The sequence below is a fragment of the Halomonas elongata DSM 2581 genome, from assembly GCF_000196875.2.
GTDB lineage: Bacteria > Pseudomonadota > Gammaproteobacteria > Pseudomonadales > Halomonadaceae > Halomonas > Halomonas elongata.
Window position 1 is genome coordinate 3932634 of record NC_014532.2, and the last position, 56416, is coordinate 3989049.

Here is a 56416-nt window from a genome sequence, read left to right on the forward strand (position 1 = left end):
CCACTTCGTCCGTGCCGTCGGCCGGGAGCCGCCGGGTCAGATCGCCGCTACCGCTGGCCACATTGTCCATGGCGTCGCGTACCGCCAGCAGACGGCGGAAGACGACCCGCAGCAGGGCGCCCAGCAGGATGGCCGCGCCCAGGGCGACCAGCACCAGGGTGATCGCGGAGGCGCTCATCACGCCACGCAGCCCGGCGGTGGCCTCGAATTCGTCCAGCGCCACCACCAGTTGCCAGTCGGTGCCGTCGATAGGCTGGCCACGCAGCAACTTGTCCGATTCGCCCAGCATCGCATGACGCGGCGCCTCGGCCCCGGGCAGTTCCCCCAGCGACGCGGCCGTCAGGGTCGGGGAGAGCTCGCTGACCGGCTCGAGGCTCATTGCGGAATCGGGATGGGCTACCAGGGTGCCATCGGCCGAGGCCAGGAAGGCCAGGCTCGAGGGCGTGGGGGCGATCTGGGAGACGATATCGACGATGGCGTCGATGGCCACGTCGCCGCCGGCCACGGCGACCAGCTCGCCGTTGCGATAGAAGGGAGCGGCGAAGGTCACCACCAGCTTGTCGGACGTGGCGTCCTCATAGGGCGCGGTGACCACGGTGGACCCGGCCTCCACGGCCTGGCGATACCAGGGGCGCTCGCGCGGGTCATACCCCTCCGGCGTCTCGCTGGCCGAGAAGACGACATCACCGTTCGCCGGATCGGCGATATAGGTGTTCATGAAGTCCCCGGACACCAGTAGCTGCTCGAGGGCGGGCATGGGGTGATCGCTGGTCGCCACCGCATCCAGGGCCTCGAGCATGCCGACACGGGCATCGACCCATTCCTCGATGGCCTGGGCATTGCCGTGCGCCACGGCCCGGAGGTTCTGGTCGATCTGGCGTTCGTTGTGGGATTCGACGGTGAAGTAACTGGCCGCACCGTTGATGATCAACGCCACGGCAATCACCGTCAGGGTGGCGAAGAGAATACGCAGTCGCAATGAGGTCAACATGAACCCTCTCGTGGATGGGCGTGGATGGGAGGTTGGGATGTATGACGGTTATCGGCGGAAAGCGCGCCGACTTGAGCCCCACCCGCGAGAGACTCGGCCCCTAAAGCAAAACCGCCGACGGCCGATAACGTCCAGAACCGCTATCGACAAGACAAGAACGGAGGAAGGCCGGATGACATCGCCACTGACCGACGCAATCTCGACCCAGGGACACACCGGCATCGACACTCACACGACACGGCGACGGGTCGAGGCAGCCCTGGAGACCCTCGCCCCGACGGGCGCCATGCCCGACGAGCGCGAAGCCAGCGAGGCGTTCGAGCGCGACGGCCTGGTGGCGCCGCTGCAACGCGTCAACGAGGTGATTCGCCCCTATGGCGTGGAGTTCGAGCTCGATGAGGGGACATCGCGCACGGTGACCCGACTGGTCGACCGGGAGAACGGCGAGGTGATTCGCCAGATTCCCGCCGAGGAAATGCTGCGCGTTGCCGAACGGATCGAGGAGTTGCAGGGCGTCCTGATCCAGCAGCAGGCCTGAGCGCCGATCAGACCTGCATGTTCATCACGTCCTTATAGGCCGTCACCAGGCGGCTGCGCACCTGTTTACCCATCTCGAAGGCCACGCTGGCCTTCTGCACGTCGACCATGACGTCATCGAGCTCCACGCCCGGCTCGCCGGCCTGAAAGGCGCGCGTCTTTTCCGCGGCTTCCTGCTTGAGCGTATTGATGCGCTCGATGGAAGCCTGGAGTTCGTCGGCGAAACCTCCCTCGCCCACCGCCGTCGAGAGACGCTGCCCCCTGGCCGGCTGGCCGGCAGCCTGGCTGGCAAGGCTTTGCATCTGGGTCAGGGCCGATTCGAGGGCGGATGAACTCATTGCGACTCCGGGGTCAGGATTCAGGGCCATATCAGCGGCGCCGGGGCAGCACCCACCGATGGTTCGGGCAAAAGCCTAGCAGGACGCGACGGCGCATCATGCCGCCAAATGACGCGCAAAAATCGGGCTTTTCACACCTTTGGGTCGACACACTCCACGGATAATAGCGCCATCAAAGCTCCGCCCCGGACCCCGGGCGGCGAACCGTGATGGACGGAACGCAGTCGATGCCTTCTTCTTTAGACACCCTGGACGCCGGCGCCGGACGAGCGGGGAGGCCCGCATGAGTAGTGGCGCTTCCGCCACCGGCCGCCAGGATAACCAGTCCTCGTTTTCCTTCGCACAACTGAAACGCCAGTTGCGCGGCAGCCCCCTCGTTGCCCTGCTGATCGCCGGTGCCGCCTCGATCGCCGTGGTCGCGGCCCTGATGCTGTGGGCCAGCGCTCCGCAGTATCGCGTGCTCTACAGCAATCTCAGCGAGGCCGACGGTGGCAGCATCATCGCCGAGCTGGACAGCCGCAGCATTCCCTATCGCTTCAGCCAGGGCGGTCAGGCCCTGATGGTGCCCGGCGACCAGGTCCACAAGCTGCGCCTGCAACTGGCCGAACAGGGCCTGCCGAAGGGCGGCAATGTAGGCCTGGAACTGATGGAAGACCAGGCCTTCGGCATCAGCCAGTTCGCCGAGCAGATCAATTACCAGCGTGGCCTCGAGGGCGAGCTGGCGCGCTCCATGGAATCGCTGGGACCGGTCGCCGAAGCCAGGGTGCACCTGGCGCTGGCCAAGGATTCGGTATTCGTGCGCCGCCGCGAGCCGGCCAAGGCCTCGGTGGTGCTGACCCTGGAGCCCGGCCGCGTCCTCGGCAAGGGACAGGTCAACGCCGTTGCCCACATGGTCTCGAGCAGCGTACCGGACCTGGCCGCCGAGGCCGTCACGGTGCTCGATCAGAATGGCCGACTGCTGTCGCGCCCGGACGGCGGCTCCCTGGGGCTCGACGGCACCCAGCTGGATTACGTCGCCGAAGTGGAACGTGCCTATCGACAGCGCATCGAAGCCATCCTCACGCCGATTCTCGGCCGCGGCAAGGTTCGCGCCCAGGTCACCGCCCAGCTCGACTTCTCGCGACGCGAGGAAACCGCCGAACGCTACACGCCCAACCAGCCGCCCAACGAGGCGGCCGTGCGCAGTCGTCAGACGAGCCTCGACCTCAACGGCGACGACCTGGCCAATGGCGTCCCCGGCGCGCTGAGCAACACCCCGCCCGGCTTCGCCGAATCGCCCATCGCGACGGCACCGGAGGACGGCGAAGACGCAGCGGCCGATGCCGACCAGGAGACCAACGACACGGCCAGCCAGGCCTCCCAGGCCCAGCGCCGCCTGAGTCGTGACGATGTGATCAACTACGAGGTCGACCGCCAGGTCTCCCATGTGGAGCACCAGCGCGGGCGGATCGAGCGCCTGTCGGCGGCGGTGGTGGTCGACTATCGACAGACGCCCGCCGAGCAGCCGGATGGCGAACCGACGGCCGCCCCGCTCGACGACGACGAACTGGCCCAGGTGAAACGGCTGGTGCAACAGGCGCTGGGCTTCTCGGAGGCGCGCGGCGACCAGGTGACGGTGGTCAATCGCCCCTTCGCCGACGAATCCTCGTCCCAGGCCGAGCTGGCCTGGTGGCAGCGCCCCGAGCTGCAGCGCCTGGCCTTCGGCCTGGGCCGCTATCTGCTGGTCGGCCTCGCCCTGCTGCTGCTTTACCTGCTGCTGCTGCGTCCGTTGATCCGGCGCTATACCGAGCGGCCACTGCCCGCCGCCGTCTCGCCGACGCCCAGCATCGATACCCGGATCGGCGACGAACCCTCGGACGAGGACGCAACGAGCGGAGAAGACGAACCGGCAAGTCACGCGACGCCCCGACGCCGGCGCAAGGCTTCGGCCTATGAGCAGAACCTCAATGACCTGCGGGAGATGGCTCAGGAAGATCCCCGCATGGTGGCCATGATCGTTCGCGGCTGGATGAACAAGCATGAGCAATAAGATCAGCGGCGCACGCCGCAGCGCCATTCTCCTGCTGGCCCTGGACGAGGACAGCGCGGCCGAAGTGTTCAAGCACATGACGGCCAAGGAGGTGCAGCAGATCAGCCTGGAAATGGCGACCCTGGAACAGGTCTCCCACGAGGAGATGCGTCAGGTGTTGCAGGATTTCCACGACGAGACCGAAGAGTTCATCGCCCTGAACCTCAACTCCAGCGACCACATCCGCTCGGTGCTGACCAAGGCGCTGGGCAGCGAGCGGGCCTCTAGCCTCATCGAAGACGTCATGGAGACCTCCAGCACCAGCACCGGCATCGATGCCCTCAACCTGATGGAAGCCTCCATGGTGGCCGAGCTGATCCGCGACGAGCATCCGCAGATCATCGCCACCATCCTGATCCACCTCGACCGCCACCAGGCCGCCGACGTGCTCGAGATGTTCGACGACAAGCTGCGCAACGATGTGGTGCTGCGCATCGCCACCTTCAGCGGTGTCCAGCCGGCCGCCCTGCAGGAGCTCACCGAGGTGCTCACCAACATGCTCGACGGCCAGAATCTCAAGCGCAGCAAGATGGGCGGCGCCCGCACCGCCGCCGAGATCCTCAACCTGATGAACAGCCATCAGGAAGAGGCCGCCATCGATACCGTGCGCTCCCACAGCGCAGACCTGGCACAGAAGATCATCGACGAGATGTTCCTGTTCGAGAACATGCTCGACCTGGACGACCGCAGCATCCAGCTGGTGCTCAAGGAGATCGACTCCAATTCCCTGGTGGTCGCGCTCAAGGGCGCGCCGGAAGCGCTCATGGACAAGTTCATGCGCAACATGTCGCAGCGTGCCGCCGACCTGCTGCGCGAGGACATGGACGCCCGGGGGCCGATTCGGGTGTCCCAGGTGGAAGCCGAGCAGAAGGCCATCCTGCAGGTGGTGCGCCGCCTGGCCGATGCCGGCGAAGTGGTGCTGAGCGGTGGAGACGAGGCCTATGTCTGACGACGCGCGACATGCACGGGATACCGCCGCCATTGCGACCTGGCGACGCTGGCGGATGGGCGAATTGCGCGCCGAGCGCGAGGACGTCGCCACCGAGGCCGAGTCGGACGCCACGCAGGCACGTCGCCAGGAAGCCCAGCGCCAGCAGGAAGCCCTCGACGCGCTGCGCGAACAGGTGCGTCGCGACGCCTACGAGGAAGGGCTGCGCCAGGGCCGGGAAGCAGGGCACGCCGAAGGCCTCGCCCAGGGGCGCGAGGACGCGCAGCGGGAGGCCGATGCCGCCTTCGAGCGGCGCCTCGAGGAAGAGATCACGCCCCTGCGCGAGCTGACGAGACAGTTCGACGAGGCACTGGCCACGCTGGACGACACCATTGCCGACGACCTGGTCGAACTGGCCCTGGCCACCGGGCGCCAGTTGGCCGGCGAGGCCCTCAAGACCCGCCCGCGTCAGGTCCTCGAACTGGTCCGTGCCCTGCTGCACACCGATCCCCCGCTGGTCGGCCAGCAACGCCTCTGGTTGCATCCGCTGGATCTGCGCCTGGTGGAGAAGACCCTCGGCGACGAACTCGCCGCCGCCGGCTGGCGCCTGCAACCCGACGACCGGCTCGGTCGCGGCGGCTGTCGGGTGACCGGCGAGAACGGCGAACTGGACGCCACCTGGGAGTCGCGCTGGCAGGCGGTGCGCGATCAGCAGCGCCAGCGCCGGACGCGCCAGGCAGGCAACGGCGAGCCCCGGAGTGAATGATGAGCGCCACAGGCCATACCGACCGTCATCATGACCACTGGCAGCGTGCGCTGCGCGGCGTTCGCGGGCGCATCGAGGCCCTGCCGACCAGTCGCGCCAGTGGCCGCGTGGTGCGCGCCACCGGCATGGTGATCGAAGTCGTCGGCCTGCGCGTCGCCCTCGGCAATGCCTTCCGCATCGAATTGCCCGACGTCCCCGGACAACCGGCAACCCGCTACGCCGAGGCCGAGGTGGTCGGCTTCGCCGGTGATCGACTGTTCCTGATGCCGCTGGCCGGTATTTCCGGCCTGATGCCCGGCGCCCGGGTTCATCCGCTGGCCGAGAACAGTACCGACGCCGCACGGCGCTTCCCGCTCGGCGACTCCCTGCTGGGGCGGGTGGTGGACGGCAACGGCGACCCGCTGGACGATCTGGGGCCGCTGGAAGAGGCGCCGCGTGCGCCCCTGGCCCAGCCGCCCTTCAACCCGCTGGCCCGGGCCCCGATCGACACCCAGATCGACGTCGGCATCCGCGCCATCAACGCCCTGCTCAGCGTCGGCCGCGGCCAGCGCATGGGGCTGTTCGCCGGCTCCGGCGTGGGCAAGTCCGTATTGCTGGGCATGATGGCCCGCTATACCCGTGCCGATGTCATCGTGGTCGGCCTGATCGGCGAGCGCGGGCGCGAGGTCCAGGACTTCATCGACAACATCCTCGGCGCCCATGGCCGGGAGCGTGCCGTGGTGGTGGCCGCCCCCGCCGACACCTCGCCGTTGCAGCGTCTCCAGGGCGCGTCCTACGCCACCCGGATCGCCGAGGGCTTCCGCGATCAGGGCCACGACGTGCTGCTGATCATGGATTCGCTGACACGCTACGCCATGGCCCAGCGCGAGATCGCCCTGGCCATCGGCGAACCCCCGGCCACCAAGGGTTACCCGCCCTCGGTCTTCGCCAAGCTGCCGAACCTGGTGGAACGCGCCGGCAACGCCGAACGCGGCGGCGGCTCGATCACCGCCTTCTATACCGTCCTGACCGAAGGCGACGACCAGCAGGACCCCATCGCCGATTCGGCGCGCGCCATCCTCGATGGCCATGTGGTGCTCTCCCGCACCCTGGCCGAGGCCGGTCACTATCCGGCCATCGACATCGAGGCCTCCATCAGCCGGGCGATGAACGCCGTCATCGACGACACGCAGCGACGCCAGGCCCAGCGTTTCAAGGGCCTCTTCTCACGCTATCAGCGCAATCGCGACCTGATCAGCGTCGGCGCCTACCACCCGGGCAACGACGAGCGGCTCGACGAGGCCGTGCGCCGCTACCCGGATCTGGAGGCCTTCCTGCAACAGGACATCGACGAGTGCGCCGACATCGAGGCCTCGCGCCTCGCCCTGGCCGGCATAGCAGGAGGTATCGCATGAAACGTACACCGCTGGACACCCTGACCGAGATGGCCCGCCAGGCTCGCGACCAGGCCGGACAGCGCCTGGCCGGGGATCGCCGCGACGCCCGGCAGGTGGCCGAGCAGCTCGAGGCCCTGCAACGCTACCGCGCCGAGTATGCCGCCCGGCTGCAGACGGCCCTGCGCGACGGCATCGACCCGGCCTCCATGCACAACTATCAGCGCTTCCTGGCCTCCCTCGACGACGCCCTGGAGCGCGCCCGCCAGGCACTCGACGAGCGGCAGCAGCGCGTCGACCAGAGCCAGCGGCACTGGCAGGGCGAACAACAACGCCTGCACGCCTACGACACCCTGGCCGAACGTCGCGAGGCGGTGCGCCGCCGCGCTGAGCAGAGACGTGAACAGCGCGCCAGCGACGACCTGGTCAATAGCGGGCGGCAGCGGGCACCCCTGTTCGGGGGCTGAAACGAACAGCAAGGAGACAGCCATGGAAATCCTACCGCGACTCATCGGTGCACTCGGCAAGGCCGCCTCGCCCGACACCGCACCGGGCAGCGCCGGCGGGACCGACAACGCCGTGCGCGACACCTTCCGCGACGCCATGGCAGCGCTTTCGTCATCTCCCGGCGGGCGAGAAGCGCCGCAACAGGCGCTCGATGCCACAGGCGATACGGCCTCCGATGTCGCCGCGCTGGTTCAGGAGACGAACGGCTGGCCGCAATGGGCCGAAGAAGCGACTCTCGCCCCGCTGGAGCCGACGGCGATATCCCGCGACCCGGCGCCATCCGAGGATGGCGACACGTCCTCTCCTGCACTGGCCGCCACCATGGAACGCTTGTTGTTGATCGAGCGGGCCGGCACCCAGGCGGCGACACAGGCAGCTCCACAAGCGGAGCCCGGTCTCCGGGCCACCGTTGCCGGCGCCGCCATGTCGCCCTCCCAGGCAGGCGGCGCGCGGCAGGCCATGCCACAGGCGAACCTTCCATCGGCGGGCATGTCACGGCAGGCCATGTCGCAGGACGCCACGGCAGCGACCGCCACCCGCCCGGACGAAGCGGCATTCGACACCGCCATGGCACGCCAGCCGCGCGACACCGATCCACAGCGTCCCGCCGCCGCCTCGCGCGAGCTGCCCTCGCCCCAGGCCCCGGAACAGCGGCCAAGCCCGGGGGCAGCAGCCGGCGCCTCCGCTCCGTCGACGACACCCCGCGAACCGGCGGCCGCCACGGCCTTCGTGCCGACACAGGGCGATGCGGACGCCGCCGCCCCACGACTCGACACCGCCGTCTCGACCCATGCAGCGGCCCAGCACACCGGCAGTCCCGGCCAGGCAGCCCCCGGCGCGAACGCCTCCACGCCCCTCGCCCAGGCCAGCCTGAACGCCCCGGTGGGCAGCCAGGAGTGGTCCCAGCAACTGGGTCGGCAGTTACTGCGCTTCAGCCAGGGCAGCGGCGAGCAGCGTATCGAGATGCGCCTGCACCCCGCCGAGCTGGGCCCTCTCTCGGTCTCGCTGAAGGTCGGTGACCAGGGCGCCCATGCCCAGTTCCTCTCCGCCCACGCCCCGGTACGACAGGCGCTGGAACAGGCCATACCGCAACTGCGTGAAGCGCTGGCGGAGCAGGGCATCACCCTCGGCGAAACATCGGTGGGCGAACAACACCAGGGCGGCGCCAATGACACCGGTGGCGGCTTCGCCGGTGGAGGCACGACCCCGGCCGGGAGCGGCGACGATGAATTGGCCGGCGGCGAGCTCACCCCCGATCGCCATGTGGCCGTGAGCATGTCCCCGGATGGACGCGTCGATCTCTACGCCTGATCCCCGGCACCCTCGGCAAAAACACGAGATAGGCCCTTTCACTGGGCCTGTTCGTTTCATCATGCCCGGTCCCGGATCGGCATAATCCCCCACACATTGGCGTAAATGTCTGGATAGGAGCGGTAATGGCAACATCCGAAGGCGGCTCGCGAAAGCTGCTGTGGTTGCTGGTGATATTGGTCGTCATGAGCCTGGCGGTCACCGCCTCGGCCCTGTTCATGCTGTTCACCCAGCAAGGGGGCATGGAACAGGCCCAGGCGGAAGAGCACGCGAACGTCGAATATCGGGAGCCGATCTTCGTCGAGATCAACCCTTTCACCGTCAACCTGGCCGAGGATGACCATGGGGCCCGGCTGCTCTACGCCGGTATCTCGTTGAAGGTGACCGATACCCAAAGCCGCGAGCTGCTCGAAGCCCACATGCCGCAGGTACGCAGTCGGCTGCTGACCCTGCTCTCGGGCAGGCAGGCCGCGGATCTGACCTCGGCGGACGGCAAGAAGCGGCTGGCCGACGAAATCATCGCCACGCTCGAGGCCCCGATGGAGAAGACGCAACCCGAGCTCGCCATCGAGGATGTGCTCTTCACCGAATTCATCGTGCAATAGCGGCGAGGTCGCGAAGTCACCCCATGTCTCAGGACGATCTGCTGTCCCAGGATGAAATCGACGCCCTGCTCAAGGGCGTCAGCGGCGATGATGAGGCCACCGGCAGCGGCGGCAGTGCTCCCAAGGTCCGCCCCTTCGACCCGGCCTCCCAGCACCGCATCATCCGCGAACGCCTGCATACGCTGGATATCATCAACGAGCGCTTCGCCCGCCATTTCCGCATGGGCCTGTTCAACCTGATCCGGCGCAGTGCCGATATCACCGTGGATTCAGTGCGCTACCAGAGCTACAGCGAGTTCTCCCGCAACGTACCGGTCCCCACCAACATCAACATGATCGCCATGAAGCCGCTGAAGGGCTCGGCGCTCATCGTCTTTCCGCCCAATCTGGTCTTCATGGTGGTGGACAACCTGTTCGGTGGCGACGGCCGCTTCCTGACCAAATCGGAAGGGCGCGAGTTCACCAACACCGAGCAGCGCATCATCCAGCGCATGCTGCGCCTGGCCATCGAGGCCTACAGCGACTCGTGGCGGTCGGTCTACCCCCTCGAGATCAGCTTCCTGCGCTCCGAAATGCAGGCAAAGTTCGCCAACATCACCAACTCGCCCAACGAGATCGTGGTCAACACCAACTTCAATCTCGAGGTGGGCAACCTGGCCAGCAGCTTCCAGATCTGCATGCCCTACTCGATGATCGAGCCGCTGCGCGACCTGCTCATCAACCCCTTGAGCGATGGTCACCAGGACCAGGACAGCACCTGGACACGGCGCATGGCCGGCGAGATTCGCCACTCGACGGTCGAACTGGTCGCCGACTTCGCCGATCTCCCCTCGCGGATCGCCGATGTCACCGCGCTCGAGGTAGGCGACATCCTGCCCCTGGAACTGCCCGAGACGGTGACAGCCAAGGTGGATGGGGTGCCGGTCATGGAGTGCGAGTACGGCAGCCAGCACGGCCAGCGGGCACTGCGCGTCCTGCGCCTGTTCGACCACGCCGCCGACCATGCGCCGTCCGATGCCTTCGTCAAGGCGTCCGAGCCGAAACCCGAGGATCCCCATCATGACTGACCCCAACAAGCCCGACCACAACGCCGGCGACGACGACTGGGCCGACGCCATGTCGGAGCAGCAGGGCGACAGCGCCTCCGAGGATAGCGAACAGCAAGCGGATCCCTGGGCCGAGGCCCTGGCCGAACAGGAAGCCGCCGAGAGTGCCGATACCGCTGCATCCGATAGCTCGACGGACAACGCCCGCACCGCCGGCGACAGTGTCTTCCAGCCGCTGGAGCAGGGCGAGAACGCCTCGATGCCCCGCGACCTCGAGATGATCATGGATATCCCGGTCAAGCTGACCGTGGAGCTGGGCCGCACGCGCCTGACCATCAAGCAACTGCTCGAACTGGCCCAGGGCTCGGTGATCGAGCTCGAGGGCCTGGCCGGCGAGCCCATGGATATCCTGATCAACGGCTACCTGATCGCCCAGGGCGAGGTGGTCGTCGTCGAGGACAAGTACGGCATCCGCATCACCGAGATCATCACGCCCTCCGAGCGGGTCCAGAAGCTGAATCGATGAGCCAGAATACCGATCTCGACGGTGCCGTCGCCGACGGCATCGCCCAGGGCGGCGATGCGCTGATCGGCATGGCGACCCTGGGCAAGACGGTTGCCGCCCTGGCGCTCGTCATCGCCATCATCCTGATCTGCCATCTGCTGCTGCGCCGTCTCGGCGGAGCCGGCACAGGCCGGGGACCGCGCCCGAAGGTCATCGGCAGCACCAATGTGGGCAACCGCGAGCGGGTGGTGGTGGTCGAGATCGAAGCGACCTGGCTGGTGCTCGGCGTCGGCGGCGGCCAGGTCAACAAGCTGCATGAACTGCCCGCACCACGGGAAGCGACCGCGGCGGCCGACACGCCCACCGACGACGGCGGCTTCGCCGGGCGCTTCGCACGGGCACTGCGCCGCAACGCCTCGGCAGACGACGCCGGGCCACGGGGAATGTCATGACCAGCCTGCCGCTTCGCCCCTGGCGCTTTCCGCGCCCGCTGCCCCGACCCTCGTCGGCGCCGATCCTGCGGGCATCGTTCTTGCTGAGCTTGCTCTTGCTGACATTGCTCTTGCTGGCGCTGCCCTCCCTGGCCGAGGCCCAGCAGATTCCCGGCATCATCAGCGAGCCCATGGAGGACGGCGGCCAGAAGTGGTCGCTGTCGCTGCAGACCCTGCTGCTGCTCAGCTCGATGGCCTTCCTGCCGGCGGCCCTGCTGATGATGACCAGCTTCACCCGCATCATCATCGTGCTGAGCCTGCTGCGCACCGCCATGGGCACCCAGGCCACGCCGCCCAATCAGGTCCTGCTGGGGCTGGCGCTGTTTCTGACCTTCTTCATCATGGCGCCGGTCTTCGGCGAGGTACACGCCCAGGCCTGGGTCCCGCTGTCCAATGGCGACATCAACTTTCCCGAGTTCCTGCGCCAGGCCCAGGGCCCGCTGCGGGAATTCATGATGGCCCAGACCCGGGAACCCGACCTGGCGCTGTTCGCCCGCCTGGCCGACATCGGCGAGCTGCAGGGCCCGGCGGACGTTCCCATGCGTATCCTGGTGCCCTCCTTCGTGACCAGCGAGCTGAAGACGGCCTTCCAGATCGGCTTCACCATCTTCATCCCCTTTCTGATCATCGACCTGGTGGTGGCCAGCACCCTGATGTCGCTGGGCATGATGATGGTGCCGCCGATCACCATCTCGTTGCCGTTCAAGCTGATGCTGTTCGTGCTGGTCGATGGCTGGCAGTTGCTGATCGGCTCGCTGGCGGAAAGCTTCTATCTGTGACGCCCGGCCCGAGGAGACACGCATGACACCCGAAACGGTTATGAGCCTTGCCTATCAGGGCATGCGCGTCACCCTGCTGCTGGCCGGCCCCCTGCTACTGACGGCGCTGCTCACCGGCCTGCTGGTGAGCCTGTTCCAGGCCGCCACCCAGATCAACGAGATGACGCTGTCGTTCATTCCCAAGATCCTGGCGGTGTTCACCGTGCTGGTGCTGGCCGGCCCCTGGCTGCTCAAGCTGATCACCGACTTCACCCGGGAGCTGCTTGGCAACATCCCGACGCTCATTTCCTGACCGCGGGCTTCCGGCATGGTCGAGGTCACCTTCGCCCAACTGCACGCTTGGCTGGTCGCCTTCCTGTGGCCCTTCGCCAGGATCACGGGGCTGATGCTCAGTTCACCGCTGTGGGGACACTCCAGCGTGCCGCGCCAGGCCAAGATCGCCCTGGCCGGGGCGCTGACGGTGGTGATCGCGCCCATGCTGCCGCCGATGCCGGATGTCGCGATCGTCTCCTGGCAGGGACTCGGGATCCTAACGGAGCAACTGTTGATCGGCGCCGCCATGGGCCTGGTCATGCGCGTGACCCTGGCAGTGGTGCAAGCCACCGGCGAGTTCATCGGCCTGCAGATGGGCCTGGCCTTCGCCACCTTCTTCGATCCTTCCAGCGGCACCAACATGATGGTGCTCTCGCGACTGCTGTACATGATCACATTGCTAATGTTCCTGGCCCTCGACGTACACCTGGTGGTGCTCGAAGTCCTCGCCAACAGCTTTCGCAGCCTACCCATCGGCATAGGGCGCTTCGATCCCGCCGCCTTCATGATGCTGGTCCGCTACGGCGCCACCATCTTCACCTCGGGCATGCTGCTGGCCCTGCCCCTGGTGGCCTCGCTGCTGATCATCAACCTCTCGCTGGGCATCCTCAATCGCGCGGCACCGCAGCTCACGGTGTTCAACATCGGCTTTCCCACCTCGCTGACCGTGGGCATCATCCTGTTGATGGTGTTGATGACCGACCTGGATCGCTTCCTCGAGCGGCTCTTCGGCCAGGGGATCGACGCCCTGCGCGGGCTGCTCGATGTACTGGCCACCATGCCTCCCGCCACCTGATTGCGGGCCTGCGCACGGCTCGCCCCGCCGGAATGACAAAAAAAACCCAGGCTGGAGGCCTGGGCGGGACAAAAACCGTGGAAGGTGACATGTCGGCGACGCTTCCGCGCCGCACGGTGCTTCATTCGGTTCGATTTCAGAGATACTGGAACAACGACATGCCCTTCAGGTCCGCAAAGGTCTTCTGGGACGCCTGCATGCCGATCTGGCGCAGGCTGTACTCGGAAATCGCCTCGGCATAGTCCAGGTCGACCAGGTCCGACAGGGTCTGTTCATAGTTGAGCATGCGGTTGTCGCTCACCGAATCGACCACGTCTAGCTCGTTGAGTCGCGCGCCCATGGAGGCTCGCACGGTCAGCACGTTGTCGAGACTGTGGTCGAGCTCGCGCATCGCGGTATTCAGGGTGTTGCCGCGCGCCGCCTTCTCCCGGGAGGTCTCGGCAGGATTCTCCAGCACGCCGATGGCCTTCTCGAGGGTCTGGAAAAGGTCCGGATCCATGCTTTCGGCAGGGCCGACCGTCAGGCTGTCGCCGTCCGCGGGCTCGCCCTTCAGCTCCATGCTCAAGCCTCCGAAGCGCAGCGAATCGCCGGCCTGATAGGCGACATCCTGCATGCCCGCCACGGGCGCACCATCGGCGCTCACCGAGTAGCTCAGCGTACCGCCGTCCTCGGCAAAGCTGATCTCGAAGCGCTTGCCGTAATCGTCGGCATCGGCGTCGAGGGTTTGCGGTCCCTTGAAGGTCAAGCTGCCGTCATTGCCGGCAGCGGCCTCGGCCACGTAACCGGCGCCGCTCGGTACACTGCGGAAGATCTCCTGACCGCTGTCGCTCACTTCCATCACGCGCGAGGCGTCGATGCGCTGGCGTCGAACCTCGGTACTGCCGACATATTCCATGTGGCCGTCGCCGTTCTCGACGAAGGGCGGGCTGCCGTCCTCGTAGCCACCGAACAGATAACGGCCATTGCCGTCGGTGGCATTGGCCTGGCCGACCAGGGTTTCATAGACACCGCGCAGCTCACTGGCCACGGATTCACGGTCGGCATCGCTCAAGGTATCGCTGGAGGCCTGGACCAGCAGCGTCTTGGCACTGGTCACGGCGTCGCTGACGCTGTTGAGCACGCTCTCGCCCTGGGAGAGCGCGTTGCGCGCGCTGACCCGCGAGTCGCCGTACTGCTCCGTGACGGCCTTGGCCTGGCCTACCCCCACGGCCCGCGAGGCGGCCTGGGGATCGTCGGAAGGGTTCACCACCCGCCGACCGCTGGCGATCTGCTGGCTCACGTCGAGAAAGTCGCTCTGCTGCCGATTCATGGAGGAGACGCTTTGCTCGAACATGGTGACGGTGCTGATACGCATGTGAGTCACTCCCGAAATCAGGCACGCAGGCCGAGAATGGTGTCGATCATCGTCTTGCCGGCTTCGATGACCTTGGCGTTGGCCTGATAGTACTGCTGGTAGCGGATCAGGTTGGCGGCTTCCTCGTCGAGATTGACGCCGGATGCGGACTGCTGGGTGGCCTCCAGTTGCTCGGTGAGGCTCTGCCGGGCTTCCAGGTTGACCTGGACGACATTGGTGCGATTGCCAACATCGCTGACCATGGCGCCGTAGGCACCGCTGAGCGAGGCCGAGCCGCCGACCAGAGCGGCGCCCTGCAGATCCTGCATGGCCAGGGCGTTCTCATTGTTGCCTGAGCCGCCCGATGCGCCGGCCGCGGCGATGCGCTCCGGATCGCCGATCGCGCGTTCCAGGCTGCCCGCCGCGTTGCGCACCGGCTGGACCTCGAAGCTGTCGTGATCGGCCAGCTTGGCAGTGTCGTCGAAGGTCAGCGTCACGCCGCCGAAGCTCAGGGTCGCGTCGCTGCCGTCATTGCCGGGATCATTGAAGGTCACCTCGGCGGCGTCCAGCACTTGGCCCGTGTCGCGCCGCCTGACCTCGAAAGCGGGCGGGTCGCTCTCGCTGTCGGTCACCCTGACGGTGTAGTCGCTGGCCCGCAGGCGATCGATGTTCTCGCTATCGAAGCTCGCCTGGGTGATTTCGGCCCCGCCCGGATTGTCGGCGGCGGCATAGGTGCGCGGCTGGCCGATCGAGAAAAAGTCGCCGCCGGCTTCGCCTTGCAGATCGACGCCCTCGGCATGCTGAGCGTTGAAGGCCGTCGCCAGCGAGACGGCCATCTGGCCGATCTGGTTCTGGGTCTTGTCCAGGGTCTCGGCACGAAAGCTCATCAGCCCACCCAGGCTGCCACCGGTCACGGCGTTCTCGTCGATGGCGACGATGTTGCCCCCCGAGTTGCGATACCCCAGCACGGTGCGCTGCGGATCGTCGGGCGAGTCGATGGCCCGCAGCTCGAACGAGCGCGATCCGGCCACCAACGGCTGGCCGTTGGGCAGGCTGACGTTATAGGCCTTGCCGTCCTGAACGTCGAGACGCACCCCCAGCCGCTCGTTGAGCTCGTGGACCAGTTGGTCGCGCTGGTTGAGCAGGCCATTGGGAGCCTCGCCATCGCGTGCCCGGGCCAGCGAGATCTCGCGGTTGATGCCGGCCAGTTGCTCGGTGGCATTGTTGATCTGGGTCACCTCGTCGCGGATCTGGCCATTGATGCCCTCCTGCATGTCCTGCAGGTAACCGTCGAAGGAGCGGAACTGGGCGCTCAGGGTATCCGCGCTGCCCAGCACTCCCTGACGGGCGGCGGGATCGGCGGGGGAACTGGCGAGATCCTCCATCGAGGAGAAGAAATCCTGCATCAAGGGCGCCAGCCCCGCCTGCTCATCGGCCAGCAGGCTGTCGATCTGCTCCACCTGGTTGCCATAGGTCTCCAGGGCGCTGGATTCGCTGGTGGCCGCATTGAGCTGGTCGGCGACATAGCGATCGAACTGGCGCTGGATGTCGTTGACCTGCACCCCGCCTCCGGAGGCGCTCTCGCCGAGGATCGCCACCTCGCGGTTGTAGCCCGGCGTGAAGACGTTGCTGATGTTGTTGCTGGTGGTGCTCAAGGCGTTCTGCGCGGCGTTGAGCCCACTGAGTCCGGTGGAGAAGATACTCATCTCGGAGGTTCCTTGTGCCGATGACACCATTATCGGCCGATGGGTGTCAGACTTGAGGCCGACCTCGGCATGAAAAGCCAGCGATCAGCGCCCCGCGAGCCGCGAGCCGTTCAACGGGCCCAGCGAATCCATCACCGCAACCAGCTTGTCGGCATACGCCGGGTCGGTGGCATAACCACCGCGCTGCAGGGCATGGGCGGCCTGTTCGGGCGTGGTGGCATCGCTCACCTCGGCATAGCGCGGGTTGTTGCCGACCAGGCGGGCATAGTCGGTGAAGGCGGCCTCGAAGGAGTCGTAGACGCGGAAGCGATCACGCACCGCCCGACGCTCACCGTCGATGACTTCATGGGTGGTGATCTCGGCGGTCTCGCCCCGCCAGTTCTCGCCGGCCTTGATGCCGAACAGGTTGTGACTGTTGCCGCCGCCTCGCGTGGCAATCTCGTGGCGTCCCCAGCCGGTTTCCAGGGCGGCCTGGGCGAGGATGAGCTCGGCCGGCACGCCGGAGGCTTCACTGGCCGCCTGCGCCGGCGCCGAGAGGCGCTCGACGAAATCGCGCACATGGGCCGGCCGGTCATCGGCAACGGTGGTCTCTCCGGCCCCGGCGGAGACGGTCTTCACTTCATCGAGGAAGTTGTCGGGCATGTCGACATCGGGCTCGTCGGGCACCAGCGCATCCTCGAGGGGGCGCGGCGTGCCGCGGGGAATGCCGGCGATCAGTGCCGCGTTGTCCTCGCCCTGGCGCGGGCGGGCATCGTCGAGCCGGTCTCCCAGTTGGGCGAAGAGTTGCTCGGCAAGCCCGGTGCCACGCTCGGCGATGTGCTGGGAGAGCTGCTTGTCCAGCATCGAGGTGTAGAAGTCGGTGTTACGGTCGTCGAGCAGGCCCGAGCTCGGCACGGCGTCGCGCATGCTCTTCATCATCATCTGCACGAACATCGCCTCGAACTTCTTGGCCGCGCTTTCCAGGCCCTCTTGCGGAGCACTGCGCGCGGTATGCTTGAGCCGCTCCAGCCCCTGCACGTCCATGGCGAGAGACTCGCCGACACCTTGTCCGCTACCCAGGCTCATCAGATGATCTCCAGTTCGGCTCGCAGCGATCCCGCCGCCTTCAGGGCCTCGAGAATCGACATCAGATCATTGGGCGTGGCGCCCAGGGAATTGAGGGCGTCCACCACATCGAGCAGATCGGCGCCTTCCACGACCTTGAGGGTGCCGGGCTGCTGCTCGATGCTGACCTCGGTGTCGCGTACCACCACGGTCTCGCCCTTGGTGAAGGGATTCGGCTGGCTGACGCCATAGTCGCTGTCGATGACGATCGACAGATTGCCCTGGGCTACCGCGGCCTGGCGCAGGGTGACGGCACCGTTGAGCACGATGGCCCCGGTACGCGAGTTGAGCACCACCCTGGCCGGCGCCTCGGTGGGGGTGACTTCCAGGTTCTCGACCCGGGCCATGAAGTTGACCCGCGCATTGGCATCGCTCGGGCCGTCCAGGGAAATGACCCGGCCATTCTGGGCGGACGCCACCGAATAGCCGAACGACTGGTTGATGGCGCTGACCACCCGTTGGACCGTGCCGAAATCGCTGCGGTCGAGTTGCAGCTCCAGGCGACCGCCGTTGCTGCCCAGCACCAGGGGCACTTCCCTCTCCACCGTGGCGCCATTGGCGATGCGCCCTCCGGCCTGCTGGTTGACTTGCACACTCGATCCACCGGCGGAGGCACCGGCACCACCGACCAGTACATTGCCCTGGGCGATGGCGTAGGTCTCGCCATCGGCCCCCTTGAGCGGCGTCATCAACAGGGTGCCGCCACGCAGGCTGTCGGCATTGCCCACCGAGGACACCACCACATCGAGGCGCTGCCCCTGCCGAGCGAATGCCGGCAGATTGGCCGTCACCATCACCGCCGCCACATTGCGCAACTGCATGTTGGTGCCGGCGGGCACGGTGATACCCAACTGCGAAAGCATGTTGGTCAGGCTCTGGCCGGTAAAGGGGGCCTGCATGGTCCGGTCGCCGCTGCCGTCCAGCCCGACCACCAGCCCATAGCCCACCAGGGCGTTGTCGCGCACGCCGGCAAAGCTGGCAATCTCACGAATGCGCTCCGCCTGGGCCGGCAGGGCGATCAGGCCAAGCAGCAGCACCAGCCAACAACGGAGCAAAAGGGTCCTGCGCGCGTTCGTGAAACTCATCCGACCACCCGTTAGAAAGGCGAAATGTTGAGGAAGAAGCGTTGCAGCCAGCCCATGTGCTGCGCTTCGTTGATGTAGCCGTCACCGACGTACTCGATGCGGGCATCGGCCACCGAGGTGGAAGGCACGGTATTCTTGCCGGTGATGGAGCGCGGATTGACCACGCCGCCGAAACGGATGAACTCGGTGCCCTGATTGATGGCGATCTGCTTTTCGCCCCGGACACGCAGGTTGCCGTTATTCAACACCTCGATGACCGAGACGGTGATGGTGCCGGTGAAGGAGTTGTTGGCCTGGGCGCCGCCGCCACCCGCGAAATCGCTCTCGCCCTCGATGTCGAAACCGTACTCGGCGAGGGTGTCGAGGGCGTCCGGCAACTGGTCGAACGCCAGGCTGGCAGAGCCGTTGCGGTCGGCGTTGGAACGGGCGTTCTTGCTGGCGCTGACCTGCTCGTCCAGGACGATGGTCAGCACATCGCCGACCTGGCGGGGGCGACGATCCTCGAACAGCGGCTGATAGCCCCGATGCGCCTGATAGATGGACCCATTGGGTATGGGCCTTTGACGATCGGGGATATCGATCTTTTCCTGCTCACCGACCACCGACGCCCGCGGAATCTGGGCGCAGCCGCCCAACAGCAGCACCACCAGCAGCAGCGCGACCGCGAGCCCCCGGTACCCGATTCCCGATCGCATCCCGCTCATGCTCGCGCCCTTGCCATTGCACCTTCCGCTCATCGCGTCATTCCCCGTCATAGCTGGGTGAGACGCGCCAGCATTTCGTCACTGGTCTGCACCGCCTTGCTGTTGATCTCATAGGCGCGCTGGGTCTGGATCATGCCGACCATTTCCTCGACGACATTGACGTTGGAGGTCTCGACATACCCCTGGGAGAGACGGCCCGCGCCGTTCATGCCGGGAATGCCCTCGTTGCGCGGCCCGGAAGCGGTGGTCTCGCGATACAGGTTGCCACCGATGCTCTCGAGGCCGGTGGGATTGACGAAGCTGGACACGCTGATCTGGCCGACCTCGTTGGACTCGCTGCTGCCCGGCTCGGTGATCGAGACGATCCCGTCTTCGCCGATACTCACCGACAGGGCGTTCTGCGGAATGATGATGGCCGGCTCCAGCGGATAGCCGTTGGCCGTCACCATCTGGCCGTTCTCGTCCAGTTGGAAACTGCCGTCGCGCGTGTAGGCCGTGGTGCCGTCCGGCATGCGAACCTGGAAGAATCCCTTGCCGTTGATGGCCAGATCGCGAGAGTTACCGGTGTTCTCGAGCCCCCCCTGGGTATGCAGCCGTTCGGTGGCCACCGGACGCACCCCGGTACCGACCTGCATGCCGGAAGGCAGGCGGTTCTGCACGTTGTTCTGGGCACCTGGCTGACGCAGGTTCTGGTAGAGCAGGTCTTCGAACACCGCCCTCGAGCGCTTGAAGCCGTTGGTATTGACGTTGGCCAGGTTGTTGGAAATGACGTCCAGCTTGACCTGCTGGGATTCCAGGCCGGTCTTGGCCGTCCACAATGAGTTGATCATCTCGGGTTCCTCGTGATCCTGTCGCGTCAGCCCCGCAGGGTGAGCAGACTGTTGGCGCGCTGGGCGTTCTCGTCGGCGGTTTCGATGACCTTGGTCTGCAACTCGTAGCGGCGAGCCACGTCGATCATCGACACCATGGCGTCCACGGCACTGACATTGCTGCCTTCCAGGGCACCGCTGACCACTTGGGCCTGATCGTCGGCGGGCAGTGCCGCCACGGCGCCGTCCTCACCGGGCGGTGCACGAAACAGGCCATCGACGCCACGCTCCAGCCCGCCCTGCTCGGGCGTGACCAGCTTGATGCGCCCCACCGCCGCCAGGGCATCGGCTTGCTGTCCGGGGGCGATGGCGCTGATCGTGCCATCGCTGCCCATGGAGAGTTGCGAGCCAAGGGGCACCTGGATCGGACCGCCGTTCTCGCCGATCACCGGGCGGCCGGCGCTGCGCAACAGGCCGTCACCGTCTACCTGCAGGTCACCGCGCCGCGTATAGGCCTCGCTGCCGTCCGAGGCCTGCACGGCCAGCCAGGCATTCCCCTGCATGGCGACATCCAGGGTGCGCCCGGTGCGGTTCATCGGCCCCGGCGAGAAGTCCGAGCCGGGGGTGGAGGCCGCCACCGAGACCCGGGTATCCAGTTCGCCATCGCCCTGGACCGGTACGGCACGCATGGCGTGAAGCTGGGCGCGAAAGCCGGTGGTGGAGACGTTCGACAGGTTGTGGCTGACCACGCCCTGTTGCTCCATGCTTTGCCGGACCCCGCTCATGGCGGTGTAGAGCATGCGATCCATGTGTCACTCCGGCGCGATCAGCGCAGGTTGATGGCGGTCTGCAGGACTTCGTCCTGGGTCTTGATGGTCTGGGAGTTGGCCTGGTAGGCGCGCTGGGTGACGATCATGTCCACCAGCTCCTGGGCCATGTCGACGTTGGAGCTCTCCACCACGCCCGACTGGATGCCGCCAAGCTGGCCGGTGCCCGGCGCGCCGACGAGCTCCTGCCCGGAGGCGGCCGTGGCGGCCCAGGCGTTGTCGCCCACCGGATCGAGGCCCTCCGGATTACGGAAGCTGGCCAGGGAAACCTGGCCCGCCGGGCGCGACTGCTCATTGGTGTAATTGCGAACGATGGTGCCGTCATCCTCGATGCTGATACCCACCAGGGAACCCGAGGTGTAACCATCCTGGATCAGGTCGCTGGCCCGGGAGGTATTGCCGAACTGGGTGGAACCGGCGATATCGAGCGTGAAAGACAGTTCGGCGGGCTCACCGCCCAACGGCGTCGTATTGTCGCTCGCCACGCTGACGGTCGGCATATTGGCCGGATCGCCGGCATCGTTGCCATTGATGGTGGCGAGCTGACCGCTGTTGTTGAAGGTGAGCGTGAAGTCGTTGCTGGCGTCGTAATGGCCGTCCATCGTCACCCGACCGGTCCAGCTGTTGGCGCCGGTCTTCTGGTAATAGACAGTGGCGTTGCGCGGGTTACCGAGAGAGTCGTAGGCCGTGAAGTTGTTGGCGTAGTGGTAGTCCAGCGTCTGCTGGTTATTGGCCGGGTCCGACATGTCGGTCGTCACATCGACCTGGTCGAGCTGCTCGCCGACCGCTTCACGGGAATCCAGGTTGAGCGTGGTGGCAACATCGGTGGTGGCGCTGGCCGCCATCTCCTCGGCCGAGACCTGCAGCACCGAGGGCTGGCCGCCGGTCTGCACCTGGCCGGCGTCATTGACACCGAAGCCCATCAGGCGTGCGCCCTGGGCATTCTCCAGATACCCATCCGCCGTCATGGAAAGCTGGCCGTTGCGCGAGTAGACCACCTCACCGTTCTGCTGGAAGCGCAAAAAGCCCTCGCCACTGATGCCCAGATCCAGATTGCGACCGGTGGACTCCAGGTTGCCCTCGCCGAAATCCTGCAACACCCGGGAAACCTTGGTGCCAAGCCCGACCTTGGAGTTGGCGTAGACATCCGCGAACAACGTGTCGCTGCCCTTGAACCCCACGGTCTGGGAATTGGCGATATTGTTGCCCAGCACATCCAGGCTGGAGGATGCCGCATTGAGACCGCTGAGCGCTTGTGAAAAGCCCATGTCTGGTTCCCCTTGTCGTAAACAGGTGGCGTTAAGGATCTGGCGTTACAGGATCTGCTTGATATCGGGCAGGCCGACCCGACCGTAGACGGCCCCCAGGTCGAGCTGAATGTCACTGTTCTCGTCGGCCGGTGAGACACTGTTGACCACGGCGTAGTTGAGCGCCTCGACCGCTACCGGCTCACCTTCGTAAGTGGCCTCGACCGAGACGTTGTAGGCGCCCTCGGCGGCGGTTTCGCCGCTACTGGTCTTGCCGTTCCAGCTGAAGGAATCCACGCCGCTCTCCACCGCCCCGACGTCATAGCGATTGATGACCTGGCCATCGCCATTGGTGATGGTGACGGTGACGTTGTCGGCGGGGCGCTGCAGCTCGACACCGAAGGGCGTGGTCGTCACTTCGCCGTCTTCCCCCTGGCTCAGCAGGACGCGATTGCCCGGCACCAGCACGCCCTTGCCGATCAGACCGGACGCTTGCAAGGACTGGCCGGCGTCGATCTGGCCATTGATCTCGGAGAGGGAGTCGTTGAGCTTCTCGATCCCGCTGACGGTGTTGATCTGGGCCAGTTGCGAGGTGGTCTGATGGTTGTCCATCGGATTGAGCGGGTCCTGGTTCTGCAACTGCGTCACCAGCAACGTCATGAAATTCTCGCGCAACGCGCTGGACTGGCCGGCGTTCAAGCCCGCCGAGCCGCCACCGTTGAGCGTGCTGGTCACGCCGGTATCAATGGTATTGGCCATGCCGTCAGCCCTCGCCCATGCTCAGTGTCTTGAGCAGTAGTTGCTTGTTGGTATCCATGACCTCGACGTTGGCCTGGTAGGAGCGCGACGCGGAGATCATGTTGACCATCTCCGCCGCCGGATCGACGTTGGGCATGTCCACATAGCCCTGATCGTCGGCCAGCGGATGCTCGGGGCGATATTGCCGGCGCATCGGCGACGGATCCTCGATCACCTCCCGCACCCCGACGCCGCCGACACCGGTGCGCGACTGGGCGCGCGTCTCGAACAGCACCTGCTTGGCGCGATACGCCTCGCCGTCAGGGCCGGCCACGCTGTCGGCGTTGGCCAGGTTGCTGGCCGTCACGTTCATGCGCTGCGACTGGGCACTCATCGCCGAGCCGGAAATTTCGAATACGGAAAACATCGACATAATGGCCGCTCCTGGTCATTCGGGTTGCATGGCCGATTTGAGGCCCTGGACCCGGCGTCCGATAAAGGTCAGTGCCGCCTGGTAGCGCACGGAGTTGTCGGCGAACTGGGCACGCTCACGGTCCATGTCCACGGTATTGCCGTCGAGGCTGGGTTGATCGGGCACGCGGTACAGCAGCTCACTGCGAGGCAGCGTCGATGCCTGCCCCGCCAGGTGTCGCGCCGAGGTCCGCTCCAGGGCGAGTCCTTCGGCATTCCCGCCACCCCGCTGCATGGCCTGCTCGAGCGCGCTGGAGAAATCCATGTCGCGAGCCTTGTAGCCCGGGGTGTCGGCATTGGCGATATTGCTGGCCAGCACCTGTTGGCGCTCATGGCGCAACGACAGGGCCTGTTGCTGGAAGTTGAAGGCGGCATCGAGCTGATCGATCATCCGGCACTCTCCGGAAAAGGAATTCGTCGACGTTGGAGAATAGCGACTCCCCTGTCCTCCCAAAGGCATGAACAGCCGACGTTACCGGGGTCATTTCCGCGATTCTCTCGCCGCGGCCGGCGCTAGACTCGACAACCGAGCCCACCGACCCCGTAAGCGAGATGACCCGAACTCTTCCGGCGACAATCCTTGTCTCGATGGCCCTGGCGCTAGCCCTGGTGGCGGCGAGTCTCTTCGCGCCCCAGGCCCGCGCCGCCGATCAGGCGATGCTGGAAAGCGTTCGGCAGTTTCTCGAGGATCAAGCCAGCTCCCTGGGCGATGAGATCGAGGTGACGTTGCACCCACCCGCGGCCAAGTTCCCGGCCTGCCCCTCGCCACGCCCCTTCCTGCCCAACGACTCCCAGCCGCTGATCGGTCGCGTCTCGGTGGGCGTACAATGCGGCGAGCAGGGGCGACGCACCCGCTTCTTGCAGGCCGAGGTCTCAGTCATCGGCGCCTACCTCGAGACCGCCCGGGATGTCGCCGCCGGCGAAACGATCACCCGAGACCACCTGGTGATTCGTCATGGCAACCTGGCACGCCTGCCGCGCCAGACCCTGCGAGAAGCCGGTCAGGCCATCGGGCGCGTCGCCATGCGCCCACTGTCCGAAGGTCAGGTGCTGCGGGGCTATCAACTACGCAAGCCGCGACTGGTGCAGCGCGGCGAAGCGGTCACTCTCGAAGCGCGTGGTTCCGGGTTCCGCGTGACGCGCCCGGCCGAGGCGCTGGCACCGGGCGGACGCGGCGATCGCATTCGCGTGCGTCTCGACAACCGCGAGATCCTCCATGCCCGGGTGGTCGGCGAACGCCGCCTGGTCGTGGACAACTGATGCCGTCTTGCCCAGACTGGACGACATCATCGATACCTCAAGTTTACGGCGCGCGAGCCGATAGCCTCCCTATCAGCACCGGTCACGAGGCAAACACAGTGAAAGTCGACAACCACCAGCCACTGCGCCCCGAGCAAACCAAGCAGGGCGAACCGGCTCGTCAGGCACAGCAAGCACAGGATGCGCCGCCATCCCGGCGCGCCGGCGACGACCCGGCCACCATGACGCACCTGCGCCAGGCCGGCACCGACACGAGCCAGGACATCGATACCGCCCGCGTGGACGAGCTGCGCGACGCCATTCGCGAGGGCCGTCTCGAGATCCACCCCGAGCGCATTGCCGACGGCCTGATCGCCAGCGTGCAGGATCTGCTGGCCGATGGAGACTCACGCACATGAGCCTGGCGCGCCTGCTCGACGACCAGACATCGCGGCTCGATACGCTCGCCATGCTGCTGGAAGAGGAACGCGCGCTGCTGCTCACAGGCCAGCCCGATGGTCGCACCCTGCAACGCCTGGCCGACGACAAGGCGCACCTGCATGACCTCCTCGAATCGACGGAAGCCAAGCGCGCCGGGATACAACAGCGGCTGGGATACGCACCGGGCCCGGCGGGAGCCCGACAGGCTGCCGAGGACGCCGAGTGCCTGCCGCATTGGCAGGCGACCCTCGACGCCGCAAGGCGCGTTGCACGCCTCAATACCGGTAACGGCCACCTGCTGTCGGTGCGCATGACGCATAATCAGCGCACCCTGGACTACATCCACCGCCTCGCCGACCCCGACACCTACGCCGCCGACGGCCGCGCCAGCCTGCAGTCACGGCGTCTGGATGCCCGGGCCTGATCAAGCTCGCGCTGCCAACCAGGCCGCCAGCGCCTCGGCTTCCAACGGCTCGCACAGTCCATCGCCCTGGGCAAGCCCCGCCGCCAGGCAACCGGCGACCTGCCATTGGACCTCGCTCGTGACGCCCGTCACCACACCCTCGAGCTGCAGCGTTTCCAGACAGCGGGCCAGCGCTTCGAGGCCGCGGGCGGCCGAAGTGTCATCCCGGTGGATGGCGGCAGCGACCCGTGACCCGAAGGTCACCCTCGAAGCCGGCAAACCGGCCAGACGCATGATATCCACAGGCTCCTGGCCGGCGTGGCTGACGGCCAAGCGCACTCCCAGCGCCGTCAGGCGCCGAAAGAGATGCGTGTGCTCGGCGGCCTGGGCGATGAAGGCCCGCTCCTCCAGCTCGAGGCACAACCAGCTCAGATCCATGGATAAACGCCGCAGCATGACATCCAGCGGGCGACGCCCGGCCACCGCTTGATCCAGCGTGGTCGCATCGACATCCAGCGACACTCCCAGCGTCGCCAGTTCGCCCCCCATGTCTTGCCAGGCCGCCCGCTGCGCCGCCACGCGTTCGATGGCCCATTGGTCCAGCCATGCCGCCTGCCCCATTTCCGCCACCACCGGCAGGAAATCGCTCGGCAGCAGCTCGCCCCACTCAGGGTGGCGCAGGCGTAGTTGCGCCTCGACATCCCGACAACGGCTGTCATGGATATCCAGACGGGGCTGGTAGACGATTCGGAAATGAAGTGCCGGTTGGAGCAATGCGCCCTGCACGAATTCCCTCAACGCCAGGCGTTGCGCCAGGATCGCCTCGAGGGAGGGGTCGAAGAAGGCATGGCTCGCCGGCGGCGCACGCGACAGAGCGGTTTCGGCGCTTTTTATCAACAACTCGCTCGTGTCGCCGTCCTGTGGATAAACGGCGATGCCGACCGAGAGCGTCAGAAGCGGCGCTGTCGACGCCGTCCGGAAGGGCGCCTCCATGGCCTCCTGGCAGCTCAATGCCACCATCTGCAGATCCTCGGGGGACACCGGCTGCTCGATCAGGACGCCCCAGTGATCCTGCCCCAGGCGGGTCAGGCTGTCCTCGACGTCCAGGGTCTGAACCAGGCGACGACCGACCTGCTGCTGCAAACCCTCAAGGCAGGTCCCCGCAAAACGCTCGCCGAGCGCCTCACGATCGTCGAGCCGGAACAGCAGCAGACCGACCTGCCGGTCGCGGCGAGCGGCACGCGCCAGCCCATGTTGCAGACGGTCTTCGAACACCCAGATACTGACCATTCCATCGAGGGAGGCATGAAAGCGGTGTGGCGCCTCGTCGCGCAGATCGACGAAGGTCCACAGGATTGCCGCCTCATCCCGACGCGATGCCAGGTGCGTCTCGGCCATCAGCACACCCCGCACGCTTTCCGCTTCGCCGTCGCCGAGCTGCACGTGCTGCCAGGCACCGGCCCGCAACTCGGTGGTGAACCATGAGGGTTTCAGCGCCTGGCGATACACGAGCTCCTTGCCGGCATACCCCACCACGTCATCGAGCGGCCAGCCCGACAAGACGCCAAATCGTTCGTTGGCCCACAATATGCGATAGCGCTCATCCAGCAGCACGATACCCGCCGCCGTACCGGACGCCGCCAGCATTGGCCATCGCACCGTCGGGTGATGTACCACTTCGGCACCACCCTGCGTCGATTCATCCTTTTCATCCACCATGACATCCGTCTCACAATCCCTGTTGTTTTCTCTCGTCTTCACTGTATAGCGCTTGGGCCGAATGTGCCTCGTTTTGAACAACAAACGGGCCAGGATCACGCGAATTGGTCCGGTGGGCATGCGGCCGATACGCCCATGGCATCGACCATTCATTAGCGATGCTTCGAGACAACCGTATTACCGGCAATCACGCAAGGCGGATAGCGAAAACGAAGGCAAGGGAGATAGGGTGGCCGGCTCGCCGGAGGGAATCTTGAGCTGAGAAAGCGCTGATTTATGTCGCGAGCGAAGAGAGGCTGGCCGCCGCCGGAACGGAAAAACCGCAGTTTACACGTGCGTAAATGAGGGTTTGACAGGGCTCGCGCACGAGTACCGCCGGCGGCCAGGATATCGGGCACAGCAATGAATCAGCGTTTTCCCGACAGGGCTCAGATGTAGGCATAGGGCATGCGGGACTGAAAGCCGCGGTAGGCGCTCTCGGTCATGGTTTCCAGCAGACGGTATGCCATCTTGCCGAAGCGCTTGAGCAGGGGCATGCGGTCGGTACGTTCAACCTTGGTAGTCGTCATGACATTCAAACCTGTGCGTTGAGGAATGTACCGAGCATTATACCTTGGTCTATATACTTTGGTCTAATTTCCTGCCTGCCCCTCACGACATGGCTCGAATCAGGGCAGCCCGCACCGATATCCGAAGACATCCCGCGCGGGCGCCCGATACCGGATCAGCTCGAGGACACGAGCAGGTCGCGCAGCGCTTCCCCGACTCCGGTGGCCGATTGCGGATTCTGCCCCGTCACCAGGCGACCGTCGGTGATTACCTGGGCCGTCCAGTCAGCGGCGGGATGCAGCTTCGCCCCACGTTCGGCAAGCGTCGATTCCAGCAGGAAGGGGACGACGTCGGTGAGTCCGACCGCGTCCTCCTCGGCATCGGTGAAGGCCGCGACGTCCCGGCCGGCTACCAGGAGAGTGCCATCCGAGAGGGTCACGTTCACCAGCGCAGCAGGGCCATGGCAGACCGCCCCTACCACGCCGCCGCGCTCCCAGATCGCACGCGTCTTGTCGTGCACGGCGGTATTGTCGGGGAAGTCCCACACAGCACCATGCCCACCGGCGAAGAAGATCGCCGAGTAATCGGCGGGATCGATCTCGGCCAGCACCTTGGTATGGCGGAGCCGTTCACGGAAAGCGGCATCGTTCCAGTAGCGGGCATTCGTCTCGTCGTCGAGATCGAAGCCATCGACGGGTGGCTCGCCGCCCTGAATGGAAGCGAACTCCACCGGGATGCCCGCCGCCTCGAACACCGCCAGCGGATGCGTGACCTCGGACAGAAAGAACCCGGTCGGATCACCGCCTTCGCCCTTGGTGGCATGGCTGGTCATCACGATGAGAATCGGTTGGATCGCGTTACTCATGTTTCGACTCCTCCGGTCGGGCAGTACTACATGTGCCCATATTGAGGAAAACACGGCACAAGTGCCTGCGTGGACGAACTGTTCAGTGTTTCCCGGGATGTCCCCGGTAGGTGCGGGCATGCTACGCATAAAACAATGCCCCACCCGGCAGATCCGGAATCGCCCTCGGACCTTCAGGGGGCTGACATGAATGACATTCACTTTCCCCTGAGGAAGTCTCACTTCACGTCTGTCGCCCAGACGCATAAATTTAGCCGGTTAAATAATTTTTCACCCAACCTCTTTCCTCTCAACCTCTGGAGTTCAGGATGCAGCTTGCTCATCCCCCCTTTCGTGCCGATGTCGTCGGCAGCCTGCTACGCCCCTCGCCGGTCAAGGATGCACGCCAGCAGCAACAGGCGGGGAACCTGGATGCCGACCGCCTGCGTAGCGTCGAGAACGAGGCGATTCGACACGCCGTGGCATGCCAATGTCAGGCAGGACTGCAAGTGGTCACGGATGGCGAGTTCCGCCGTGCGTGGTGGCACTTCGATTTCTTCGAAGGCCTGCAGGGAGTGGAAGGCTACGATGCCGATCAGGGCATCCAGTTCAACGGCGTGCAGACCCGGTCACGCAACGTTCGGGTGACCGGTAAGCTGGGGTTCGGCCAACACCCCATGCTGGAACATTTCAGGTTTCTCCAGAGTGTGACGAATGGCGTCACGGCGAAGATGACCATCCCGAGCCCGAGCGTCCTGCATTTCCGGGGAGGCCGCAACGTGGTCAGCGTCGAGGCCTACCCGAATCTCGACGACTTCTTCGATGACCTGGCCCGGGTCTACAAGGAGGCCCTGCAGGCCTTCTACGATGCGGGCTGCCGGTATCTGCAGCTGGATGACACCGTCTGGGCCTACCTCTGCTCGGAGGAACAGACCGCCAAGATCGTCGAACGCGGCGAGGACCCGCAACAACTGCAGCGAACCTACGCCCGGGTGATCAACAAGGCGCTGGAAGGCAAGCCGGACGACCTGGTCGTCAGCATGCATGTCTGCCGAGGCAACTTCCGCTCCACCTGGATCTCAGAGGGAGGCTACGAGCCCGTTGCCGAGGTCCTGTTCGGGTCGGTGAATGTCGATGCCTTCTTCCTCGAGTACGATACCGACCGTGCCGGCGGGTTCGAGCCGTTGCGCTTCATCAGGCCGGGCCACCAGAAGGTGGTGCTGGGCCTGGTCACCAGCAAGACCGGCGAGCTCGAAAGCGCCGAGGACGTCAAGGCGCGGATCCACGAAGCCGCCCAGTTCGTCGACCTCGATCAACTCTGCCTGAGCACCCAATGCGGCTTTGCCTCCACCGAGGAAGGCAATACCCTGAGCGAAGCGCAGCAGCAGGCCAAGCTGGAGCTCGTGGTGCAAATCGCCAAGGATGTCTGGGGCGAGTGAGCCCGAGCGCATGAGATAGTTTCCGATGCCGCCCGACGCCTACCGGGCGCACAAAACAAGAGAGGGAGGTGCCAACGGCACCTCCCTCTTGTCGTTACTTGCCTCAATGAACCAAGGCGTTTCGCTTACGACTCGGGCAGCCACTCCTGCACGACGTCCTGGTTATCCTCGACCCACTGCTTGGCGTTCTCGTACGGGTCGGAGCCTTCTTCCTGGTTCATCAGCATGACCTCGCCCATCTGCTCGGGCGTCCACTCGAAGGCATCGAGGATGGCATAGGCCTCCGGCATGTCCTTCTTGAGCCCCTGGCGCACGATGGTGTTGATGTGCTCGGCCCCGCCATAGACGTTCTTGGGATCGTCCAGGTACTTGAGATCCCAGCGGGCGAACATCCAGTGCGGCGTCCAGCCGGTCACCACGACGTCCTCTTCGTTCTGAATGGCCGACTGCAGGGCAGCGGTCATGGTGGCCCCGCTGCCGCTCTGCAGGTCGAGATCCAGGCCATACTCTTCGACGACCTGCTCGGTCAGGCCCATCAAGCCGGCGCCAGGATCAATACCGATGATCTTGTTATTGAAGGTGTCGGCGTTGGCGTTGAGTTCATCGATGGAACCGACATCGGTGTACTCGGGTACCACCAGGCCGAGCTTGGTGCCGTCGAGGTTCGGGCCGAGATTCTCGACCTTATCGCCGACACGTTCCAGATAGTCGGCATGGGTCGTGGGCAGCCAGGCGGCGACGATGGCATCGGAATCGCCGCTGGCGACTGCCTGCCACATGGCCGCAGCGGACAATGAGGTCAGCTCGACATCGTAACCGGCCTGTTCCAGCACGGCGCGGACCACGTTGGTGGAAGCCACTTCCGAGGACCACTCGACATATCCCAGTTCCACGGTTCCCTTGTCCTGGGCCTGAACGTTACCGGCGGCGAGGACACTGCCGGCGGCCAGGGCAAGGCCAGCGATGCGAAGGCTGTGACTCATGGGTTGCTTGGTCATCTGGTTTGCCTTTATTGGAGATGTCACTCAAGGATGCAGACCCGGGCGAAGGTATGCAAGCTGGCCCCGCGAGAACGCCACGCCCTCAGGACTCGCGCTGCTTGTGCAGCGACGGGGGCTCCGATCATCGAATGAAACGGTGCGCACAACGAAAAACGGCCACCGCTGCTGTGAGCTGGTGGCCGCTTCTACTGCGATTCTGGCGCGCCCTAAAGGATTCGAACCTTTGACCTTCGCCTCCGGAGGGCGACGCTCTATCCAGCTGAGCTAAGGGCGCGGATTTGCTGCTTGTCGGAGCCTCGTTCACTCCGTCCGCCGGCAGCGCTGTGCGCTGCTGACGCTCCCCTCAGGCCTTGCCTTCGGGTCCTGCCGATCGCCTTGCATGGCGCTCGGCGCTCCACCGGGCAGAAGCTGTGCTTCTGCTGTTCCGGCTACGCCCAGCTGAGCTAAGGGCGCTTGATGCCTGACAGCTGATTGCGCTGAGGCGGGCGTTATCCTACCTTGCCGCCTGGCGGCTGTCCACCCGGACGGGCGCTGTGCTTTGAGGTATCAGCGCGTTTTTCCGCTTTTGCCGATGCTGGTTATACTGACCACCATCGCATGGCCGTTCCGGTCGCGTTACGCGCGGCCCGAATGCCGACCGTGACGCCGTCCAAAAACAAGAGAGGTGGCACAGTGAAGTCCAGCAAGCTGATCGTGGGGTGCCTGGCCACCCTCGGCCTGACGGGCCTGACTTTCGCCCAGGAAGACGCGAGTCACGACACCATCGCCAAGCGCCTGGCACCGGTGGGGGACCTCTGTCTGCAGGGCCAGGACTGCGGAACCAGCGCGTCCTCGGCCGGAGGTGGCGATACCAGTGCAGGGGGCGGAGACGGCGATATCGATGGCCAGGCCGTCTACGACGCCGTATGCATGGCCTGCCACGATACCGGCGTGGCCAATGCGCCGAAGAAGGGCGATAGCGAGACCTGGTCGCAACGCCTGGAGAAGGGCACCGATACGCTCTACAGCCACGTCATCAATGGCTTCAATGCCATGCCGCCCAAAGGCGGCGATCCCAGTCTCTCCGATGCCGAGGTCAAGGCCGCCGTCGATTACCTGCTCGAAGCGTCGCAGTAACGCGCGTCGTCCTACCCCAGCAGTGAACGCAGGCCGGCGATGGCATCCTGCCCCCGGGCCTGCTTCTTGTCCGGGTCTTCCCGATCGGCCCGGCCTTCCCACTCCAGCGCATCCTCGGGCAGCTCATCGAGGAAACGACTGGGCGTGCAGTCCATCATCTCGCCATATGCCTTGCGCTGGCGAGCCAGCGTCAGCGTCAGGGTGCGCCGCGCCCGGGTAATGCCCACATAGGCCAGACGACGCTCTTCCTCCACGCTCCCCGTTTCAATGGCGTTGCGGTGCGGCAGCAGTTCTTCCTCGAGCCCCATCAGGTAGACATGCGGAAACTCGAGTCCCTTGGAGGCATGCATGGTCAGCAGCTGAACGCGGTCGGAATCGTCTTCCTCGGCCTGCTGCTCGAGGATGTCGCGCAGCACCAGCCGCGAGATCGCCGCTTCCACATCGTCGGTCTCGGTGTCGGTGCTGGGGCTTTCCTCATCCGGGTCGGCCCGCATCGATTTCTCGAGCTGGTCGACCAGGGTCCAGACGTTGGCCATGCGCCGCTCGGCGATGGTCGGAGCGCTGGCGTTCTGGTACAGCCAGGCCTCGTAGTCCATCTCATGCAGCATCCCGCGAATCGCGGCGATGGCGTCGCCGCCGTCCATACGGCGCCGCACGCCGTCGATGAAATGCGTGAAGCGCCCCAGGCGCTCGACCGCCCGCGCCGGCAACTGCTCGGCCAGCCCCAGCTCATGGCAGGCGGCGAACAGCGAGGCGCCGCGCTCGGTGGCGTAGTTGGCCAGCTTCTCCAGGGTACCGGGGCCGATCTCCCGGCGTGGCACATTGACGATGCGCAGAAAGGCGTTGTCGTCGGCCGGATTGATCAGCAGCCGCAGGTAGGCCATGGCGTCCTTGATCTCGTTGCGCGAGAAAAAGGAGGTGCCGCCGGAGAGCTTGTAGGGAATCTGGTAGTGCTGCAGCTTGAGCTCCAGCAGCCGGGCCTGGAAGTTGCCGCGATAGAGCACGGCGAAGTCGCGCCATTCGGCGCGTTCCTTGATGCGCCGGGTGAGGATCTCGCTGGCCACCCGCTCGGCCTCCGCTTCCTCGTGGCGGTTGACCACCACACGGATCGCCTCGCCCTGCCCCATGTCCGACCACAGCGTCTTCTCGTAGACGTGAGGGTTGTTGCTGATCAGGGTATTGGCGGCACGCAGGATGGTGCCGGTGGAGCGATAGTTCTGCTCGAGCTTGATGACATTGAGACGCGGGAAGTCCTCGCCCAGCGTCACCAGGTTTTCGGGCCTCGCCCCGCGCCAGGCATAGATCGACTGGTCGTCGTCGCCGACCACGGTGAAAGTCGCCCGCTCGCCCATCAGCATGCGCACCAGTTGGTACTGGCTGACGTTGGTGTCCTGATACTCGTCCACCAGCATGTAGTGGATCTTGCGCCGCCAGCGCGCCAGCGCCTCGGGATCATCGCGCAGCAGGGTGACCGGCAGCAGGATCAGGTCGTCGAAATCGACCGCGTTGTAGGCCTTGAGATGGCGAACATAGGCCTCGTAGACCCGGGCGGCGAACAGTTCGTCCTCATCGGCGGCATGGGACAGCGCCTGGCCGGGCAGCACCAGATCGTTCTTCCAGTTGGAGATCACCGACTGGACACGATTGATCTGGTCGGCATCGACCTGGGCGTCCTTGTTCATCAGGTCGCGCAGCAGCGCCTTGGCGTCCTCGGGATCGAACAGCGAGAAGCCCGGCTTGTAACCCAGCGCCTTGAGCTCGCCGCGGATGATGTTGAGCCCCAGGGTGTGAAAGGTGGAGACCCTCAGCCCATGCGCCTCGCGCCCCTTGAGCATCTGCCCCACGCGCTCCTTCATTTCCCGGGCGGCCTTGTTGGTGAAGGTCACCGCCGCGATGCGACGAGCGCTCATGCCACATTCCTGCACCAGGTAGGCGATCTTGGTGGTGATCACGCTGGTCTTGCCGGAACCGGCACCGGCCAGCACCAGGCAGGGCCCGTCGATGGCCTTCACGGCTTCGCGCTGACGAGGGTTGAGCTTGGCGAGGCGGCTGGCGATGCTGGTTGTCATGGCGCACTCCCGGTCGTCGGCGCCAGGGCGCCTTCGAAATCGAGCTGACGCCAGGCCTCGTAGACCAGGATGGCACAGGCGTTGGAAAGGTTCAGGCTGCGGCTCTCGGGGAGCATGGGAATGCGCAGTCGCTGCGCTTCCGGCAGGGCATCGAGCATCGCCTGGGGCAGGCCGCGGGTCTCCGGGCCGAACACCAGGGCATCGCCCGGGCCGTAGGCCGGCTCGTGATAGCCGGTGCGACCGCGCGTGGAGACGGCGAAGACCCGCCGGGGAGACACCGCCTCGATGAAGGCGTCCCAGTCCCGATGCACGCGGACCCTGGCCCATTCGTGATAATCGAGCCCGGCGCGGCGCAGGCGCTTGTCGTCGAGCTCGAAGCCGAGCGGTTCGATCAAGTGGAGGCGGAAGCCGGTGTTGGCGCACAGCCTGATCAGGTTACCCGTATTGGGCGGAATCTCGGGCTGGAAAAGCACCACATCGAGCATCAACGCGTCCTGAAACGGTTATCGGCCAAACAACAGGCTCGGCCCCATGGCGGGACCGAAACCTCGACAACGATGGGCGGGCTCAGAAGACCAGGCGTACACCGCCGTGCACGCCGCTATCCAGGGTCCGCGTGCCGACGCCGGGAAGATCGAGATCGGCCCTGAAGCGACGATACCCCAGATAGGCATCCACGTTGGAGGTCACCGCATAACGGGCCCGTACTCCATATTCGGCGGCATCGTCCAGATCGCCACTGGTCACCACGCTGGGTGTATAGAAGCCATAACCGCCCAGGGAAAGCGCCGGCACCTCAGGCAGATAGACATAGCCGTAGCCGCCCAGCCCCAGACCACCGCCATCGCCGAAGTCGCTGTCCAACTGGGTCCAGCGAGCGCCGACGCCGACCTCGTAGTTGCGGGTGCGTTCCACGCCGAGCAACTGTCCGTGCCAGACAGTGGCATCGTCACGGTAATCGCTGTCCAGCACGCCGCCGCCCAGTTGAATGCCCGGGGCTACATCGGCGGCCGCCTCGAACTGTACCGCATCGCCACTCAGGTTGAGATCCAGGCTGGCGGCCTGACACAACGAGCTGCCGGCCAGCACCAGGGCGCCGGCGACCCACAGGGGAAAGATCGCTTTCATGGTGGGAGTCGTTCTCCTTGCTTGCTAAGGTCAACTCAGTTGGACTGAATGCCGTAGCGATCACGGTAATCGCGGATGGCCTCGGCATGGCCCCGCAGTGCCTCGCCGGCATGGACTTCGAGGTACTCGAGCACCATGTCCAGGTTGACGATGCTGACCACCGGCATGTTGTAGGCCGCCTCGACCTGCTGGATGGCACTGCGCGCGTCGCTGTCATCGCCACCGCGCTCCTGGCGATCCAGGGCCACCACGACCCCGGCAGCCTCGGCGCCGGCATTCTCGATCAGGCCCATCACCTCGCGGATGGCGGTGCCGGCCGTGATGACATCGTCGACGATCAGGATACGCCCGGCGAGTTCGGCACCGACGATATTGCCACCCTCGCCATGCGCCTTCGCCTCCTTGCGATTGAACGCATAGGGCAAGTCGCGGTCATGATGATCGGCCAGGGCCACGGCGGTGGTAGCGGCCAGTGGGATACCCTTGTAGGCGGGGCCGAACAGGACCTCGGCCTCCAGCCCACTGTCGGCGATGGCCTGGGCATAGAAGCGGCCCAACTGGGCCAGGGCGGCACCGGACTTGAACAAGCCGGCATTGAAGAAATAGGGGCTGACCCGACCGGACTTGAGGGTGAACTCGCCGAAGCGCAGCACGCCTTGCTCGATAGCGAACGCGATGAACGCCTGTTGATACGGTTGCAGGGACGATGCGACTCGATGATCCGCCACGGGGCCTCCTATCACGTTCATGGACCGATGCCATTTACCCAAACGTCGAAACGTCGGGTATCATACACGCGCGACGCAAAAGGGACCATGTATGAAAATCGCCACCATCAATGTCAACGGCATTCGCGAGGCAGTCGGCCGAGGCTTTCTCGACTGGCTGGCCAATCAGGACGCCGACGTCGTCTGCGTGCAGAACCTCAAGGCCAAGAGCTTCGAACTCGACGGCAGCATCCTCTATCCGGAAGGCTACGAAGGCTACTTCCTCGACGCCGAGCAGGACGGTTTCTCGGGCGTCGGGCTCTATTGCCGCAAGATTCCCAAGGCGATCATGTACGGTCTGGGCTTTCCCCAGTGCGACCATGAGGCGCGCTTTCTGCAGGCCGACTACGATCGTTTCAGCATCGCTTCCTTCCTGATGCCCGACGGCAGCGACCCGGCCGCCAAGCAGAACTTCATGGCGCAGTATCAGGAGTACCTGACCAAGATGGCGCGCAAGCGCCGCGAGTACATCATCTGCGGCACCTGGCACATCGCCCACAAGACCATCGACCTGGAGAACTGGGCGGACAACCAGACCACCCCGGGCTTCAAGCCCGAGGAACGCGCCTGGATGGATCAGGTATTCGGCCCGACCGGCTTCATCGACACCTTCCGCGAGATCAACCGCGACGCCGGTGAATACACCTGGTGGCCGGCGCTCGACCAGGACCAGCCGCGCGAACGCCAGGAGGGCTGGCGCATCGACTATCAGATCGTCGGGCCCAACTTCCGCCGCCATGTGGTGGACGCCTGGATCGACTACGACGCCACCTTCTCCGAGTACGCGCCGCTGATCGTCGAGTACGACCTGACGCTCTGACGCGCCTCCCTACGTCGCTATCGTGCTGCCGCGCGATGCATCACGCCGGCCGGGAGCCGGCGTGATGCGTTGGGGAAACGTCAACCTGCCTCACTCGCGACATCAGTCAGCGCTCCCCCGGCCCGGGCCGTCACTCAGCGACGGATGCCCAGCGCCTCACGCTGATGGTCGAACAATTCTCCACCGGCCTTCTCGGCGAGGTCGAGCATGGCGTTGAGTTCGGCGCGGCTATAGGTGCCCGACTCGGCAGTGCCCTGCACCTCGATCAGCTCGCCGTTCTCGGCCATCACCACATTCATGTCGGTACCGGCGCGGCTGTCCTCCGGATAGTCCAGATCGACCACCGGCGTGCCCTGATAGATCCCCACCGACACCGAACTGATCAACTGATGGAAGGGATCCCCCTTGATCAGCTTCTCGCGCTGCAGATAGCGCACGGCATCCACCAGAGCCACGCAGCCGCCGGTGATGGCCGCCGTACGGGTACCGCCATCGGCCTGGATGACATCGCAGTCCACGGTGATGGTGAACTCACCGAGTTTCTTGAGGTTGATCGAGGCGCGCAGCGAGCGGCCGATCAAGCGCTGAATCTCCACCGTGCGGCCACCCTGCTTGCCACGGCTGGCCTCGCGACCGCCGCGGGTGTGCGTGGCCCGCGGCAGCATGCCGTACTCGGCGGTCACCCAGCCCTGCTTCTTGCCACGCAGCCAGCGCGGCACACCGGCTTCGACGCTGGCATTGCACAACACACGCGTATCACCGAACTCCACCAGCACCGATCCCTCGGCATGACGGGTATAGTCACGGGTCAGGCGAATGTCGCGGGTCTGATCTGTCGCGCGTCCGCTGGGACGCCGGATGTCCGAGGGCATGGCACCTCTCTCGCTGTTGGCTGTAAGGGAATCGGGTATGAATGGAATCGGCGCTATTCTACACGCTCCACCACAAGAATCGTGGCCATTCGGGAAAACACCCACCCACGACGGGCCACAGGCATTTGCAGTGTGTTTCCCTTACACTGCCAGTTTCACGACCGCCGACCGGAGTCTGACATGGTCCACAGCATGACGGCCTTTTCCCGGCAGGACCTGGATGCCGACTGGGGGTACCTGCAACTGGAGCTGCGCTCGGTCAACCAGCGCTATCTCGAACCTCATTTCCGCCTGCCCGAGACGCTGCGCGACCTCGAGCCCCACTTCCGGGAGACCCTGCGCGGTCGACTGGCGCGCGGCAAGATCGAATGTCACCTGCGCTTCACGCCCACCGACGGCGACGCCCGGCTGACGGTCAACCGCACGCGCCTGGCCACCCTCGCCACGGCACTGGCCGAAGTGCGCGAAAGCGTACCCGAGGCCGACATGCCCGACGCCCTGGCGCTGCTCGATCATCCGGGTGTGCTGGACGCTTCCGGCCCCGACATGGACATCGTCAAAACCGAGGCGCGCGCCCTCTTCGAGCGTGCCCTCGAAGACCTGGAAGCCGGCCGGGCCCGGGAGGGCACCAAGCTCGCCACCCTGATCGACGAGCGCCTCGATGCTATCCTCGAACAGGTCACCGAGGTTCGCCGCCTGCTGCCCGACATCCTGGCGCGTCAACGCGACCAGCTCCACGAGCGGCTGGAAAGCGCCAAGACCGAGCTCGACCCGCAACGCCTCGAAGCCGAGATGGTCCTCGTCGCCCAGAAGGCCGACGTCGCCGAGGAGCTCGACCGCCTCGAGACGCACGTCGCCGAGGTGAAGCGCCAGTTGGCCGGCAAAGGGCCGATCGGCCGACGCCTCGATTTCCTGATGCAGGAACTCAACCGCGAGGCCAACACCCTGTCATCGAAATCCGTCGTCGCCGACACCACCCGCTGCGCCGTGGAGCTCAAGGTGCTGATCGAACAGATGCGCGAGCAGATTCAGAACATCGAGTGATGGCAGCTCACCCAAATCGTGAGCGCGTTGCGATGCATAGCGCGTTGTGATGCACAGAAGGTCGACTTTCGAGCACCATGTCACTGCGGCATCATAGCCCTCTCAACGCGACGTCCGCCGACGCCTCGCGATAATCAGAGTCGCATTTCAGCGGCCGCCAATCGATCCTTCAACGCTTGGAACAACACATGGCCACCTTCGAACGCATCAACCGCTTGTTTCCCGTCTGGGCCATCCTGCTGGCCGTCATCGCTGCCTTCGTACCGGAGTTTTTCACTAGCCTGGCCGGTTATATCAAGACACTGCTGGTGATCATCATGTTCGCCATGGGGCTGACGCTCACCAAGGGCGACTTCGCGCGCGTGGTGAAGTCGCCCAAGCCGATCGCCGTGGGCGTGCTCCTGCAGTTCCTGGTGATGCCTCTGGCGGCGTTGTTGATCTCAAGGCTTTTGAATCTTTCCACCGAACTGACCATTGGCATGGTGCTGGTCGGCGCCACGGCAGGCGGTACGTCATCCAACGTGATGACCTGGCTGGCCGGCGGGCATGTGGCACTGTCGGTGTCGATGACCATGGTTTCAACCTTGATCTCGGTCTTCGCCACGCCATTGCTCACGCTGCTGCTACTGGGCCAGAGCATCGATGTGCCTGTCATGGGAATGCTGATGAGCATCGGCCAGTTGGTGGTGGCCCCCATCATGCTGGGCGTAGTGATCCACCATTTCCTGGGGACCCATATCCAGCGCGTGGAACCGGCCCTGGCGACCTTGGCCATGGCGTCCATCGTCTTGATCATCGCCATCGTGGTAGCACTCAATGCCGGACGACTGACTACCTTGGGGCCGGTCGTGGCACTGGCGGTCATCGCGCATAATGGCATCGGTCTCGCCGCGGGGTACGGTCTGGCGCGGCTACTGCGCTTCGACACGCGCACTGCACGTACCATCGCCTTCGAGGTCGGCCTGCAGAACTCCGGGCTGGCGGTGACACTGGCCAACCAGTTCTTCAGCGCAGGCGCGGCGCTGCCCGGTGCACTGTTCTCCGTGTGGCACAACGTGTCCGGCTCACTACTGGCCGGTTACTGGAAACACCGGCACGCCTCGAATGCGCCACCTGCGGCTGCCACACCACGCGGATGACGCCTCGGCCGAGCATGCAGGAATGCTCGGCCTTTGCGCCCCCGCCTGACCGTTCTATCCACCTCGCCGCGCCAGCCGCCACCATCTGCTGTGCCACGGAGTTCAAGGTGTCAATCGATCAGATTCAGAATATTGTGTAGAGGGTTTGAGCGGCGACACGCGGATTCGGCCAGCAAAATTTCCCGGATAAATTACCGGCACTGTGCTCATAACCCTGGATTCGTCTCTGTCAGCCCTGGTAATCTTAGCTGCACGAGGATAACTTGGTATGGTATCCCGTCCGGAAATGGTTTCGACGGTTCCAGACTACGGCTTGGAGGCATTCATGACTAGGAAGGGCGAAATCGTGGTGGTTGGGATGGCCACTCTTGATATTGGTTGACGGCTTGGATCAGTTGAGAAATGCCGGACAGCTGTTCACGGCAATGCTTGAACCCGCATTCCCAAACCACTAGGACACGCCACCCCAACTGCTCCAGATTCTCGCATGCCCGCTGGTCGCGACTGACATTTGCCTCGAACTTGTTTTTCCAGAATGACGTTCTAGTGCCAGGTGTCGTGGCGTAGAAGCAGCCAGCGTGCCGATGCCAGAAACAGCCGTGCACGAAGATGACCAGGTGATGGCGCGGCAGGACAATATCCGGTGATCCCGGCAGATCCTTGCGATGAAGCCTGAACCGATACCCTTGAGCGTGAAGGTACTTGCGCAGAGCAATCTCGGGGTGAGTGTCATGGCTCTTTATAGCCCGCATCATGCGTGAGCGAGTCGAGTGATCTACAACATCGGGCATGGTTATCGCTCCCCACTGTCCAGGAACATATAGCAGGTTTTCATTGATGACGAAGCCGATTCACATAGTTGACCTCTTTGCCGGGCCGGGCGGCTTGGGCGAAGGCTTCAGCTCAATCCGGAGGCCCGACGGCAGTCGTCAATTCAAAACACTCGTGTCCGTGGAGAAGGATGCTGCCGCCCATCGCACATTGACGATGCGCGCGTTCTACCGGCTGCTGCATGACAGCGGCATGGGAATGTCAGCGTACTATGACTACTTGCTGGGAGGCGAGCACCCTTCAGCCCGTGCAGACGTGCAGCACCTGTGGGATCAGGCACGGGAAGAAGCTCTTTGTCTCAAGCTGGGGAGCGAAGATGGCAACCGAACCCTCGAAGACCGTCTCCGGAAGGAGTTGACAGGCTGCAGCAACTGGGTGCTGATCGGGGGCCCCCCCTGTCAGGCCTATTCAGTCGCTGGTCGAGTCCGCAATCACGGCAAAAAGAATTATCGGCCCGAGGAAGATGATCGCCACTTCCTGTATCGAGAATACCTGGACGTAATCGCCAAGTTCCGGCCGGCTGTCTTTGTCATGGAGAATGTCAGGGGGATGTTGACGTCACGGGTCGGTAAGGACAGGATCTTCGGTCAGATACTAGAAGACCTGCGCGACCCTAGCAAAGCTACCGGACACGAGGGGCCAAGAAGCTCCATGTCCAGCAGTGATGGTTACACGATCTTCTCTCTCGAGGACAACCGCGTCTACTTCCCGAAAACCACAGGCCTTTTCGACTCCCCAGCACCACTCGAAGAGGACGAATACAACTCCTTCGTAATCAAGGCCGATGAGCACGGTATACCCCAAGCTCGTCATCGCGTCATATTGGTCGGGGTCCGAAACGACATCGTCGGTCGTGTCGGCGCTCCGGCCATGGCTACTAGCCTGCAGATGCAGAGAACCAGTGAACACGAGCAACTGACAGTCGCGGATGTGCTTGCCGAGCTGCCGGCACTTCGCAGTGGATTAAGCCGTCATGATTCCGATGTGGCATGGTATGCGGCCATCAAACGAGTCGCTACCGAGGTCGCTGAAGAGCTGCTGCGTCACCCCAGCGAGCACATCAAACCCGATGTCAGAAAGCGTATCGCTGAAGAGCTTCTCGAGATTGCGAAAGCACCACTCAGTGGGCTGAATAGGCGCTACACCCCTGCTGCTGATCCTAGGCCTGTCGGGCCAACAACAGAACTCGAGAAGTGGTATCACGGAGCTCAGCGCCCCAATCTGAAGGGACTGTGGTACAACCATGAGGCTAGGAGCCACATGGAAGAGGATCTGGCCAGATACCTATACTGCGCGACCTTTGCCAAGGTCGTGGGGCATTCGCCGATCGGCACCAAGGAGATCTACCTCGACTACCTTGCCCCCCTGCATGCCAACTGGAAGTCAGGCAAGTTCGCCGACCGGTTCAAGGTAGTCCTCGAAGACCAGCCATCCAAGACGATCACCAGTCACATTTCCAAGGATGGGCACTATTTCATCCATTACGATCCGAGGCAGTGCAGAAGTCTTACTGTTCGAGAGGCGGCGAGACTGCAGACCTTTCCTGATGACTACTACTTCGAGGGAAACCGCACCGAACAGTACGTTCAGGTAGGAAATGCCGTCCCCCCTCTTCTCGCCCGGCGCATTGCCGTCAAGGTGATGGAAGTTCTGGACAAAGCGCAGGAAAAAGAAGAAAAGCAGCAAGTACAGGCAGTGCAGGCCTGAAACAATATGCCGGGTTCATGCTCGGCATATCGCAAATCCAGCTCATCGTCTCCAGAACATCAGCCCGCCAAGGAACCCTTTCCGCTTCTTATCAATGTCCTGCACACTCTCCCCACTTTTCCTGTGGCCCTCCCATGCTGTCCGAAATGCCTGCCAGACTTCCTGATGCAGAACACTGTCATCCTGAGAGGACAGGTCGATGACCTTGTTGCGCAGAAGCAACACCTTCATTGCATCCCGCATGATGTCTTCAATCCTAGTCTTCCCCACATTATCGAGCCAAGATAGGTAGCCCTCGGCAAATTGATGAGCAAGGCGTGGATTGTTGGAGAGGCCGCTGCGCTCGAAAATCTGCACTAGAGCATCCTCACCCAACCGTTCAACCAGTTCCCAGCGATTATCAGCTTCCAAGCCACGATCGAGCACCCCCCCCCTCATCCAGAGGCGCTGAAAGGTGTTACGTATACCGCCATGGAAGCGCTCCGGGTTGCAACCGGGGAAACGCCAAGCCACTACATCGGGGAGCAGCATCGTCGTGATGTAGGCCCAAGTGTCGTCTCGAAGCGCCTCCCCGGAGTTCAGCCACACTTCTTGGGCGAGGAGTATCGTCACTTGTGTGTCGAACTCTGCCAGAGCTGGCCGACCAGCTCTGGCAGGAAACTTCTGACGACGCGCTTCCTCCCTGATCCTGTCCGCCAGGCCCTCTACACGGGTGTCATCGAAACTGCCCCCACTTGTCGCATAGTAAAGAGCCGAATCATCACGAAGATGAGAATAGCGGGGGCTGAATTCTGCGCCTTGCATATGCGCGATCTGCGAGTCGACATGGAACTTCTTGATACGGGGCAGCAGAAATACGCGACTCATGCTTCATCCTCGACTGCGGCAGCGGCATGGATAGCGGCGTGGAAGTCTCCCGGCTTGTCATGCAGAAGCGTCCGCGCTGCATGGACGGAAAGCCCCGGGAAGGCCAAAATCAACCAATCGTGTGTCTGGCGAGCCAGAGAGCCTTCACCGTGATCATGGGGTGAATCGCTAACGTCCGACCGGATATAGGCTGAGACCAGCTGCAGCATCACGTCAGCCATAATCATGTGAAGATAAAAGGGGTCACCATCCAGCACCTTCTGCAGGAAGGTTTCCCGGTCCTTGTTCAAGTACAGTCGCACGCTGCCAGCAAAGTCCGAATCCCACGCACTGGGTCGCCAGTCTAGGTACCAGAGAGCATCCTCATGACGCCTATCCTTGAAGATCTGGCTGAAGGGCACGGCCTCCATCGGCAGGCGAGAATCACCACCGTCTTCCAGAAGAACATTGATCGACGAACTCCACAGTCGAGCTCCAGGCTGACACGGACTGAGCTTGCCGGGACTTCTTGGCTCAGCGGCCAAGACCAGAGACGCCTCGAGCCACAAGCGTGAAGACAGGCGGGATCCATCCAGTTTCGCAGCCAGCATAGCTCTCCCCTCGCTCTCATCGACGGCTACAAGACTAGAGTGCAGGATAGTGCGGGGAGTGCTCCCCATGCCGGTCCCTACCTTGAGCAGAGCAATTAGCTCTAGATCATCGGATCCAAGATCGAGTACCTCTGAAGCCGCAGGGAGATCGACACAAAGCTCCAAGGCCACTTCCAGATCGCGATCGTAGTCCCAGAAGTCAAGAAAGGTATTGCAGGGGAAAAGAGGTTCACCGACATCACCAATCATCCACTCTCCCGTCTTGACCACCTGATCGGGTAGCGTGAGGAACGGGAAGGCAATTTTTCGACTCATGCATCCCCCCCTTCGAGGGTCAGCTTGAGACTGACCGCAGCACTGGGGGGCATAGCGACTCGAACCTCCAAGGTGCCCTCGGTCTCTCCGACCTCCATGACATCACCACCGACAGACGTCCCCGTATCCACCAAGGTCATGCTGAGGACGGATACCTCGAACTCCTTACCGAGCCCCTCATCGGTTGTCTGCCCCCCGTCCATGACGAGATAGGGCTCTGCGATAATCCGCTGACTGTCGCTACGACAGTTCAGCGATGCACAGAACACGGCACAGGTACCGGCATCCTCGTCGTCCTCCAAGCGCACGAAGACCGGTGATGACAGCCCCTTGGGTTTTCTGCTGCGACTGTTGCTTCTGGCTTTGCGTTTTCGGCCAGGGCCCTGCCCCTCACCCTCGCCCAGCATCTTGCCAAGCAGGGTAGCAGCCCTAGCTAACGAAGGCCCCGACTCCTGGTCATCCGTGATGTTCGAGTGCGGCATCGCATAACTTCTCGCCCAGTCTCGCAGGCGCTCCAACCCCACCTTCACCCATGTCTTGTCATTGCCCTTGGGCAGGTTCTCGTAGAGCCAGTCATCGTGCGCCGGCGGCTCGGCTCGAGAAAAGGCATACTCCACTGCAAGCTCGTCGGAGCAGACGAACACGCCGGCCCACTCGTATCGGTCATCGGGAAAGTGAGTGCCTTCCATATATCGCACCACGAGCTCGACAGGCCTCATCAGTGCAATGGCAGCATTCTGTGCCGGTATACTAGAGCTTTTCCTAGTGGCCGGTCCCCAGCGCTCGCCCTTCACTCCCATGCAGAATGCCAGCCTGCCGAGATGTGCCCTAGGCCTCCCGCAGCGAATGGCTTTCGCCTGCTCCGGAGAGTGACGTATCTGCTCCAGGGCAGAGGCATAGAGGTCCAACGGGGGAAAATCTTCCGGGCGCGGTATCGGATACGCGCGACCTTCGATTTCGATGGTGACATCCAACCGACGCTCTCTCGATGTGGAGGCGATCATTCGTGGCCAGAAGTTCCAGAGCAGCGTCTCCACCAGATCGTCGCAAATGGCTTGGTCGTTCTCATCATCATAGAACTGTGGATCTAGGATCATCACCGAGGTACCGGGATCAGTCTCATCTCTCGGCGGCAGCCCGATCCGTCCCGCCAGCTCAACAGCCGAGTCATCGCGTACAGGGTCAACGGATCCGGCCTGGCGACAATCCCCCCACCAGTAGCGTCCAGTAAAGCGCCGCCTAGTACCATCTGACATTTTACCATCAAAGGCATCACCAAGATGACAGCCTATGAAACGCCTCTCCTTAAGGCCTTGGTGGCTAGTCATGGTATCCAGCAAAATCGTCGCGCACCCGCTCATGGCATACAGGACCGTCTTGCCATAACCGTAGGTGCCACCACCCTGATCCGTGTCTCGTGGCACACCCACGTTGCGTACGAAGTTGACGAAGTCTGGTGATTCGCTGTCAGCGGGAGTGTCAGCGCTCAACGGCCCACCAAGGCCGGTCGTGTTGAAATCGCAGACTTCCATCACTCGGGCAAAGGGGCCCGCAAGGTATTTCTCTAACTTGCTCCGGGAATCACGCTCTTCGGGAAGCTGCCCCAAGACATTATCACGAAGCGCAGCCAGTTCTTCCTCGTCGAGGGTTCGGACCCGAATCAACACGGAAGGCCCAGAGCCGAGGCGAGCCGCGTCGATACTGTTCTGGATCGACTCCCGGATCACGGTCTGGACCATTCCTAGCGCAGGCCTGCCGAGGAGATTGCCGAATCCCTCTCCGGCGATGTTGCCGGTACTGGCAAACGGCTCACTGTAGAGCTGCATTCTGGTCATGCCATCATCTCATCGAACCAAACAGTAAGTTGCGTCTCGCCCATAAGGTGGCCACCAGCAGCGGCGAGATCAACAACATACTGGATGCGGGACACACCGGCATCCAATGCTTCTCGCTTGAGCTCTCCACCAGTCAACCGCGGAAAACCTTCCGTGATCTCCCATGCAGTCAGGCTGTCCAAGGAGAAGGCATAAGCATTCCAGGCTGGATCGAGCGGATTCTCGCAGCCGACCTCTTGGAGACGTTCCCCCAGCGCCTGACGAGATACGCCGGCTGCAAGCAGTTCACGGTACAGCTCCTCGAGCCGGATCGAGCCATCAGGAGCAGGCTCAAGTGTCACTCTGATCAGCAGCAGCCGGCCATCTGAGGGAGGCTGCAACTGATCGATGCCGTGAATGGTCACGTGTGTAGTGTCAGAACGCCGCGTGGTCTTCACCTCAATTGCGCGGTCCTTAGTCCTGAAGTCGTGACGCTGCTCCATCGGCCCAACCCAGCAGTCCACGGCACATTCGTCGCGTCTGGCCAGTAGGGACAGTACATATAGCTCACCGAGCAACCCAAGCAGAGTATCACTGCTGACCTCTGTGGCCCGACGCGGGAACAGCAACGCGCGGAAATCGTCCAGGGTCCCCCTGACTGCCGCGAAAGACTCGGTACCTGCGGCTATGCGCGCTACAATGTCGTCAACCAGCTCACCGAAGACTTGCTCAAGGGTGGGGTCTGTACAGATCAGGTCAATGAACTGTTGACTATTGCCTGTCAGGCTCAGCCAGCTGACGTGGACCTTGAGGCTGCCAGTTTCGCCAACTTCCTTGCCAGACCTAGCCTTCCCGACCGGGATCAGAAGACGGCGCTCCCCATTCTCGCCGAGAGAATAGCGAACCTTTCCGTAGCCAGAATCAACTCCCGTGGCTAAGCTCGGAATTTCTAGGCGCCCGTCGCCCTTACCCGAAGCCTTAAGCTCGCTCCACAGGTCACGGCGCTCATCACTCATTGATCAGCTCCGCTCCATCCATGTCATCCACTACTTCCATTTCATCGACGTCATCCAGCTCTTCGGGTGTAGGCGAGTCGAGCTCGACGGCATAATAGTCACCTGCTGTCAGCTCTTCTCCCGGGAAGACGATAGCAATACCCAGCAGGTCATTGACAGCATCCAGAGGCTCTCGCGTCTTCGAGGCTGCCCCTTTTCTCTTGGGATCCGGTGATGACTCGGCATTAATGGGATAGAGCAGCAGCAGCGGGAGATTGGGCCTGTACTTCTTTAGCTCAGTCCATGTCTTACCCTTGAGTGACTCGGGTCGACTGTTGGCATCTATAAGAATATCTCTTCGGGACATCAGTGCCTTGATGTCCGCGTATTCCCCCGGAGTATCCTTGAGACGAGAGCGATTCACGGTCGTTACCTTGCCCATCCCTCCGAGTTCATACGATGAGGTCTCGCCCTTTGCAGAGAGGATGATACCAACATTCCATTTCGCCATCCTGCCAGCCTGCTTGTCGATGTACTCGAGCAGGTGCTCCTTCTTGAGATTCAGGTGCGAAGAAGCGATGTCGAAGTTGATAAGAAACTGCCGGACCTTGCTCCCGTCCACGCCCTTAGCGACCCTGCTGCTTTCTCCCTCGAATCGTGCCACACCGATATCGTCGATGAGACGGCTTCCGGCCTTCCAGTTACCTCGTACCGTGTCATCATCCCTGTGATCGAACCGGATGGTCTGCACATGTCGGCCGGCAAAGCTGATGGCGATTCGATAAGCATGGCGCATCTTGGTAGCGGAGGTGATGGCCATGCCGGGAATGGACCTTACCTTGACAGCAAATTCCTTCGGAGTGACATTATGTATCTGGTATTTTTCGATATCTTCGCGGATCTCTTCTTCAACCCGAGCAAGCTGACGGAAGCTATCCGCTAGGTCGGGAGTCGTCCACAAACGAGGTAGATCCTCGTACCCGTGACGATAGCCAAACCATCTGCCCATCTGCAGCAGGGTGTCGTACTGCCGGGAGGTGCGCAGAAAAAATGATACCGACAGTCCCTCAAGCGTCAGGCCACGAGCGAGCACAGCACCACCCACTACGATATAGGTCTTCTCAGCTCCGGTATAATCTAGGCGACGATCGCTCTCGCCATTCTCCACAACGACATCCAAGGCATCCAGCACCTCGTTGATCTCAGGAACCACCTCCTCGGCTTCAGGCCGGATATGGTGCATGTCCCGGTAGGGCTCCACACGATCCAGCTCGTCCTTCATTACCCGGGAGAGATCATTGAAGATCTGCCCCCGGCCATGCCGTAAATCATTGCCATGTTTTTCCAGCCAGGCCTCAATCGCATCTGCCATTCGATCATGCTGGATGATCCACGGAGAGGTATGAACGAGCATGGACATATGACGATCGGCATGACCTCGCCGACGCCTAATCGCACAACTGCTGATAAACCAGAGAATGGCTATCTCGAGATTACCAGTCACGGAAGGATGGAAGTTGTCCTTGTCCGCAGCCTTCTCGACGCGGAGTCGAGAGAGCTCGTCATTGTCAGTAATCAGGCGAATCATGTCATGACCCGACTCAACTTCTTCACCAGGATCAGCGGGCTCATCACCGAATACTTCCCGAGCGCCAAAATAGGCTTCAGGCTTGGGAAGTGCTGTGATGAAGTCCTCGGGATAGAGGTCGTCCAGCTCATCCCTTCCTGGAGGATAAGGATTGATGAAGACATTCGCAAAGGGCGTGGCAGTGTAGCCCACATATGACACCGAGGGCAGTTTTCGAATGACACAACGGATTAGCTCATTAATCGTCGTCATGTCATATTCGCTCTTTGCCGAATTGACAGATGCTTGATCGCACTCGTCATCGATCAACAGAACCTTCAGCTCCTGGAGAATTTTCGGCGGAGTACGCTCGATGGTTTTTAGGAACTGGTCAAGCCGAGAAGACACCTTCTTAAGGACGGCCAGCTGAGCTCTTCCGGAAACGGGCATCGTGAAGGATCCGTTCCTCGGAATAACGAAATCACCTGTATCTTCGGAGGTCGTGTAGAGCTGCCACAGTTCACGGTGGCGATTCACGATATCGCTCTCAAGACGGAGCTGTGTCTGAGCACGGAGCTTGTTGGTCATCCCTCCCAGAAGGACAATGAGATTATAACCAGCATCTACCGCCTTGGCGATAACCGCTGTCATGTTGGCTGTCTTCCCGGACTGGACATAACCCACTACCAGTCCACGTTCCCTGAAAGACTTCTTGGCAGGGTTCCCCAGCAGGGAAACGACCTCGTTCGAGGTCTTTCCGATGGAATCTACTGCATCGGGCTCCCAACCCTTAACTTCGCGAAGGTAACCGTCGAGAGCCGGCCAGTGCTTGTGGTGGGGCTGAGGACCGTGATACCAGTTCTCACGAGACTTGATGATCGAGGAGGGTCGAAGGATTTCGACTTCGCGGAAAGATTTCTTGACAACTTGGTAGGCTGCATTGATGTCTTGAAGGACCATTTCTGGCAAGGGAGAAACAATCGCTTCAGCATCCTCCTTAACCTTTTCAGCACACTCTTCTGGATTACCGTAAACAGGCAGCTTGTCCCGAATCTGCCTAACAAATCTGTCGACCTGCGTACTCGACATACTGGAATACTCCTCGCCATGCGGAGCACAATCGCTGCATGCCCCTTGGATAGGACAGCCCACCCAAAGACAAAGACGATGGACTGGATTTCTCTGCATTGTACTAAGCTAAATGCAACTTGGTGAGTATGACAAGGAGCAGCCTGTAGGCCTAAAGTCGACCCTCTCCCTTCAAAGGATCATGATGAATCCGACCAACGCCCCACAAAACCCAACGGACAACAGCTTTCGCAGCCTGATGGGCCTGGCAGAGATCATCACCGTCGCCCTGCTGGCCCTATTGTGATGGCTGGTTCGCCACGTCTCGCGCCCGGTAACAGCTCTTGGGGATTGGACAAGACAACTGGATTCCGACCAGATCAAGATGCCGCCACCGGACTTCGGCTTTCCCGAGCTCAATGAGCTCGCCAACCTGATTCGTAACGCCTTCACTCACTGGCGGGAGGACCAACCTCAGAATCCAACAGAATGATGCGGGAGTCGTGATTGAAAATAGCGATGTCGGCTAGGTCGAAGATGGCCACCCCACTGGCTGGTCCACCCACGACAGCCAGCAGATCGGCCTTGGACTGGAGCTACAGTTGATCAGAACGCTCACCGCGCACATGGGCTGGCCCTATAGCAACGAACGAGCGGCAGGCTGATACTGGGCCAGAGTGCATTTGCAGTCGTGACAATGACGATATCGGCAAGCGGTCCCTAGCCAGTCCCCTATAAGGACTTGCTCCATTCTCTCCCTGGCGATCCTGGTCCGAGACATCCCGAGACCGATTGCTCTCGCATACTCAGGCACCGACCTTTATACTTTCGTAGTAATTTTCCGCGATCCTGTCCTTCCGGCAGGATCGCTTTCGTTTTTTCGGAGGATCGCCATGTCGACCGACACCAAGGCGCACAATCCCCGCCTGGCTGAGCTCGCGCTGGCCCTGGGCGGTTTCGGTATCGGCACCAGCGAGTTCGTGATCATGGGCTTGCTGGAGCGGGTCGCCAACGACCTGCAGGTCGCCACCGCCGAGGTGGGCTATGCCATCTCCAGCTATGCCCTGGGTGTGGTGGTCGGCGCCCCCCTGATTTCAGCACTGGCCGCCCGTGTTCCACGCCGCCTGCTGCTGATCGCCCTGATGCTGGTGTTCGCCGTCGGCAACATCGCCAGTGCCCTGGCCACGTCCTTCTGGCCTTTCGTCGGCCTGCGCTTCCTGGCCGGGCTGCCGCATGGCGCCTATTTCGGCGTTGCCGCGCTGGTGGCGGCCGCCGCCGTCCCTGTCGAACAGCGCGCACGTGCGGTAAGCCGTGTCATGCTGGGCCTGACCACCGCCATCGTGATCGGCGCTCCCCTGGCGACCTGGACCGGCCAGTGGCTCGGCTGGCACAGCGCCTTTCTCGGCGTGGGGGCGATCGCCCTGGCCACGGCCGTGATGATCCGCCTCTGGGTGCCGAGCCAGCCGCACGACCCCAACGCCAGTCCCAAGCGCGAGCTTTCAGCGCTGGTCAAGCAGCGCGTGCTGTTCACCCTGGGCGTGGCCAGCATCGGCTTCGGCGGCATGTTCGCGGTGTTCAGCTATGTGGTGCCCACCCTGTCGAATCAGGCCGGCATGTCCGAGGCCGTGGGCCCCTGGGTGCTGACGATCTTCGGTGTCGGCACCATCATCGGCAACCTGGTCGGCGCCCGCGCGGCCGACAAGAACCTGATCAAGGCGATTCCCTGCATCCTGGTCTGGTGCCTGCTGGTACAGGGCGGCTTCTTCTTCGCCGCCAACCACCTCGTCATCGGTCTGATCTTCGTCGGCCTGGTGGGCACCAGTATGGCCCTCGGGCCGGCATTGCAGACCCGCCTGATGGATGTCGCCGGCGACGCCCAGACCATGGCGGCCTCGATGAATCACGCGGCCTTCAACTGCGCCAATGCCCTGGGCGCCTGGCTGGCCGCGGTGACCATCAAGTCGGGAGCCGTCTGGTCGTCATCCGGCCTGGTCGGCGCCGGACTCGCTTGCGGCGGCCTGGTGGTCTTCGCCATCGGCCTGTGGCAGGAGCGTCGCCGGTACGGCGCGCCGAACGCGGCCTGATCACGGGCAGGCAGGGGTAGGGCGGAAGGGGCGAATATGCGATACTGCGGCCCTTTCCACGAGCCGCCCATTGCCCAGGAATTTCGCCCATGCCCCAAGGTACGCTGTTCATCGTTTCCGCTCCCTCCGGCGCCGGCAAGACCAGCCTGGTGCGCGAGCTGATCGAGAGCCTCGACGGCCTCAAGGTATCGGTCTCGCACACGACGCGCCCGCGTCGCGAGGGCGAGGTCGACGGCGTGAACTATCACTTCGTCGACCGAGAGACCTTCGAGTCGATGATCGAGCGTGGCGAATTCTTCGAGTACGCCCAGGTCTTCGACAACCTGTACGGCACCTCCCGCGCCGCCGTGGAGCACCTGCTGGATGCCGGCCAGGACGTCATTCTCGAGATCGACTGGCAGGGTGCCCGCCAGGTGCGAACGCTCTTTCCCGATGCCGTTTCGGTATTCATCCTGCCACCTTCGCGGGAAGAGCTGGAGCGCCGCCTGGCCGGCCGCGGCACCGATCAGCACGCCGTGATCGCCGCACGCATGCGCGAGGCGATCAGCGAGATGTCGCATCATCACGAATATGATTACCTGGTGATCAACGACGACTTCACCACTGCCCTGCGCGAACTGCAGTCGCTGGTGATTGCCCAGCGCCTGAGCCAGGCACGGGCCGGCGAGCACCTGGCGCCTCTGCTGGAGACGCTCTTGTCAGAGGAGCCGGGGGTCGAGTAATCTATCCCGTCTATCCACTGGAATCCCCGGGGCGCCAAGACGCCGCTGGGGCTTTTCCCGTCAGCTCTCAGGAAGGCATCCATGGCGCGAGTCACTGTCGAAGATTGTCTGGAAAACGTCGAAAACCGCTTCAAGCTGGTCATGATTTCCACCCAGCGGGCCCGCCAGCTGTCCCGCGGCTCCCGCGACGCCCTGCTGCCGTGGGAGAACGACAAGCCCACCGTGATGGCGCTGCGCGAAATCGCCGAGGGTCTGGTGGACGCCAGCGTGCTGGACGAACCCCTGGAGGCCACGCCACCCCCGGTGCGCCGTGACTACACTGGGCCCGATGCCGAACAGGGCGCCCCCGTCGAGGAGTAATCCCGGTCCCTCGGTTTTCCGCCGACGCCTTCTCGGGGCCATCACGAAGCATTCAGGGCGCGCCGCATGTTCACTATCGATGACCTGGCCGACCGTCTCGGCGGCTACCTACCCCAGGACGAGATCCAGCAGGTCAAGCGTGCCTTCTATTATGCCGAGCAGGCACACGACGGTCAGCGCCGCCGTTCCGGCGAGCCCTATGTGACCCACCCCCTGGCGGTCGCCAACATCCTCGCCAACATGCACATGGACCATCAGAGCCTGATGGCGGCCATGCTGCACGACGTGATCGAGGACACCGGCGTCGACAAGGAGGCCCTGGGCGAGCAGTTCGGCAAGCCGGTGGCCGAGCTCGTCGACGGCGTCTCCAAGCTGACCCAGATCACCTTCGAGGACAAGGCGGTCGCCCAGGCCGAGAACTTCCAGAAGATGGTGCTGGCGATGTCCCGGGACATCCGGGTGATCATCGTCAAGCTCGCCGACCGCCTGCACAACATGCGCACCCTGGGCGCGCTGCGTCCCGAGAAGAAGCGCCGCATCGCCCGCGAGACCCTGGAGATCTACGCTCGCGTCGCCAGCCGGCTGGGTATCAATACCATCCGTGTCGAACTCGAGGATCTCTCCTTCCAGGCGCTGCATCCAATGCGTTCCGAGCGCATCAAGCGCGCCGTGGCGAGTGCCCGGGGGCAGCGCCGCGCCTCGATTCGCCAGATACAGAACAGCCTGCAGAAGAGCCTCGACGACGAGGGCCTGAAAGGCTCGGTGGTCGGTCGCCAGAAGCACCTGTTGTCGATCTATCGCAAGATGCGCGACCAGCGGAAGTCGTTCGCCGAGATCATGGATGTCTTCGGCTTTCGCATCATCACCCAGGACGTGGATACCTGCTACCGCATTCTCGGCGTGGTGCATAACCTCTACAAGCCGGTGCCGGGGCGCTTCAAGGACTATATCGCCATCCCCAAGGCCAATGGCTACCAGAGCCTGCACACCACCCTGTTCGGCACCGGCGGCATGCCCATCGAGGTGCAGATCCGCACCCGCGAGATGGAAGCCATGGCCAACAACGGCATCGCCGCCCACTGGCTCTACAAGGCCGGCCAGACCGAGCACCCCATCGCCGAAGGCAGCCATGCCCGGGCCCGGGCGTGGGTCAAGGGGCTGCTCGAGATGCAGCGCCATGCCGGGGATTCGCTGGAATTCATCGAACACGTCAAGAACGATCTCTTCCCCGACGACATCTACGTGTTCACTCCCAAGGGCGACATCATGGAGCTGCCTCAGGGCGCCACGGTGATCGATTTCGCCTACAGCGTGCACACCGACATCGGCAACAGTTGCATCGCCTGTCGCATCGACCGCCATCTGGCACCGCTCTCCACGCGCCTGGAGAGCGGCCAGACCCTGGAGATCATCACCGCGCCCGGCGCACGTCCCAACCTGGCATGGCTCAATGTGGTGGTGACCGCCAAGGCCCGCTCGGCGATTCGCCACGCTCTCAAGCACCAGCAACATACCGAGGCCGTGCAGCTCGGACGACGCCTGCTCAACAAGGCGCTGGCCACCTTCGAGACCAGCCTCGAGGAATTGCCCTCCGGTCCCCTGGCGTCCCTGTTGGCCGAGAATGACCTGGCCGACGAGGAGGCATTGCTGACCTCCATCGGGCTCGGCACCCGGGTCGCCCATGTGGTCGCGCGGCGCCTCGTCGACTACCAGCACGGCGATCATGCGCCGCTCGCCGACGCCGATGACCAGCCGCAGGGTTCCATCATGATCAGTGGCGCCGAAGGCATGGTGATCAAGTTCGCGCGCTGCTGCCATCCGCTGCCCGGCGACCCGGTCATCGGCCATCTTTCGACAGGCAAGGGCATCGTCGTCCACCGGACGGAATGTCGCAATCTCGCCGAACTTCGCAACGACCCGGACAAGCTGTTCGCTCTGAACTGGTCCGACCAGACCGACGAGGACTTCCCGGTTCCGCTGCGCCTCGAGGTGGAAAGCCGCCGTGGCCTGGTGGCGGAACTGGCCAGCCTGATCACCGATGCGGACGCCAACATCGAGCGCATCGACATCGAGGAGCGCGATGCCCGCCTGTCGATCGTCAGCCTGACCCTGGCCGTTCGCAATCGCGTGCACCTGGCACGCATCATCAAGCGACTGCGCAACCTCTCGCACGTCGGCAAGATCACCCGACTCAGCAATTGATTCGTTTCGCCCTCGCCCGTCGCGGCAGCGGCGGGCGAGGTAGTCCTTTGTATTTACCGCGTTTCAACACAGCCACCACACGGAGAACACCATGAGCAACAAGGCTGTCATCAATACCGACCAGGCACCTGCCGCCATCGGCCCTTATTCCCAGGCCATCAAGGCTGGCAACACCGTCTATCTGTCCGGCCAGATCCCGCTGAATCCGGAAACCATGGAGATCGTCTCCGACGATTTCGAAGCCCAGGCGCGCCAGGTCTTCGCCAACCTCAAGGCCGTCTGCGAGGAGGCCGCCGGTGGCCTCAAGGATGTGGTCAAGCTCAACCTCTACCTGGTGGATCTGGACAACTTCGCCATCGTCAATCGCATCATGGAAGAGGTCTTCGACACGCCTTATCCGGCGCGCGCTGCCGTCGGCGTCAAGGCGCTGCCCAAGGGTAGTCAGGTCGAGGCCGAGGCGGTGTTGGTCATCGGTGACTGAGGAAAGGCGGATTCATTGCTGCGCTCGGCATCCTGGTCGCCGGCGGTACTCAACATCCTCATTTACTGACGTGTAAATTCCGGTGTTTGCGTTCCGGCGGCGACCAGCCTCCCATCGCTCGCGACATGAATCCACACTTTCCTTTGAGCCATAACGGCTTGAATTTATGAGGCTCTTCCTAGCCCTGGTTCCGCCGCCGGCGCTCCGGCGACGGTTCGGCGAACTCGCCGACACCGCCCACGCCCACTGCAGCGGGCGGCGCGTTCCCGATGACAACCTGCACCTCACCCTGGCTTTTCTCGGCGAGCAGCCCGAGCGGCGGGCCGAGCAGCTCGCCGACTGGCTGAGCGGTATCCGCGTTGCCCCAGGGCAATGGCGGCTCGATCGTTGGGGACACTTCGCCGGACCGGGCATCGTGTGGATCGGCGGTGAACCGGAAAGCGAGTTGGTGCAGCTTCAGCAGTCGCTGCGGGAAGAGCTGGAAGACATCGGCATCGCCTCCCAGCCCAGGCGCTTCACGCCGCACGTCACCCTGCTGAGGCGTGCCGAACAGCCGCCCGAACCGTCACTGCCCGACTTCGCCGAGGACTGGTCTTATACGCGGGCGGCACTGGTGCTCTCGGAACCCACCGGCCAGGGGAGCCGTTACACGCCCCTGGCCTGGTCCCGAGTGTAAAACCGGGGTCAGCCCATGGCCGGATCCGGCAAGTGGCCACCCGCGCGCAGCACCTGGGCGTAACCTTCCCGATAACTGGGGTAGCGGAAGCGATAGCCACTCTCGAGCAGGCGGGTATTGTCACAGCGCTTGCTGGCACGCCGCCGCAGCGGCGATTGGATGGTCTCGCT

The 56416-nt window shown here is 63.7% G+C and carries 58 protein-coding genes and 1 tRNA gene (2 of these 59 only partly in view); 29 read left to right on the forward strand and 30 right to left on the reverse strand.

Annotated features, from left to right (window positions below):
* Positions 1–991, reverse strand: the 5' portion of a protein-coding gene (locus HELO_RS18450) for a methyl-accepting chemotaxis protein (protein ID WP_013334110.1). Its footprint begins 884 nt before the window's first position; only the first 991 of its 1875 coding nucleotides appear in the window; it begins with the start codon at positions 989–991; its stop codon lies off the left edge, out of view.
* 172 nt (positions 992–1163) lie between these two features.
* Here HELO_RS18450 and HELO_RS19250 point away from each other — a divergent pair, with 172 nt between their 5' ends.
* On the forward strand, positions 1164–1529 hold the full coding sequence (locus tag HELO_RS19250) for a flagellar protein FlaG (protein WP_013334111.1): 366 nt from the start codon (positions 1164–1166) through the stop codon (positions 1527–1529).
* A 7-nt stretch (positions 1530–1536) separates the two neighbouring features.
* On the opposite strand, the gene fliE is transcribed toward HELO_RS19250, so the two are convergent.
* Positions 1537–1866 carry a flagellar hook-basal body complex protein FliE gene (gene fliE / locus HELO_RS18460; protein ID WP_013334112.1) on the reverse strand — a complete coding sequence of 110 codons (330 nt, stop codon included), beginning with the start codon at positions 1864–1866 and terminating at the stop codon, positions 1537–1539.
* A gap of 283 nt (positions 1867–2149) precedes the next feature.
* On the opposite strand from fliE, the gene fliF reads away from it, so the two are divergent.
* The 13 genes from fliF (at position 2150) to fliR (ending at position 13353) form a co-directional block, all read left to right on the forward strand.
* Positions 2150–3895: a flagellar basal-body MS-ring/collar protein FliF gene (gene fliF / locus HELO_RS18465; protein ID WP_013334113.1), complete on the forward strand. Its 1746-nt coding sequence runs from the start codon at positions 2150–2152 to the stop codon at positions 3893–3895.
* Positions 3885–4883: a flagellar motor switch protein FliG gene (fliG, locus tag HELO_RS18470; RefSeq protein WP_013334114.1), complete on the forward strand. Its 999-nt coding sequence runs from the start codon at positions 3885–3887 to the stop codon at positions 4881–4883. Before fliF ends, fliG begins: the two co-directional genes overlap by 11 nt.
* Positions 4876–5628 carry a flagellar assembly protein FliH gene (locus tag HELO_RS18475; protein ID WP_013334115.1) on the forward strand — a complete coding sequence of 251 codons (753 nt, stop codon included), beginning with the start codon at positions 4876–4878 and terminating at the stop codon, positions 5626–5628. The genes fliG and HELO_RS18475 overlap by 8 nt, the downstream gene beginning before the upstream one ends.
* Complete coding sequence (gene fliI / locus HELO_RS18480) at positions 5628–7022, forward strand: flagellar protein export ATPase FliI (RefSeq protein ID WP_013334116.1); 1395 nt, start codon at positions 5628–5630, stop codon at positions 7020–7022. Before HELO_RS18475 ends, fliI begins: the two co-directional genes overlap by 1 nt.
* Entirely contained in the window at positions 7019–7468 is a 450-nt protein-coding gene (gene fliJ, locus HELO_RS18485) for a flagellar export protein FliJ (protein WP_013334117.1), read from the forward strand. The genes fliI and fliJ overlap by 4 nt, the downstream gene beginning before the upstream one ends.
* A 22-nt stretch (positions 7469–7490) precedes the next feature.
* Positions 7491–8819, forward strand: a complete 1329-nt coding sequence (locus HELO_RS18490) for a flagellar hook-length control protein FliK (protein WP_013334118.1) — start codon at positions 7491–7493, stop codon at positions 8817–8819.
* Positions 8820–8944: 125 nt separating this feature from the next.
* A complete protein-coding gene (gene fliL, locus HELO_RS18495) occupies positions 8945–9424 on the forward strand; it encodes a flagellar basal body-associated protein FliL (RefSeq protein WP_013334119.1) in 480 nt (159 codons plus the stop codon).
* A 23-nt stretch (positions 9425–9447) separates the two neighbouring features.
* Complete coding sequence (gene fliM, locus HELO_RS18500) at positions 9448–10491, forward strand: flagellar motor switch protein FliM (RefSeq protein WP_013334120.1); 1044 nt, start codon at positions 9448–9450, stop codon at positions 10489–10491.
* Positions 10484–10996, forward strand: a complete 513-nt coding sequence (gene fliN / locus HELO_RS18505) for a flagellar motor switch protein FliN (protein WP_041602280.1) — start codon at positions 10484–10486, stop codon at positions 10994–10996. Before fliM ends, fliN begins: the two co-directional genes overlap by 8 nt.
* Positions 10993–11427 (forward strand): flagellar biosynthetic protein FliO, encoded by a 435-nt coding sequence (fliO, locus tag HELO_RS18510; protein WP_013334121.1) that lies wholly within the window; start codon positions 10993–10995, stop codon positions 11425–11427. Before fliN ends, fliO begins: the two co-directional genes overlap by 4 nt.
* A complete protein-coding gene (gene fliP / locus HELO_RS18515; protein WP_013334122.1) occupies positions 11424–12245 on the forward strand; it encodes a flagellar type III secretion system pore protein FliP in 822 nt (273 codons plus the stop codon). The genes fliO and fliP overlap by 4 nt, the downstream gene beginning before the upstream one ends.
* Positions 12246–12267: 22 nt before the next feature.
* Positions 12268–12537 carry a flagellar biosynthesis protein FliQ gene (gene fliQ, locus HELO_RS18520; protein ID WP_013334123.1) on the forward strand — a complete coding sequence of 90 codons (270 nt, stop codon included), beginning with the start codon at positions 12268–12270 and terminating at the stop codon, positions 12535–12537.
* A 15-nt stretch (positions 12538–12552) separates the two neighbouring features.
* Positions 12553–13353: a flagellar biosynthetic protein FliR gene (fliR, locus tag HELO_RS18525; RefSeq protein ID WP_013334124.1), complete on the forward strand. Its 801-nt coding sequence runs from the start codon at positions 12553–12555 to the stop codon at positions 13351–13353.
* A 136-nt stretch (positions 13354–13489) separates the two neighbouring features.
* Here the strand turns inward: fliR and flgL are convergent, their stop codons facing one another.
* The 11 genes from flgL to flgB form a co-directional block, all read right to left on the reverse strand.
* Positions 13490–14707, reverse strand: coding sequence for a flagellar hook-associated protein FlgL (gene flgL, locus HELO_RS18530; RefSeq protein ID WP_013334125.1), 1218 nt, complete (start codon positions 14705–14707; stop codon positions 13490–13492).
* Positions 14708–14724: 17 nt separating this feature from the next.
* Positions 14725–16392, reverse strand: a complete 1668-nt coding sequence (gene flgK / locus HELO_RS18535) for a flagellar hook-associated protein FlgK (RefSeq protein ID WP_013334126.1) — start codon at positions 16390–16392, stop codon at positions 14725–14727.
* Between the two features lie 84 nt (positions 16393–16476).
* Positions 16477–17457 (reverse strand): flagellar assembly peptidoglycan hydrolase FlgJ, encoded by a 981-nt coding sequence (gene flgJ / locus HELO_RS18540; RefSeq protein WP_013334127.1) that lies wholly within the window; start codon positions 17455–17457, stop codon positions 16477–16479.
* A complete protein-coding gene (locus HELO_RS18545; protein WP_013334128.1) occupies positions 17457–18581 on the reverse strand; it encodes a flagellar basal body P-ring protein FlgI in 1125 nt (374 codons plus the stop codon). The genes flgJ and HELO_RS18545 overlap by 1 nt, the downstream gene beginning before the upstream one ends.
* A gap of 11 nt (positions 18582–18592) precedes the next feature.
* Positions 18593–19276, reverse strand: a complete 684-nt coding sequence (locus tag HELO_RS18550) for a flagellar basal body L-ring protein FlgH (RefSeq protein ID WP_109637558.1) — start codon at positions 19274–19276, stop codon at positions 18593–18595.
* Positions 19277–19332: 56 nt separating this feature from the next.
* Positions 19333–20115, reverse strand: a complete 783-nt coding sequence (gene flgG, locus HELO_RS18555) for a flagellar basal-body rod protein FlgG (protein ID WP_013334130.1) — start codon at positions 20113–20115, stop codon at positions 19333–19335.
* Between the two features lie 26 nt (positions 20116–20141).
* Positions 20142–20903 (reverse strand): flagellar basal-body rod protein FlgF, encoded by a 762-nt coding sequence (gene flgF, locus HELO_RS18560; protein WP_013334131.1) that lies wholly within the window; start codon positions 20901–20903, stop codon positions 20142–20144.
* A 17-nt stretch (positions 20904–20920) separates the two neighbouring features.
* Positions 20921–22189 (reverse strand): flagellar hook protein FlgE, encoded by a 1269-nt coding sequence (flgE, locus tag HELO_RS18565; RefSeq protein ID WP_013334132.1) that lies wholly within the window; start codon positions 22187–22189, stop codon positions 20921–20923.
* 45 nt (positions 22190–22234) lie between these two features.
* Complete coding sequence (gene flgD, locus HELO_RS18570) at positions 22235–22927, reverse strand: flagellar hook assembly protein FlgD (protein ID WP_013334133.1); 693 nt, start codon at positions 22925–22927, stop codon at positions 22235–22237.
* A 4-nt stretch (positions 22928–22931) separates the two neighbouring features.
* Positions 22932–23339: a flagellar basal body rod protein FlgC gene (flgC, locus tag HELO_RS18575; RefSeq protein WP_013334134.1), complete on the reverse strand. Its 408-nt coding sequence runs from the start codon at positions 23337–23339 to the stop codon at positions 22932–22934.
* A 15-nt stretch (positions 23340–23354) separates the two neighbouring features.
* Entirely contained in the window at positions 23355–23768 is a 414-nt protein-coding gene (gene flgB / locus HELO_RS18580; RefSeq protein ID WP_013334135.1) for a flagellar basal body rod protein FlgB, read from the reverse strand.
* Positions 23769–23965: 197 nt separating this feature from the next.
* On the opposite strand from flgB, the gene flgA reads away from it, so the two are divergent.
* The 3 genes from flgA (at position 23966) to HELO_RS18595 (ending at position 25481) form a co-directional block, all read left to right on the forward strand.
* Positions 23966–24637 (forward strand): flagellar basal body P-ring formation chaperone FlgA, encoded by a 672-nt coding sequence (gene flgA / locus HELO_RS18585; protein WP_109637560.1) that lies wholly within the window; start codon positions 23966–23968, stop codon positions 24635–24637.
* 98 nt (positions 24638–24735) lie between these two features.
* A complete protein-coding gene (gene flgM / locus HELO_RS18590) occupies positions 24736–25035 on the forward strand; it encodes a flagellar biosynthesis anti-sigma factor FlgM (protein WP_041602282.1) in 300 nt (99 codons plus the stop codon).
* Entirely contained in the window at positions 25032–25481 is a 450-nt protein-coding gene (locus HELO_RS18595) for a flagella synthesis protein FlgN (protein ID WP_013334137.1), read from the forward strand. The genes flgM and HELO_RS18595 overlap by 4 nt, the downstream gene beginning before the upstream one ends.
* On the opposite strand, the gene HELO_RS18600 is transcribed toward HELO_RS18595, so the two are convergent.
* The 3 genes from HELO_RS18600 to HELO_RS18605 form a co-directional block, all read right to left on the reverse strand.
* Positions 25482–27179, reverse strand: coding sequence for an EAL domain-containing protein (locus HELO_RS18600; RefSeq protein ID WP_013334138.1), 1698 nt, complete (start codon positions 27177–27179; stop codon positions 25482–25484).
* A gap of 428 nt (positions 27180–27607) precedes the next feature.
* Positions 27608–27748, reverse strand: a complete 141-nt coding sequence (locus HELO_RS19255) for a hypothetical protein (RefSeq protein ID WP_013334139.1) — start codon at positions 27746–27748, stop codon at positions 27608–27610.
* 155 nt (positions 27749–27903) lie between these two features.
* Positions 27904–28593, reverse strand: a complete 690-nt coding sequence (locus HELO_RS18605) for a type 1 glutamine amidotransferase domain-containing protein (RefSeq protein WP_013334140.1) — start codon at positions 28591–28593, stop codon at positions 27904–27906.
* Positions 28594–28901: 308 nt separating this feature from the next.
* On the opposite strand from HELO_RS18605, the gene HELO_RS18610 reads away from it, so the two are divergent.
* A complete protein-coding gene (locus HELO_RS18610; RefSeq protein WP_013334141.1) occupies positions 28902–30011 on the forward strand; it encodes a cobalamin-independent methionine synthase II family protein in 1110 nt (369 codons plus the stop codon).
* Between the two features lie 125 nt (positions 30012–30136).
* Here HELO_RS18610 and HELO_RS18615 read toward each other — a convergent pair whose 3' ends face one another.
* Complete coding sequence (locus HELO_RS18615; RefSeq protein WP_013334142.1) at positions 30137–31009, reverse strand: glycine betaine ABC transporter substrate-binding protein; 873 nt, start codon at positions 31007–31009, stop codon at positions 30137–30139.
* Between the two features lie 200 nt (positions 31010–31209).
* Positions 31210–31286 (reverse strand) — tRNA-Arg (locus tag HELO_RS18620).
* A gap of 398 nt (positions 31287–31684) precedes the next feature.
* Here HELO_RS18620 and HELO_RS18625 point away from each other — a divergent pair.
* Positions 31685–32128 (forward strand): c-type cytochrome, encoded by a 444-nt coding sequence (locus HELO_RS18625; RefSeq protein WP_013334143.1) that lies wholly within the window; start codon positions 31685–31687, stop codon positions 32126–32128.
* Positions 32129–32139: 11 nt separating this feature from the next.
* On the opposite strand, the gene rep is transcribed toward HELO_RS18625, so the two are convergent.
* The 4 genes from rep to pyrE form a co-directional block, all read right to left on the reverse strand.
* The gene (gene rep, locus HELO_RS18630; protein WP_013334144.1) at positions 32140–34197 is read right to left on the reverse strand and encodes a DNA helicase Rep; all 2058 of its coding nucleotides are present in this window, start codon (positions 34195–34197) and stop codon (positions 32140–32142) included.
* Positions 34194–34682: a tRNA (uridine(34)/cytosine(34)/5-carboxymethylaminomethyluridine(34)-2'-O)-methyltransferase TrmL gene (gene trmL, locus HELO_RS18635; RefSeq protein WP_013334145.1), complete on the reverse strand. Its 489-nt coding sequence runs from the start codon at positions 34680–34682 to the stop codon at positions 34194–34196. Before trmL ends, rep begins: the two co-directional genes overlap by 4 nt.
* An 82-nt stretch (positions 34683–34764) precedes the next feature.
* Entirely contained in the window at positions 34765–35325 is a 561-nt protein-coding gene (locus HELO_RS18640) for a YfaZ family outer membrane protein (RefSeq protein ID WP_013334146.1), read from the reverse strand.
* Between the two features lie 35 nt (positions 35326–35360).
* Complete coding sequence (pyrE, locus tag HELO_RS18645; RefSeq protein WP_013334147.1) at positions 35361–36053, reverse strand: orotate phosphoribosyltransferase; 693 nt, start codon at positions 36051–36053, stop codon at positions 35361–35363.
* A gap of 91 nt (positions 36054–36144) precedes the next feature.
* On the opposite strand from pyrE, the gene HELO_RS18650 reads away from it, so the two are divergent.
* Positions 36145–36912, forward strand: coding sequence for an exodeoxyribonuclease III (locus HELO_RS18650; RefSeq protein WP_013334148.1), 768 nt, complete (start codon positions 36145–36147; stop codon positions 36910–36912).
* Between the two features lie 134 nt (positions 36913–37046).
* On the opposite strand, the gene rph is transcribed toward HELO_RS18650, so the two are convergent.
* Positions 37047–37784, reverse strand: coding sequence for a ribonuclease PH (rph, locus tag HELO_RS18655; RefSeq protein WP_013334149.1), 738 nt, complete (start codon positions 37782–37784; stop codon positions 37047–37049).
* A gap of 180 nt (positions 37785–37964) precedes the next feature.
* Between rph and HELO_RS18660 the strand changes: the two genes are divergently transcribed.
* Positions 37965–38828, forward strand: coding sequence for a YicC/YloC family endoribonuclease (locus HELO_RS18660; protein ID WP_013334150.1), 864 nt, complete (start codon positions 37965–37967; stop codon positions 38826–38828).
* 188 nt (positions 38829–39016) lie between these two features.
* Positions 39017–39967 carry a bile acid:sodium symporter family protein gene (locus tag HELO_RS18665; protein WP_013334151.1) on the forward strand — a complete coding sequence of 317 codons (951 nt, stop codon included), beginning with the start codon at positions 39017–39019 and terminating at the stop codon, positions 39965–39967.
* Between the two features lie 329 nt (positions 39968–40296).
* On the opposite strand, the gene HELO_RS18670 is transcribed toward HELO_RS18665, so the two are convergent.
* Positions 40297–40758 carry a very short patch repair endonuclease gene (locus tag HELO_RS18670; protein ID WP_109637567.1) on the reverse strand — a complete coding sequence of 154 codons (462 nt, stop codon included), beginning with the start codon at positions 40756–40758 and terminating at the stop codon, positions 40297–40299.
* Positions 40759–40804: 46 nt separating this feature from the next.
* On the opposite strand from HELO_RS18670, the gene HELO_RS18675 reads away from it, so the two are divergent.
* Complete coding sequence (locus HELO_RS18675; RefSeq protein ID WP_013334152.1) at positions 40805–42505, forward strand: DNA cytosine methyltransferase; 1701 nt, start codon at positions 40805–40807, stop codon at positions 42503–42505.
* 42 nt (positions 42506–42547) lie between these two features.
* Here the strand turns inward: HELO_RS18675 and HELO_RS18680 are convergent, their stop codons facing one another.
* From HELO_RS18680 to HELO_RS18700, 5 genes are read right to left on the reverse strand one after another with little or no spacing between them, the layout of a single operon-like run.
* Complete coding sequence (locus HELO_RS18680) at positions 42548–43372, reverse strand: DUF6339 family protein (protein ID WP_049786262.1); 825 nt, start codon at positions 43370–43372, stop codon at positions 42548–42550.
* The gene (locus HELO_RS18685) at positions 43369–44277 is read right to left on the reverse strand and encodes a hypothetical protein (RefSeq protein WP_109637569.1); all 909 of its coding nucleotides are present in this window, start codon (positions 44275–44277) and stop codon (positions 43369–43371) included. Before HELO_RS18685 ends, HELO_RS18680 begins: the two co-directional genes overlap by 4 nt.
* Positions 44274–46112 carry a hypothetical protein gene (locus tag HELO_RS18690; RefSeq protein ID WP_013334153.1) on the reverse strand — a complete coding sequence of 613 codons (1839 nt, stop codon included), beginning with the start codon at positions 46110–46112 and terminating at the stop codon, positions 44274–44276. Before HELO_RS18690 ends, HELO_RS18685 begins: the two co-directional genes overlap by 4 nt.
* On the reverse strand, positions 46109–47107 hold the full coding sequence (locus HELO_RS18695) for a PD-(D/E)XK motif protein (RefSeq protein WP_049786264.1): 999 nt from the start codon (positions 47105–47107) through the stop codon (positions 46109–46111). The genes HELO_RS18690 and HELO_RS18695 overlap by 4 nt, the downstream gene beginning before the upstream one ends.
* Complete coding sequence (locus HELO_RS18700; protein ID WP_013334154.1) at positions 47100–49742, reverse strand: Z1 domain-containing protein; 2643 nt, start codon at positions 49740–49742, stop codon at positions 47100–47102. Before HELO_RS18700 ends, HELO_RS18695 begins: the two co-directional genes overlap by 8 nt.
* Before the next feature lie 872 nt (positions 49743–50614).
* Between HELO_RS18700 and HELO_RS18705 the strand changes: the two genes are divergently transcribed.
* The 6 genes from HELO_RS18705 to thpR all read left to right on the forward strand — a co-directional run bounded on the left by HELO_RS18705 (position 50615) and on the right by thpR (position 56246).
* A complete protein-coding gene (locus tag HELO_RS18705) occupies positions 50615–51805 on the forward strand; it encodes an MFS transporter (protein ID WP_013334156.1) in 1191 nt (396 codons plus the stop codon).
* An 89-nt stretch (positions 51806–51894) separates the two neighbouring features.
* Positions 51895–52527 carry a guanylate kinase gene (gmk, locus tag HELO_RS18710; RefSeq protein WP_013334157.1) on the forward strand — a complete coding sequence of 211 codons (633 nt, stop codon included), beginning with the start codon at positions 51895–51897 and terminating at the stop codon, positions 52525–52527.
* An 81-nt stretch (positions 52528–52608) separates the two neighbouring features.
* Positions 52609–52887: a DNA-directed RNA polymerase subunit omega gene (gene rpoZ / locus HELO_RS18715; protein WP_013334158.1), complete on the forward strand. Its 279-nt coding sequence runs from the start codon at positions 52609–52611 to the stop codon at positions 52885–52887.
* Between the two features lie 66 nt (positions 52888–52953).
* Complete coding sequence (locus HELO_RS18720) at positions 52954–55089, forward strand: RelA/SpoT family protein (protein WP_013334159.1); 2136 nt, start codon at positions 52954–52956, stop codon at positions 55087–55089.
* A gap of 91 nt (positions 55090–55180) precedes the next feature.
* On the forward strand, positions 55181–55570 hold the full coding sequence (locus HELO_RS18725) for a RidA family protein (protein WP_013334160.1): 390 nt from the start codon (positions 55181–55183) through the stop codon (positions 55568–55570).
* A gap of 166 nt (positions 55571–55736) precedes the next feature.
* Positions 55737–56246, forward strand: a complete 510-nt coding sequence (gene thpR / locus HELO_RS18730) for an RNA 2',3'-cyclic phosphodiesterase (RefSeq protein ID WP_013334161.1) — start codon at positions 55737–55739, stop codon at positions 56244–56246.
* An 8-nt stretch (positions 56247–56254) separates the two neighbouring features.
* Here thpR and HELO_RS18735 read toward each other — a convergent pair whose 3' ends face one another.
* Positions 56255–56416, reverse strand: partial view of an SDR family oxidoreductase gene (locus HELO_RS18735; RefSeq protein ID WP_013334162.1) — the end only. Its footprint extends 717 nt past the window's final position; the window shows 162 of its 879 coding nt (coding positions 718–879); the start codon falls outside the window, past its right edge; the stop codon is at positions 56255–56257.

Coding starts and splice junctions, on each gene's coding strand:
- HELO_RS18600 (WP_013334138.1), bottom strand. CDS start 27,179: ATGGTGGATGAAAAGGATGAATCGACGCAGGGTGGTGCCGAAGTGGTA.
- rep (WP_013334144.1), bottom strand. CDS start 34,197: ATGACAACCAGCATCGCCAGCCGCCTCGCCAAGCTCAACCCTCGTCAG.
- HELO_RS18545 (WP_013334128.1), bottom strand. CDS start 18,581: ATGAGTTTCACGAACGCGCGCAGGACCCTTTTGCTCCGTTGTTGGCTG.
- fliP (WP_013334122.1), top strand. CDS start 11,424: ATGACCAGCCTGCCGCTTCGCCCCTGGCGCTTTCCGCGCCCGCTGCCC.
- fliO (WP_013334121.1), top strand. CDS start 10,993: ATGAGCCAGAATACCGATCTCGACGGTGCCGTCGCCGACGGCATCGCC.
- HELO_RS18595 (WP_013334137.1), top strand. CDS start 25,032: ATGAGCCTGGCGCGCCTGCTCGACGACCAGACATCGCGGCTCGATACG.
- fliM (WP_013334120.1), top strand. CDS start 9,448: ATGTCTCAGGACGATCTGCTGTCCCAGGATGAAATCGACGCCCTGCTC.
- HELO_RS18650 (WP_013334148.1), top strand. CDS start 36,145: ATGAAAATCGCCACCATCAATGTCAACGGCATTCGCGAGGCAGTCGGC.
- fliG (WP_013334114.1), top strand. CDS start 3,885: ATGAGCAATAAGATCAGCGGCGCACGCCGCAGCGCCATTCTCCTGCTG.
- HELO_RS18660 (WP_013334150.1), top strand. CDS start 37,965: ATGGTCCACAGCATGACGGCCTTTTCCCGGCAGGACCTGGATGCCGAC.
- HELO_RS18605 (WP_013334140.1), bottom strand. CDS start 28,593: ATGAGTAACGCGATCCAACCGATTCTCATCGTGATGACCAGCCATGCC.
- HELO_RS18725 (WP_013334160.1), top strand. CDS start 55,181: ATGAGCAACAAGGCTGTCATCAATACCGACCAGGCACCTGCCGCCATC.
- fliN (WP_041602280.1), top strand. CDS start 10,484: ATGACTGACCCCAACAAGCCCGACCACAACGCCGGCGACGACGACTGG.
- rph (WP_013334149.1), bottom strand. CDS start 37,784: ATGCCCTCGGACATCCGGCGTCCCAGCGGACGCGCGACAGATCAGACC.
- HELO_RS18695 (WP_049786264.1), bottom strand. CDS start 47,107: ATGAGTGATGAGCGCCGTGACCTGTGGAGCGAGCTTAAGGCTTCGGGT.
- fliI (WP_013334116.1), top strand. CDS start 5,628: ATGAGCGCCACAGGCCATACCGACCGTCATCATGACCACTGGCAGCGT.
- HELO_RS18610 (WP_013334141.1), top strand. CDS start 28,902: ATGCAGCTTGCTCATCCCCCCTTTCGTGCCGATGTCGTCGGCAGCCTG.
- flgE (WP_013334132.1), bottom strand. CDS start 22,189: ATGGGCTTTTCACAAGCGCTCAGCGGTCTCAATGCGGCATCCTCCAGC.
- flgF (WP_013334131.1), bottom strand. CDS start 20,903: ATGGATCGCATGCTCTACACCGCCATGAGCGGGGTCCGGCAAAGCATG.
- HELO_RS18690 (WP_013334153.1), bottom strand. CDS start 46,112: ATGACCAGAATGCAGCTCTACAGTGAGCCGTTTGCCAGTACCGGCAAC.
- flgG (WP_013334130.1), bottom strand. CDS start 20,115: ATGATCAACTCATTGTGGACGGCCAAGACCGGCCTGGAATCCCAGCAG.
- HELO_RS18700 (WP_013334154.1), bottom strand. CDS start 49,742: ATGTCGAGTACGCAGGTCGACAGATTTGTTAGGCAGATTCGGGACAAG.
- flgA (WP_109637560.1), top strand. CDS start 23,966: ATGGCCCTGGCGCTAGCCCTGGTGGCGGCGAGTCTCTTCGCGCCCCAG.
- fliQ (WP_013334123.1), top strand. CDS start 12,268: ATGACACCCGAAACGGTTATGAGCCTTGCCTATCAGGGCATGCGCGTC.
- HELO_RS18720 (WP_013334159.1), top strand. CDS start 52,954: ATGTTCACTATCGATGACCTGGCCGACCGTCTCGGCGGCTACCTACCC.
- HELO_RS18685 (WP_109637569.1), bottom strand. CDS start 44,277: ATGAGTCGAAAAATTGCCTTCCCGTTCCTCACGCTACCCGATCAGGTG.
- HELO_RS19250 (WP_013334111.1), top strand. CDS start 1,164: ATGACATCGCCACTGACCGACGCAATCTCGACCCAGGGACACACCGGC.
- HELO_RS18675 (WP_013334152.1), top strand. CDS start 40,805: ATGACGAAGCCGATTCACATAGTTGACCTCTTTGCCGGGCCGGGCGGC.
- rpoZ (WP_013334158.1), top strand. CDS start 52,609: ATGGCGCGAGTCACTGTCGAAGATTGTCTGGAAAACGTCGAAAACCGC.
- flgL (WP_013334125.1), bottom strand. CDS start 14,707: ATGCGTATCAGCACCGTCACCATGTTCGAGCAAAGCGTCTCCTCCATG.
- fliE (WP_013334112.1), bottom strand. CDS start 1,866: ATGAGTTCATCCGCCCTCGAATCGGCCCTGACCCAGATGCAAAGCCTT.
- HELO_RS19255 (WP_013334139.1), bottom strand. CDS start 27,748: ATGACGACTACCAAGGTTGAACGTACCGACCGCATGCCCCTGCTCAAG.
- flgD (WP_013334133.1), bottom strand. CDS start 22,927: ATGGCCAATACCATTGATACCGGCGTGACCAGCACGCTCAACGGTGGC.
- HELO_RS18705 (WP_013334156.1), top strand. CDS start 50,615: ATGTCGACCGACACCAAGGCGCACAATCCCCGCCTGGCTGAGCTCGCG.
- fliJ (WP_013334117.1), top strand. CDS start 7,019: ATGAAACGTACACCGCTGGACACCCTGACCGAGATGGCCCGCCAGGCT.
- HELO_RS18665 (WP_013334151.1), top strand. CDS start 39,017: ATGGCCACCTTCGAACGCATCAACCGCTTGTTTCCCGTCTGGGCCATC.
- flgB (WP_013334135.1), bottom strand. CDS start 23,768: ATGATCGATCAGCTCGATGCCGCCTTCAACTTCCAGCAACAGGCCCTG.
- HELO_RS18550 (WP_109637558.1), bottom strand. CDS start 19,276: ATGCGATCGGGAATCGGGTACCGGGGGCTCGCGGTCGCGCTGCTGCTG.
- HELO_RS18680 (WP_049786262.1), bottom strand. CDS start 43,372: ATGAGTCGCGTATTTCTGCTGCCCCGTATCAAGAAGTTCCATGTCGAC.
- HELO_RS18475 (WP_013334115.1), top strand. CDS start 4,876: ATGTCTGACGACGCGCGACATGCACGGGATACCGCCGCCATTGCGACC.
- thpR (WP_013334161.1), top strand. CDS start 55,737: ATGAGGCTCTTCCTAGCCCTGGTTCCGCCGCCGGCGCTCCGGCGACGG.
- fliF (WP_013334113.1), top strand. CDS start 2,150: ATGAGTAGTGGCGCTTCCGCCACCGGCCGCCAGGATAACCAGTCCTCG.
- HELO_RS18490 (WP_013334118.1), top strand. CDS start 7,491: ATGGAAATCCTACCGCGACTCATCGGTGCACTCGGCAAGGCCGCCTCG.
- HELO_RS18640 (WP_013334146.1), bottom strand. CDS start 35,325: ATGAAAGCGATCTTTCCCCTGTGGGTCGCCGGCGCCCTGGTGCTGGCC.
- fliR (WP_013334124.1), top strand. CDS start 12,553: ATGGTCGAGGTCACCTTCGCCCAACTGCACGCTTGGCTGGTCGCCTTC.
- flgJ (WP_013334127.1), bottom strand. CDS start 17,457: ATGAGCCTGGGTAGCGGACAAGGTGTCGGCGAGTCTCTCGCCATGGAC.
- flgC (WP_013334134.1), bottom strand. CDS start 23,339: ATGTCGATGTTTTCCGTATTCGAAATTTCCGGCTCGGCGATGAGTGCC.
- trmL (WP_013334145.1), bottom strand. CDS start 34,682: ATGCTCGATGTGGTGCTTTTCCAGCCCGAGATTCCGCCCAATACGGGT.
- gmk (WP_013334157.1), top strand. CDS start 51,895: ATGCCCCAAGGTACGCTGTTCATCGTTTCCGCTCCCTCCGGCGCCGGC.
- fliL (WP_013334119.1), top strand. CDS start 8,945: ATGGCAACATCCGAAGGCGGCTCGCGAAAGCTGCTGTGGTTGCTGGTG.
- HELO_RS18615 (WP_013334142.1), bottom strand. CDS start 31,009: ATGACCAAGCAACCCATGAGTCACAGCCTTCGCATCGCTGGCCTTGCC.
- HELO_RS18670 (WP_109637567.1), bottom strand. CDS start 40,758: ATGCCCGATGTTGTAGATCACTCGACTCGCTCACGCATGATGCGGGCT.
- flgK (WP_013334126.1), bottom strand. CDS start 16,392: ATGAGTATCTTCTCCACCGGACTCAGTGGGCTCAACGCCGCGCAGAAC.